Genomic DNA, 57671 nt, shown 5'->3' on the forward strand with positions numbered 1-57671 from the left:
AGAATCTGAAATTATAAGCTATTTTGATCCAGAACGTGAAGATAATCATGAATTACCACCTAAATTATGGCAACAATTTAATAATGGTTTTTATCCTTTACCTAGAAAAGATCAATAATATATTAAAAGCTAGAAAAGATCATTTACCAATGATTATTTCTAGCTTTTTTATACACTTTTATAGAATTTTTGGTATATTGTAAAATCAATAAAAGGTGTCACTATAAGGTTTTAGAAACAATAAAAGATATATTATGACGAATTTTTAAACTTTTACTTGTACAACATAGCGGGCATGTGTCATTATATTTGTAAGGGCTTTCAAAATATAAAAATTTAAGTAATACATGTTGTAATAAGAGATAGAAAAATTACAACTTTAATAAAATGAGACTATTTAGAAATATATTAATGTAATCTGTTTGAGAGCCACTGGAAATCAGTTATGATATTGGTAACTAGCTTTAGTATTTATTAAACAAAGGGGAGATATTATGACTAAGTCAGAACAAATTATTGAATTAACAAATCACTATGGAGCACATAACTATGTACCGCTTCCAATCGTCATTGCCGAAGCAGAAGGTGTATGGGTAACTGATCCGGAAGGTAATAAATATATGGATATGCTATCTGCATATTCAGCAGTAAACCAAGGACATAGACATCCTAAAATTATTCAGGCACTTAAAGATCAAGCAGAGAAAGTAACATTAGTATCACGTGCTTTCCACAGTGATAATTTAGGTGAATGGTACAAGAAAATTTGTGAATTATCAGGTAAAGATAAAGCATTACCAATGAATACTGGTGCAGAAGCTGTTGAAACAGCATTAAAAGCAGCACGACGTTGGGCTTATGATGTGAAAGGTATTGAACCAAATAAAGCAGAAATCATTGCATTCAATGGTAACTTCCATGGTCGTACAATGGCACCCGTGTCATTATCGTCTGAAGCAGAATATCAAAGAGGATATGGTCCATTATTAGATGGTTTCCGTAAAATTGATTTTGGTGACGTAGAAAAATTAAAAGCAGCAATCACTGATAATACTGCAGCAATTTTAGTAGAGCCTATTCAAGGCGAAGCTGGTATCAATGTGCCACCAGAAGGTTATTTAAAAGCAATCAGAGAATTATGTGATGAGCATAATATCTTATTTATAGCAGACGAAATCCAAGCTGGGTTAGGCCGTTCAGGTAAGCTATTTGCCACAGACTGGGATAATGTTAAACCAGATGTATACATTTTAGGTAAAGCGCTTGGCGGTGGCGTACTGCCAATTTCCGTTGTCTTAGCTGATAAAGAAGTTTTAGATGTATTTACACCAGGTTCACATGGTTCTACATTTGGCGGTAATCCATTAGCTTGTGCCGTGTCACTAGCTGCTTTAGATGTCATTGTAGATGAAGACTTACCTGGCCGTTCATTAGAATTAGGTGGATACTTCAAATCTGAATTACAAAAAATCGAACATCCTTCAATTAAAGAAGTACGTGGCCGTGGCTTATTCATCGGAATTGAATTAACTGAGAATGCAAGACCATACTGTGAATCATTAAAAGAATTAGGTTTATTATGTAAAGAGACACATGATACAGTTATTCGATTTGCACCACCACTTGTTATTACTAAAGAAGAATTAGACCTTGCAATTGAAAAAATTAAACAAGTTTTTAAATAAGTTCAAAAAGTTGTAACAATCATTTTGCAACCCCTTTAAAAAGGATAAAGTTGTGTTACAATAATAAATGAAAGCGAAATCATTAGTTAAAAAGAGGCGAAAAGGATCATGACTGAGAATAATAATTTAGTGACTTCTACTCAAGGAATTATTAAAGAAGCTTTGCATAAATTGGGCTTTGATGATGGTATGTACGATCTAATCAAAGAACCACTAAGATTTTTACAAGTACGTATTCCAGTGCGTATGGATGATGGTACAGTTCAAACATTCACTGGTTATCGTGCACAGCATAATGATGCAGTAGGTCCAACTAAAGGGGGAGTGCGTTTCCACCCAGATGTTGACGAAGAAGAAGTTAAAGCATTATCAATGTGGATGACATTAAAATGCGGAATTGTTAATTTACCATACGGCGGTGGTAAAGGTGGTATCGTGTGTGACCCTCGTCAAATGAGTATTCATGAAGTTGAACGTTTATCTCGTGGGTATGTTAGAGCGATTTCACAATTCGTAGGACCAAACAAAGATATTCCAGCACCAGACGTATTCACTAACTCACAAATCATGGCTTGGATGATGGATGAATACAGTGCACTAGATAAATTCAATTCTCCAGGATTTATCACTGGTAAACCTATTGTACTTGGTGGATCACAAGGACGTGACCGTTCAACTGCACTAGGCGTTGTTATTGCAATTGAACAAGCAGCTAAACGTAAAGGCATGGATCTTAAGGATGCTAAAGTGGTTATCCAAGGTTTTGGTAACGCAGGTAGTTTCTTAGCTAAATTCTTATATGATTTAGGTGCGAAAGTAGTTGGTATTTCAGATGCTTACGGTGCTTTACATGACCCTAACGGTTTAGATATTGACTATTTATTAGACAGAAGAGATAGCTTCGGAACTGTAACAAACTTATTTGAAGAGACAATCTCAAATAAAGAATTATTCGAATTAGACTGTGATATCTTAGTTCCAGCAGCGATTTCAAACCAAATTACTGAAGAAAATGCTAATGATATTAAAGCAAGTATCGTGGTTGAAGCTGCAAACGGACCAACTACACCTGAAGCGACACGTATTTTAACTGAACGTGGCATCTTATTAGTACCAGATGTTTTAGCTAGTGCAGGTGGTGTAACAGTTTCATACTTCGAATGGGTTCAAAACAATCAAGGTTACTATTGGACTGAAGAAGAAGTTAATGAAAAATTACGCGAAAAATTAATTACAGCTTTCGATACAATTTATGAATTATCACAAAACAGAAAGATCGATATGCGTTTAGCAGCATATATTGTTGGTATCAAACGTACAGCAGAAGCAGCTAGATATCGTGGATGGGCATAATAGCCTTTATTAATATCGGTTAAACCCATTTATATATAAAAGAAAAACATTCACTCAGAAATTGTTGAGTGAATGTTTTTTGTTTAATTTAAATCATTTTTAACTTGTTGCAAGACTTTTAAAATAGTTTCACTGTCTTCAATATTTAGATAGTGAATCATTGGTTTGGCATTTGGATAGGGCACAACCAATCCACAATCATTCAATATTTCTGACGAAGAAGGTGTCGTTTTAATCAATAATCGGTTATCGTATAATCCACCAACTACACATTTATCATAGTATATGATATATTCTCCCATCATTTTACGAGTCGTAATATGATCTTCATTCATGTATTGCATAAATCGATTGAGTATATTTTCAGATGTTGCCATGTTTTCACAACCCTTAAGTTAAAAGTATGAATCTAACGTTAGTATACACAATGATTTATAAGTATTGCTATTTTTGGTTTAAATTTTTGTATTTATCTGCATAGTTGGTAAATACACCATCAATGCCATAGTCATTCAAACGTTGCATATCTGCTTCTTCATTAACAGTAAATGGATGTATTAGGAATCCTAAATCTTTTAAATGCTTAGTATTTTTTTCATTTAAATCTGTATATTCAGGCCCTACACCAACTGCATAAGACTTAATACGTTTTAAATCTGCTTCACTTTGGAAAGGTAACTCGCCTTTATCTAATAAACGAATTAAAGGAATATTAGGATTTAATTGTTTCATTTTTTGTAGACTAGGTTCAGAAAAAGATTGAACAATGACATGACCATTTTTAAGTGATTGATCAGTCAACATACCATGTTTGTTTAAACTTTGAATTAATTGATTTTCCATACCTGGATAAACATCAGGAGATTTTGTTTCGATATAATAATTAGCGTTTTTACCGTAACGACTTAAAATTTCATCCAAAGTAGGGACCTTTGCATTGTTATATTCTGATTTAGCAAGGTCAGGATGTTGTTTGTTAAACCAACTACCAGCATCGAGTTTCTTTAACTCTGCTAATGTATAATCTTCAACTCGTCCATGTCCATTAGTAGTACGATCAACGGTTTCATCATGCATGGCAACGAGATGACCATCTTTCGTTCTTTGTAAATCAATTTCTATGTATGACGCTCCTAATTCTTTATGACTTTTATCATAGGCATTAAATGTATGCTCAGGAGCATAACCACTTGCACCTCTATGAGCAATTGTCGTGTGAGCTTCACCAGTTAAGTTTTTCTGCCATTGCGAATGACTTTGATTAGTATGATTAGATGTTTGAGTTTGTGTTTGATTTTCAGTTGAATCTGAGGTTTGTGTTGATTGACCATCTCCGCTTGCAAGTGCTGGTGTACTGACACTTAGCATAGATAAAGTGATTGTTGCAACTCCAACAGATACCCATTTATTTAATTTCAAAGTAATAACATCCTTTCAATTTGAGTGTTACTACTATCATGGCAATATTTTTAAATATGAGAAATAGAATTTACTGAATAATTAAACAACTATAAAGAACTTAATATTCATTTCAAAATATATTAATAATTAACAAACCATTTACATTGTTGAAGTTTTAAAAATATTGAGTAGTTATGCTTTATGATATGCATTTATCTTAATGTGAAATACGTTTATATTTATCTGCATAGTTGGTGAAGACACCGTCGACACCATAACGATTTAATCGTTTCATATCAGCACTTTTATCTACAGTAAAAGGATGTACGATAAAACCTAAATCTTTTAAATGAACAGTGTTAGATTCATTTAAGTCAGTATATTCTGGACTAATGCCTGTTGCGTATTTGCGAATATATTTTAAGTCTTTATCTGTCAATTGTTGTAATTGGTGTTTTTTTAATAATCTAACTAACGGAATAGACTTATTTTGATGATGGATTTTTAACAGACTATCTTCAGAAAAGGATTGAATCATAACATGACCATTTTTTAAAGAGGTTTTATTTAATAAATCATGTTTTTGAAGTGTTTGTAAAAGTTGATCTTCCATACCTGGATAAACATTAGGTGATTTTGTTTCGATGTAATAATTTGCATTTTTACCATATCTTGACAGTATTTCATCTAAGGTTGGTACTTTGGCATTTTGATATTCTGGTTTAGCCTTTTCAGGATGTAATTGATTAAACCATTCACCAGCGTTTAGTTCTTTAATTTGTGCTAGCGTTAAATCTTTGATTTTGCCATGACCATTAGTAGTTCGATCAACTGAATCATCATGCATCGCTATGAGTTGGCCGTCTTTTGTTCTTTGTAAATCAATCTCTATGTATGAGGCGCCAATATCATGATGACTTTTATCATAGGCATTAAGTGTATGTTCAGGCGCATAACCACTCGCGCCTCTATGTGCAATTGTTACAAATGTTTCTTGTGTGGGATTGGTATGCCATTTTGAATGTTGACTGGCTTTGTTATTGAACTGTTCAGATTTAACACGAGTGTTTTGGAAGTAAGTATAAATAAACAGACCAATGAAAGACAAAAATATAAAAAATAATAAAAATAAAGTAGTTTTGGGATGTTTAAACATAGATTGCCCTTTCTAATAATTTTTGAATACTTGATTATTATACTATAAGTTGACAGGCAATATAATTATAATTTAAAACAGTTGTTTTAGGTTTTATGTTGGAAGAGGAGAGGATTGGAGAGAAAAACAAGGAGAGACAATTTGTCTCTCCTTGCTAAATATATTATGAATTTATTAATTGTTGTGCAACTGATAATTGGTGTTTAACAGCATCTTGACCTGTTGAACCATAACTTTTACGACGTTTTAAACAATTTTCAGGCTTTAAAAAGTCATAAATATCAGCTTCGATACTTTCATGATGTGATTGATAATCTTCTAAAGGTACTTCAAGTAAATAAATACCTTTATTAATACAATCTAAGACGATTTTTCCAACAATTTCATGTGCTGTTCTAAATGGAACGTTCTTACTCACTAGATAATCTGCTAATTCAGTAGCATTTGAAAAATCTTTAGTAACTGTTTCATTTAAACGGTTGGTATTTACCGTCATAGTATCTAGCATACCTTCAAATATTTTTAATGAACCTTTAATGGTATGAATCGCATCAAATAAGCCTTCTTTATCTTCTTGCATATCCTTGTTATAAGCTAATGGTAATCCTTTGAGTGTTACTAACATACTCATTAAATGTCCTGTGGTACGTCCAACTTTACCTCTAATCAATTCAGCCATATCAGGATTTTTCTTTTGAGGCATGATGGATGACCCTGTAGAAAAGGCATCAGATAAAGTAATGAATTTAGCTTCATCTGTAGACCAAAAGATAATTTCTTCAGAAAATCTTGATAAATGAACCATAGTTAATGAGATATTATGCAAAGTTTCAACAATATAGTCACGGTCACTTACTGCGTCCAAACTATTTTCATAAACTGCACTAAAATTGAGTAATTCTTGTGTTTCATGACGATCAATAGGATGTGTTGTCCCACTTAATGCTGCTGCACCAAGAGGGGAGATATCGATTCTTTTCATACTATCTTGGAAACGTGATTTATCACGTTCTAACATCCAAAAGTAAGTCATAATGTGATGTGCAAATGAAATAGGCTGTGCACGTTGCAAGTGCGTATAACCTGGCATAATCGTATCGACATGTTGGTTAGCAATTGTCAGTATTGTTTGTTGTAATGATTTAATTAATTCAATAATGCCACTTACTTCTTCTTTAGTATATAAATGCATATCTGTAGCTACTTGGTCATTTCTACTTCTTCCTGTGTGAAGTTTACCCCCAGCTTCACCAACACGTTGAATCAGTTCATGTTCAATATTTAAATGAATATCTTCTAATGACGCTTTGAATTCGATTTTATTTTGATGTACGTCTTTTTGTATTGCTTTTAGCCCTTCGATAATTGTATGGGCTTCATCTTGACTGATAATATTTTGATTAGCGAGCATTGTAGCATGTGCAATACTGCCTTGTACATCTTGATCGATTAGATTTTGATCGAAATCAATTGAAGCATTAAATTCATCAACCCATTCTTCTGGTTGTGCTTCAAATCTGCCTCCCCAAGCTTTATTACTCATTACTATAGCCTCCATGTAACATAGCATTGACTTGTGTTGGTAAACCATAAATATCGATAAATCCTACTGCAGCTTCTTGATTAAAGGCATCTTCTTTAGTATAAGTCGCAAGTTTTTCATCATATAGTGTATATGGTGATTTTCTGCCGTTTACAATCGCATTGCCTTTGAATAATTTAACTCTTACGTCACCTTCAACATATTGTTGTGTACTGTCTATAAATTGTTTAAGGCTATCAGTCAACGGTGAGAACCATAAACCATTGTACACTTGTTCAGAAAATTGCTTTTCAATGACTGGTTTGAAGTGTGCCACGTCTTTAGTAAGCGTAATTGTTTCTAATGCTTTATGTGCTTTTAAGATGACTTCCGCACCTGGTGTTTCATAGATTTCTCTTGATTTAATACCTACTAATCTGTTTTCAACATGGTCAATTCTACCAATACCATGTTTACCAGCTAATTCATTTAAATAAAGGATTAAGTCATCTAAATTGTAATCTTTACCATCAACTTGAACAGGTACACCATTTTTAAATGAAAGGATAATTTCATCAGCTTCATCAGGTGTATCTTCTAATGCATTCGTTAAATCGAAGGCATCTTCAGGGGGAGCAGCATATGGATCTTCTAAAATACCGCATTCGTTAGCTCTACCCCATAAATTTTGATCGATGGAATAAGGTGAATCATAGTTAATAGAAACTGGAATATTATGTTTGATAGCATAATCAATTTCTTCTTCACGACTCCATGCCCATTCTCTTACTGGTGCAAATGCTTTTAAGTTAGGATTAAGGGCTTTAATAGCAACTTCGAAACGTACTTGGTCATTACCTTTACCTGTACATCCGTGAGCAATACCTACTGAATTTGTTTTTTCAGCAATTTCAACTAACTTTTTAGAGATTAGGGGACGAGATAATGCTGATACTAATGGATATGCATTTTCATACATTAAATTCCCTTTAATAGCATAGCTAACATAATCATCACTAAATTCTTTTGTTGCATCAATGATGTGACATTCTACAGCACCCATTTTTAATGCTTTGTCATGAACAAGGTCTAAATCTTTACCTTCTCCTACATCTAAACAACAAGCGACTACATCGTATCCTTTGTCAATTAACCATTGTACTGCAACGCTTGTATCTAATCCTCCGGAATATGCTAAAACGATTTTCTCTTTCATATTTACACCTCAAATTATTTTCAGAATTTTAATATAAATTCATCATAGCAAATTCTTGATGAAAAATAAACCATAAAACTACATAAATATACATTTTAGGTATAACTTTTTAGAACCGAAATACATGTAATGGTTGATTTGTAGGTATTTTGATTAATTAATAATTTTTAGAAAATTGTATAAAGGGAGGGTGGTGTTTTGATGATTTAAGAAGATGACACTGAAAATTCACTTTTTGAATATAAAATAGAGACTTGTGAATTGAATAGCATATACAAACTTAGTAGAATTAAAGTAGTAAAACTTAGGAGGCTTTTTAGATGACTCATATTCAATTAGATTATGGTAAGACTTTAGAATTTTTTGGAGAACATGAATTAGAACAACAAAAAGATATCGTGAAGACATTACACAAAACGATACATGAAGGAACTGGTGCAGGAAATGATTTCTTGGGTTGGGTAGACCTTCCTGTTGATTATGATAAAGAAGAGTTTTCAAGAATTGTAGAAGCTTCTAAACGTATTAAAGCAAATTCTGACGTGTTAGTTGTTATTGGTATTGGTGGTTCATACCTTGGTGCACGTGCTGCTATTGAAATGCTAACATCTTCATTCAGAACAAATAATGACTATCCTGAAATTGTGTTTGTAGGTAATCATTTATCTTCAAGCTATACAAAAGAGTTAGTAGATTATTTAGCTGACAAAGATTTTTCTGTAAATGTTATTTCTAAATCTGGTACAACTACAGAACCAGCAGTTGCATTCCGTTTATTCAAACAATTAGTTGAGAATAAATATGGTAAAGAAGAAGCTAAAAAACGTATCTTTGCTACAACTGATAAGCAAAAAGGTGCATTGAAACAATTAGCTACGAATGAAGGCTATGAAACATTTGTAGTACCTGATGATGTAGGTGGTCGCTATTCAGTTTTAACTGCTGTAGGTTTATTACCAATCGCAGCTGCAGGTATTAATATTGAAGCAATGATGATTGGTGCAGCAAAAGCACGTAAAGAATTATCTTCTGACAAATTAGAAGAAAATATTGCTTATCAATATGCAACAATCCGTAACCTTCTGTATAGCAAAGGTTATACAACTGAAATGCTTATTAACTATGAACCTTCAATGCAATATTTCAATGAATGGTGGAAACAATTATTCGGTGAATCAGAAGGTAAAGACTTTAAAGGTATTTATCCTTCAAGTGCTAACTACACAACTGATTTACATTCATTAGGACAATACGTACAAGAAGGTCGTCGTTTCTTATTTGAAACAGTTGTAAAAGTGAATCATCCAAAACATGATCTTACTATTGAAGAAGATAGTGACGATTTAGATGGATTAAATTATCTTGCTGGTAAAACAATTGATGAAGTTAATACAAAAGCGTTTGAAGGTACATTATTAGCACATACTGATGGCGGCGTTCCAAATATCGTTGTTAACATTCCACAATTAGATGAAGAAACATTTGGTTATGTCGTTTACTTCTTCGAACTTGCTTGTGCTATGAGCGGCTATCAATTAGGTGTCAATCCATTCAATCAACCTGGTGTAGAAGCATATAAACAAAATATGTTTGCTTTACTTGGTAAACCAGGATTTGAAGATATGAAGAAAGACCTTGAAGCAAGATTATAAGTTATCAATTGCAAAGCAAACATGATTAATTTTAAATATTAAAATATAATTGAAATCATACCGATGGAACATATTAAGTTTCATCGGTATTTATATTGATATTGAGAATAATCTAGGTCTTAAGATGTATTTATTAAATTCAAAAAAGATAGTTGTTTCAAAAAGCTATAATTACAACTATAATAAATATAGTAATGTTTACCGAAGAAAGGATTTGGGATTTTGTCGTTTGAACAGTTAGAAGAGTGGTTTGATTTATTTCGGCAATTTGGATATATTCCAGGTTTTGTGCTCATTTATTTTCGTGCGATTATTCCAATATTACCACTAACGTTATATGTCATATTAATAATGCATACATATGGTGCAATCGTAGGTATTATCATTTGTTGGCTAGGTATTGTTTCCGGTACTTTTACTATGTTTTTAATATTCAAGCGATTAGTCAACACAAATAAGATGAAGCAATTTAAAACTAAGCGATCTGTACAACGATTAATTAGTTTTATTGATAGACAAGGTTTAATACCATTATTTATATTATTATGCTTTCCATTTACACCAAATACCTTGATTAATGTCGTAGCAAGCCTTTCACATATTAAGACAAAGTATTATTTTATTGTACTAACTTTATCTAAATTGATTTCTATCACTGTATTAGGGATAATGGGACGAGAAGTAACGACTATTTTCACTAATCCGATAAGAGCAATTGTGACTATACTTTTTTTCATCATACTTTGGTTTATCAGTAAAAGAGTAGAAAAGCATTTTATGGGCTCTACTAAGGAGTGAAAAAGTGAAAACTGTTATTAAATATTTGATTTCCTTAATATTTGCGATTATTATTGTACTGTTCATCCAAACATTCCTAATTAGAGGAGCTATTGTCACAGATGACAATATGTCACCTACTTTAGTTAAAGGTGATAGATTAATTGTTAATAAAATAAAAGTGACATTCAATTTATTGGATACTGGTGATATTATTATGTACAACATTGACGGACATACGCATTTTGGTAGGATTATAGGCGAACCAGGTCAATCTATTGAAATAAGAAATAATAAAATTTATCGTGATGATAGAGAAGTTAAAGATAAATTTGCGAAAAATAGACAATTAAAAAACTTTTCATTAAGAGATATGAAATATTCTGATGGCGATATCATTTCCCCTAAACATTATTTTGTGTTAAATGATAATGATCATAATCAATCAGACTCTAGACGCTATGGTTTAATTGATAAAAAGAATATTATTGGAGATATAAGTATTAAATATTATCCGTTTGAAGCATTTACGACAGATTTTAAATGAATATAAGAGGTGTCTAATTTGAAAAAAGAAATTATGGAGTGGGTTATTGCCATAGTAGTGGCTTTAGCATTAGTGTTTTTAATAGGAAAATTTGTTGGTCAACTGTATACAATTAAAGGTGATTCAATGGACCCAACATTAAAAGACGGTGAACGTGTAGTTGTAAATATTATGGGATATAAAATAGGTGATGTGAAAAAAGGGAATGTCATCGTTTTCCATGCTAACAAGAAAGATGACTACGTAAAACGTGTGATTGGGGTACCTGGTGATAAAGTACAATATAAAAAAGACCAATTATACATTAATGGTAAGAAACAAGACGAACCATATTTAAATTATAATGAGAAGCGTAAGCAAGTTGAATATATTACAGGTACTTTCCAAGTGAAAGATTTAGCTAATGCAAATTCTAAATCTAATGTTATACCTAAAGATAAATACTTAGTTCTAGGTGATAATCGTGAAGTAAGTAAAGATAGTCGTTCTTTCGGCTTAATCGATAAAGATCAAATTGTTGGTAAAGTATCATTCAGATTCTGGCCATTAAATGAATTTAAATTTAACTTTAATCCAGATAATACTAAAAATTAATATGATTTGAAGCGGTAGATGTTGTGATGACGTCTACCGCTTTTTTGTTATACATACCTTGCCGGGGAGCGGGGACCCAAACATAGAGAATTTCAAAAAGAAATTCTACAAACAATGAAAGCTATGGTTACGACGAAATCTCAATATTAATTTAAATTAAAGGATCACCCTAGCTAAAGCTAGTGCGCATAAAGTCATACTTTTGCAAAGCAAATTAGTATGACTTACCTAATAGTGAAAGCTATTAGGAACAATAATTTATAAAAATGTAGTGTTAAGAAATATACATATAATATTGAGTGACTTGGCAGTAGTTGACTGAACTAAAATCAATATTCTATTAATCTTAGTTATAGTCAACCTTGTAGGGGAGCAGGGACCCAAAACATAGAGAATTTCAAAAAGAAATTCTACAAGCATTGCAAGTTGGGGTTACGACGAAATCTCAATATTAATTTTAGAGATTTCTGTACCACTCCCGTGTTAAAATGTTGTCAAAGGAGTGAAGGCTGTAATGGAATTAAATGCATATATAGGTAGAGCTGGGACTGGTAAATCCACAGCAATGGTTAACGAAATTAAAGATAAAATGAAACGTGACCCACTTGGAGATCCAATTATTTTAATCGCTCCAACACAAAGTACATTTCAATTTGAACAAGCATTTGTCAATGACGAAGCATTGAATGGTAGCTTAAGAACCGAAGTACTTCACTTTGAAAGATTAAGTCATAGAGTATTCCAAGAAGTTGGAGGCTTTACGGAACAGCGACTTTCTAAGGCTGCGACAGAAATGATGATTTATCATCTAGTACAACAATATCAAGATGATATGAAATTATATCGTTCGCAAGCTAAATATTTTGGATTTAGTGAAAAGTTAGCAGAGCAGATTCAAGATTTTAAAAAGTACTCTGTTTTACCAGAACATATAGATGAATTTTTAAATACACATCATGTTCAAACAAGAACAAAACATAAATTAGAAGATATTTCTTTAATATATAAGCAATTTGAATCGAGAATGCACGGACAATTTATTACAGTAGAGGACTCATTACGTCAATTTATCAAACAAATGGATCAATCTGAGTGGTTGAAACGGTCAGAAATATACATAGATGGCTTCCACAACTTTTCAACATTAGAATATGAAATGATACAAGCATTGGTAAAGCATGCTAAAAAGGTAACAGTATTACTCACTACTGATGGCAATCAAGATGCTTTCAGTTTATTTAGAAAACCCTCAGAAGTACTTACTCATCTCGAAGATATAGCACAAGATTTGCATATTCAATTAAATAAAAATATCTTTACAGATATTTATCGCTTTGAAAATAATGACTTAAAATCATTGGAGTCACAATTTGATGCATTACAAATCACGCCACAGAAATCAGAGGGATTTATCGATATCTTCGAATCATCAAGTATGAGAGAAGAAATAAATGAAATCGCACGTCAAATACTTAAAGACACACGAGATAATCAATTACGTTTTCAAGACATTGCGATCCTCTATAGAGATGCGTCTTATGCGGATTTATTTGAATCTATATTACCTTTATATCAAATTCCATTTAATATCGATACAAAGCGTTCAATGACACATCATCCTATTATGGAAATGATTCGTTCATTAATCGAAGTCATACAATCTAATTGGCATATCAATGCAATGATGCGTTTGTTAAAAACAAATGTACTCACAGACCAATTTAAAAATAGCACCCATCTTATAGATTTATTGGAAAACTTTGCGATAGAACGAGGAATATATGGCAAAAAATGGTTAGATGATGAGATATTTAATATTGAAAACTTTAGAAAAATGGGACGTAAAGAACATCAACTGACTCAAGAAGAAAGAGACACATTCGAACAGGTAGTTAAATTAAAAACAGATGTCATCGATAAAATTTTACACTTTGAACAAGCCATGAATGAAGGCGAAACAGTACGTGATTTTGCGACGGCATTTTATGAGAGTATGGAGTATTTTGAATTGCCGAATCATTTGATGACTGAGAGAGATATGCTAGATAATGATGGCTATCATGAACAAGCTGAAGAAATTGATCAAATTTGGAACGGATTAATACAAATTTTAGATGACCTAGTGACCGTCTTTGAGACCGAAAATATGTCATTATCCCGTTTCTTGGAAGTGTTTGATATAGGATTAGAACAATTAGAATTTGTTATGATTCCACAAACACTAGATCAAGTAAGTATTGGTACCATGGATTTAGCAAAAGTAGATAATAAAAAGCATATCTTCCTAGTAGGTATGAATGATGGTTCAATGCCACAACCCATTTCTTCCTCTAGTTTAATTAGTGACGATGAAAAGAAATTATTTGAAGAAAATGCCCAAATTGAATTAAGCCCTACGTCAGATATTCTACAAATGGATGAAGCATTTGTGTGTTATATCGCGATGAGCCGTGCAACATCTAAAGTGACATTTTCATATAGTTTAATGGGGGCATCTGGTGATGAAAAAGAAATGAGTCCATTTTTAGCTCAAATTAAAGATATTTATCAAGACTTGAATGCGATAAATATCCATCAGATGCATCTAGCGCAACCCATGTCGTTAATTGAACATGTACATCAGACTAAAATTAATTTGTTTGAATCACTTAGAGCGTGGTTAGACGAAGAAATTGTAGCAGATACATGGATAGATGCATACCAAGTTATGAGAGATGACGAGCATTTAAATAAGGACCTAGATTACTTAATTACGTCATTAACTTATGATAATGAGACAACACAACTTAGTGAAACACTGGCGCAAGACTTATATGGTAAAACAATCAATGCAAGCGTTTCGAGATTCGAAGGATATCAACAATGTCCATTTAAACACTACGCTTCACATGGCTTACGACTCAATGAACGTACAAAATATGAATTACAGAACTTTGATTTAGGTGATATCTTCCATTCTGTATTGAAATACATTTCAGATCGTATCAATGGTGATTTTAAACATTTAGACCAAAAGAAAATCAAAGCTTTAACAACTGAGGCATTAGAAACTATTCTACCTAAAGTGCAATTTAATTTACTGAATTCATCTGCATATTACCGCTACTTATCACGAAGAATAGGTGCCATTGTTGAGACGACACTCAATGCATTAAAATATCAAGGCGATTATACAAAATTCAAACCACAACAATTTGAAACAGGTTTCCGTAAAAAGCCTAAATCTGATGATGAGTTAATTGCACAATCATTAACAACTAAACAAGGTGTACCCATTAATATCAGAGGTCAAATTGACCGTATTGATACGTATACTAAAGACAATCAAAGCTATGTTAATATTATCGATTATAAATCGTCAGAAAGTAGTGCTACGCTTGATTTGACGAAAGTGTATTATGGCTTACAAATGCAAATGATGACATATATGGATATTGTGCTTCAAAATCAAGATAGATTAGGATTAACAGATATAGTTAAACCTGGAGGATTGCTATATTTCCATGTTCATGAGCCAAGATTAAAATTGAAAAACTGGTCGGAAATTGATCAAGACAAAATAGAAAAAGACTATATTAAATCATTTAAAATGAGTGGATTAGTTAATAGTGATGAAGATGTTTTAGATGCATTAGATATTCGATTAGAACCTAAGTTTAAATCCGATATAGTACCAGTTGGTTTAACGGCTAAAGGTGCTATTAGTAAAGCTGGTAGTCAAGTTGCGGATGAAAAAACCATTTATAAATTTATAGAACATAATAAAAATAACTTTATTGATACAGCAACACATATTATGGATGGTCACACAGAAGTATCACCACTTAAATATAAACAAACATTGCCATGTCAATTTTGTAGTTATCAATCAGTATGTCATGTGGATGGTATGATTGATAGTAAACGATATCGCACAGTTGATGAATCGATTAATCCAATAGAAGTAATACAACAAATGGAAGAAAATGGAGGTGAAGATGAATGATACCTACAAAACCTAAAGATGTTATTTGGACAGATGCACAATGGCGTAGTATTTATGCAAAAGGTCAAGATACGTTAGTAGCGGCTGCTGCAGGATCAGGAAAGACAGCTGTTCTTGTAGAGAGAATTATTCAACGAATTTTAAGAGATGAAATTGATGTTGACCGTTTATTAGTTGTAACATTTACGAATTTAAGTGCTAGAGAGATGAAGCATCGTGTGGATCAACGTATTCAACAGGCATCCATAGAAGATCCCAATAACGAACATTTAAAAAATCAACGTATCAAAATACATCAAGCACAAATATCCACATTGCATAGCTTTTGTTTAAAACTAATTCAACAACATTATGATGTATTAGATATCGATCCGAATTTTAGAACGAGTAGTGAAGCGGAAAATATTTTACTTTTAGAACAAACGATCGATGAGGTTTTAGAACAACACTATGATAAGTTAAATCCTGATTTCATTGATTTAACAGAGCAATTATCCAATGATCGTAGCGATACACAATTTAGAAACATAATTAAACAGTTATATTTCTTTAGTATTGCTAATCCTGATCCATTCCAATGGTTAAATCAACTCTCTGCACCATACGATGATGAAAGACAGCAAGATGATTTATTAAAATTATTAAACGATTTAGCAATGATTTTTATTAATGCTGGTCATGAGTCACTTGAAAAAAGTTATGAATTATTTTCAATGATGGAAGGTGTTGAGAAACAATTAGAAGTTATTGAACAAGAACGTCGATTTATACGTGATTTATATCATAACGATCAATTACAGGTTGATGTACTTGTTCATCATCAATTTGTAAGTCGATTCCCAAGTATTAGCGCTAAAATAAAAGAAGAAAATGCGATGATGCTCGACGCTCTAGAAGATGCAAAAGCCTCATATGATAAATATAAAGACCTGATTAATAAAGTAAAAAACGATTATTTTTCAAGAACTCCAGAAGATTTAAAACGCGATATGCAATTACTTGCACCGCGTGTGCGCTATCTTTCAGAAATTGTGAAAGATGTCATCCATGATTTTAGTAAGCATAAGCGAAGTCGAAATGTATTAGATTTTGCAGATTACGAACATTTTGCACTTCAAATTTTAACCAATGAAGATGGTACACCTTCAGCCATCGCTGACATGTATCGTCAACATTTTTCTGAAATTTTAGTGGATGAGTATCAAGACACGAACCGTGTACAAGAGAAAATCTTATCTTGTATTAAAACGGGAGATGAGTCGAATGGTAATTTATTCATGGTTGGTGACGTAAAGCAATCCATTTATAAATTTAGACAAGCAGATCCTAGCTTATTTATTGAAAAATATAATCGATTTAATGTGGATGGACAGAATGCAGGAATGCGTATTGATTTATCGCAAAATTTCCGTTCACGTAAAGAAGTATTATCTACTACTAATTATTTATTTAGGCATATGATGGATGAAGCAGTAGGTGAAATCACTTACGATGATGCTGCACAATTGTATTATGGCGCACCATTTGATGAAGTAGATCATAATGTAGAATTACGTACATTAGTAGAAGCTAGCTCCGAAAATAGTAAATTAACGGGTACTGAGCAAGAAGCCAATTATATCGTTGAACAAGTAAAAGATATTTTAGAACATCGAAAAGTCTATGATATGAAAACAAATACGTATCGACCAGCGACGTATAAAGATATCGTTATTCTAGAACGAAGTTATGGCCAAGCACGTAATTTACAACAAGCATTTAAAGATAATGATATCCCTTTCCATGTCAATAGTAGGGAAGGATATTTTGAACAAACAGAAGTACGTTTAATATTATCGTTTCTTCGCACAGTTGATAATCCATTACAAGATATTTATTTAGTCGGGTTAATGCGTTCAGTGATTTATCAATTTACAGAAGATGAATTAGCTAATATTCGCGTATTTAGTCCGAATGATGATTATTTTTATCAATCGATTCAACAATATATAAAAAATGATATGGCTAATAAAAAATTAGTAACTAAGTTAAAACGATTTTTAGCTGATATTCAACATTATCAAGATTATAGTCAACGTTACCCTGTCTATCAATTAATTGATAAATTCTATAACGACCATTATGTGATTCAATATTTTAGTGGACTCATAGGTGGCAGAGGACGTCGTGCAAATCTTTATGGCTTGTTTAATAAAACAATTGAATTTGAGAATTCAAGTTTCCGAGGATTATACCAATTCATTAGATTTATCGATGAGTTGATTGATAGAGGTAAGGATTTCGGTGAAGAAAATATCGTAGGTCCGAATGATAATGTGGTTAGAATGATGACCATTCATAGTAGTAAAGGATTGGAATTCCCATTTGTCATTTATTCAGGACTATCTAAACGATTTAATAAAAATGATCTGAGTAGACAAGTTGTATTGAATCAGAAATATGGTTTGGGTATGGATTATTTCGATGTTAATGAAGATATTGCGTATCCTTCATTATCTTCAGTTGCTTACAAGGCAATTAACGAGAAGGAAATGATTTCTGAGGAAATGCGTTTAATTTACGTTGCATTAACACGTGCCAAAGAGCAGTTAATTCTAATAGGAAGAGTAAAAGATGAAAAAGAGTTGGGCAAATTAGAAAGGTTACCAATTTCAGGAAATCATCTTGCTGTTAATGAACGTTTAACTGCATCAACACCATTTACTATGATTTATAGTATTTTAGCTAAATATCAATCTTCAAGTATTACGAATGATCAAAAGTTTGAATCAGACATTGAACAATTAGATAGTAATGTTAAACCGAGAGTGAATTTATATGTAGATAACTTCGAAGATATTTCTACAGAGACCGTAGTTTCAGAAAGTGAAATAAGAACTGTGGAAGATATTGAACGTTATCAAAGCGGTAATGATGACATCAAAGCTAAAATTAAAGAAAAACTTACATTTGAATATCTATATCAAAAGGATATTGAAAAACCATCAAAGCAGTCTGTATCTGAATTGAAGCGTCAATTAGAAACAGAGGAAAGTGGTACAAATTATGATCGAGTGCGTCAATACCGTATTGGTGTATCAACATACGAAAGACCTAAGTTTTTAAGTCAACAAGGTAAACGTAAGGCGAATGAAGTAGGAACATTGATGCACACAGTCATGCAGCACTTGCCATTTAAAAAAGATAGATTAACTGAAACCGAGTTAGACGAATATATAGATCTTTTAGTTGAAAGAAATATTATCGAATCAGACGCTAAAGAGGATATAAGATTTAATGAGATTATGACATTTATACAAAGTGATTTATACATGAATATTGCATGTGCTGATCGCGTTTTCCGAGAACTGCCATTTGTAGTCAATCAAGCTAAAGTGGATCAGTTAGAGTTAGTTGATGAAGGTGTATCGATTATTCAAGGTATGATTGACTTGATTTATGTGAGTGAAGGTCAATATTACTTTGTAGATTATAAGACAGATGCCTTTAATCGTCGAAGAGGATTAACAGATGAAGAAATTGGACAACAATTGAAAGATAAATATCAAATTCAGATGAAATATTATCGCAACACATTAGAAACGATTCTTCAAACCAAAGTTAAAGGTTATCTATATTTCTTTAAATTTGGCATGTTAGAAATTGATAACCATGAATGATTTAAGACTATCCAAATGCAATATCATCATTAATCTGTAGAAACTTTCTTAATTTTCTTACTTATATATTTGTTATTTCGTGGTCATTATAGTTATAATATGTATTAAGATATAGATGAGGAGTTGATTATGAATGAAATTTTTATCATTCAAGCATAATGACAGAACTTCATACGGTGTTAAAGTTAAACGTGAAGATGCTGTTTGGGATTTAACATTAGTATTTGCTGATTTTGCGGAAAGTGATTTTCATCCAAAAACATTATTAGCAGGGTTACAACAAAACCAAACGTTAGATTTCCAAGAACAAGTACGTAAAGCAGTTGTTGCTGCAGAAGATAGCGGTAAAGCTGAAGATTATAAAATTTCATTTAATGATATTGAGTTTTTACCTCCAGTTACACCACCGAATAACGTTATTGCTTTCGGTCGTAACTATGAAGACCATGCGAGTGAATTGAACCATGAAGTACAACGTTTATACGTATTTACTAAAGCTGCGTCATCATTAACAGGTGATAGTGCCACAATTCCTAATCATAAAGATATTACAGATCAATTAGACTATGAAGGTGAATTAGGTATTGTCATTGGTAAGTCTGGAGAAAAAATCCCTAAAGCGCTAGCATTAGACTATGTTTATGGTTATACAATTATTAATGATATTACAGACCGTAATGCACAAAATAATCATGACCAAGCATTTTTATCTAAAAGTTTAACTGGCGGTTGCCCAATGGGACCATATATCGTTACGAAGGATGAACTTCCTACTCCTGAAAATGTTAACATTGTAACTAAAGTTAATAATGAAATCCGTCAAGATGGTAATTCTGGTGAAATGATTTTAAAAATTGACGAGTTAATTGAAGAAATTTCTAAATACGTTGCTTTACATCCAGGAGACATTATTGCTACTGGTACACCAGCTGGAGTGGGTGCAGGTATGCAACCACCTCAATTTTTACAACCAGGCGACGAAGTAAAAGTAACAATTGATAATATCGGTACTTTAACAACATATATTTCAAAATAATTGATGGAATTGTATAATGTTAAATAACAAAGTAGCTATCTTGAAGGTATTAAACTTCAATGATAGCTACTACTTTTATGTTATGATAATTAAAGTAAATAAATTAGTGGGGGGACATTGTCTTGTTACATGTTCATATTTTAAGTTGGGTATTAGCAATCATTTTATTTTTTGCAACATACTTAAATATTTCAAAAGTACAAGGAGCATCACCATATTTTAAACCTTTACAAATGTTGCTAAGATTATTTATGGTATTGGCGCTTATTTCTGGATTCTGGGAATTAATTAAAGAATTCGCAGCAGCAAGCCAAGGTGAAGGTGGCAATCATATGTTACTTACATTGAAAATGCTTTGTGGCTTAGGCGTATTAGCATTGATGGAAGTTTCAATTGCTAAGAGAAAGAAACATGAAAATAGTGATAAATTATTCTGGATGACGATTGCATTAATTATCGTAACTATCGCAATCGGTATTATTCTTCCATGGGGACCAATCAGTAAGATGTTCGGTTTAGGATAATAAGTCATAAACCATGTTTATGTAAAATATAGGAGGTTGAGACATAAAGTTTTTGGGCTTTTGTCTCGACCTCTTTACTTTATTTATTGTGCTTTGTAACCAATCATATTGATTAAATCTTTGGGATGACTATATGGTGGAGCGTAGGCAACTTCGAATTCTGTTAATTCATCAACTGTCATATTATTTTGCATCGCCATTGATAAAACATCAATTCGTTTATCTACGCCTTCTTGACCAACTGCAGCTGCACGTATGATTACTCTTGTATCTTCATCATAATAAACTCTTAAATGTAAGGGTGTATTACCTGGGTAATAACCTGCATGTGCACCTTGCTTCGTTTCAACCATTTTATAATTAAAGTGAGATAACTCATCAGGTTTGACGCCAACACTAGCAAATGTATAATTAAAGAATTTTACAATATTTGCGCCAAGATATCCTTTAAATTTAATATTGCTTTTTCCAACAAGTTGTTCTGCGATTACACTGGCAGCACGATGAGCGCCCCAAGCGAGAGGTACATTAGCTTTTAAGTTCACGTGTCTGTAATGGGATGTGATGACATCGCCTAATGCATAGATATTATGAATATTAGTTTGGAAATAATCATTAACCGGTATAAAGCCCTTGTCATCAATTTGGATATTAGATGACTTAATAAATTCAGAATTAGGTTTTGTACCGATACCTTCAATGATGATATCAAATTGTTCTTTTTTACCAGATTTGAATGAAACGTCATGACCATTGATATCAGTGATTTCTTCATTTAAACGATACTCAATATGTTTTTCTTCTAGTTCATCAAAGATAGGTTGATTCATATCTTGATCCATTAATTTATTGACTTGTTCGGAGCGATGAATAAGTGTGATATCTAACCCACGTTGATATAAATTTTCAAGCACTTCAAGCGAAATATAACCGGCACCTACAATAAGTGCTTTATGAACGTCATGAGTATCAATATATTCATTAATTGCATCAGTATCTTCTAAATTCCTTAAAGTAAAGGCCATGTCAGTATTAAAGTTAAGTCGATTGGCACTGCAACCAGGACTAAGTATTAAATAATCATAAGGTTCTTCAAATGTTTCGTCAGTTGTTCTATTTTTTACAGTAACAGTTTGACGCGTATCATTAATTGCTATGACTTCATGATATGTTTTAACATTAATATGCTTTTTGTCATAAAAGGCATCAGGTGTATATGCTAAAACTTTTTCTCTTTCAGTGATTGTATCGCTTAAATAATATGGTAAAGCACAATTTGCAAAGCTCATATCTCTATCTTTTTCAAATACAGTAATCTCACTACTTTGATCTAAACGTCTAATTTGGCTAGCACAAGTAGCACCACCTGCTACAGCACCAACTACAACAATTTTACTCATTTGACAACCTCCTTATATCATAAAAATGCTGAGATAGTATCGTGTCACCATCTCAGATTGATTTAACATCCTGATCTATGAATAATATCGGATATTTAAATTAAAGAAGTCATTTAAATATCTACCAATACCATCATCGTTGTTACTAAATGTAGTTTCGTCAGCTATATCCTTTAGTTCTTGTAAACCATTATCCATAGCAATACCATGTTGTGCATATTTAATCATTTCAATATCATTATCTTCGTCACCGAAAGCAATAATATGTTGTGGATCAATATTTAAAAACTGTCTGACTTGTTCAATACCACGCGCTTTATTAATACCACGTTTAACGATTTCTATCACTGGGAAAGGTGCGCCCCAACGACGATGTTCTATATTTTCAGCATAAAAATGAGTCAATTTATCTTTTATTTCTGGGATTTTACTTTCTTCAGCTTCTACTAACAGTGATGTAGGTGCTTCATTAAGTTGTTCAAGTAAGTTACCAGTTTGGATTCTAGGATTACCCATAGAGAAACCTTCAAACAAACGAGGATCATGATTATTGATAAAAACATAATCTTTAACTTCTGCAATGATATTAGTCACTTGAAATTGTTGTAGCTTTTCGATGATATTTTTTGACATATCAATGTCTAATACTTCATGTATTGTTTTGAATTCATCAGATTTAGGGTGATGTACATAGGCACCATTAAAGTTCACAACTGGTGTATCCATATTTAACTCATGATAATAAATTTGGCTCGCTCGGTATGGGCGTCCAGTTGCTATCATAATGGAGTGACCGCGTTGTTGTAATTCAGTTAACACTTGTTTCGTATAATTAGAAATTTCTTTATTATCATTTAGTAAAGTTCCATCTAAGTCTAAGCAAATTAAATAAGGTTGCATAACTATCTCCTTATGTCGTTGTAATATATTGTAGTAGTATCATAGCATTTTATTGGCGTTTTGTCGGATATTTGATATATTAGTATAAAGATAAATATAGAGAGGTGATACTAATGGAAGAGGCGTTAAAAGATAGTATCCTAGGGGCTCTAGAAATGGTAATCGACCCTGAATTAGGCATTGATATTGTTAATTTAGGTTTAGTATATAAAGTTGATGTGGATGATGAAGGACTTTGTACTGTTGAGATGACATTAACTTCTATGGGTTGTCCTTTAGGACCGCAAATTATCGAACAAATTAAAACTGTTTTAGCAGAGATTCCAGAAATTCAAGATACTGAAGTAAACATTGTATGGAGTCCACCATGGAATAAAGACATGATGTCTAGATACGCAAAAATTGCACTAGGCGTTGGATAATCTTTATGACAAAGAATAAGAATGGTCATGTAGTTTAATGCACGAATTGTGTATAGGATACTATGTGCCATTCTTTTTTATTTTTGAAGCGTATAACCATGCATATATAAGTCAAACTCTGACGGATTATTCCTAAATATAAAAAAATTCTTTGGAAAATTATCAGAAAAACAAATCGTCAATAAAAATATAGTATTCATTTAGTATTTAAATTGAATTTATATTACGGTTGTATTACAATATTTAAGACTGATTGTAACTAGAACACAATAAATTTAAGTTGTGAATAAATTGTCAGTAGAGTAACCTTAGTCCAACTCTACAGACTATTAAAGTTAATCTGTTTTGAAAATGATGATTTAGACATTTTATAAGACATACATATCTCTTTTAACTTAAGACTCGAATGACATTGATGTATTGATTAATCATATTAATTAGTAAGATGTCTTAAACGAAATTCGAAATGATTCTATGGGGAAGAAAGTGAAATATGGAAAAAGAATATAAAAGAACTAAAACTAGGGGTAAGCGATTAAGATATATGCCTGGTTTGGATGGATTAAGAGCGATAGCCGTTATCGGTATTATCATTTACCATCTAAACAAGCAATGGTTGACAGGCGGCTTTTTGGGCGTTGACACATTTTTTGTTATTTCAGGTTATCTAATAACAAGTTTATTATTAAAAGAGTATGAAGAAACTGGCATTATTAATTTAAAGAATTTCTGGTTACGTCGTTTAAAACGACTGGTACCAGCAGTATTAGCGTTACTTTTAGTAGTAGGAATAGCAACTTTACTATTCAAATCTGAAGATATAGTTAGAGTGAAACATGATATTATAGCAGCTATATTCTATGTTTCAAATTGGTGGTATATAGCTAAAGATGTCAACTACTTTGAACAGTTCTCGTTTATGCCATTAAAACATCTATGGTCGTTAGCGATAGAGGAACAATTTTATTTATTTTTCCCTGTTGTTTTAATTACACTATTGCTAACTATAAAGAAATATCGAAATATTACATTGATTTTTTGGATTATTTCATTATTATCACTCATGTTAATGATTGTGATTTCACAACCTCATCTTAATCATTCAAGAGTGTATTTTGGAACTGATACGAGACTCCAAACATTATTATTAGGTGTGATTTTAGCTTTCTTATGGCCGCCATTTAAGCTCAAAGCCGAACCACCTAAAGTTTTACTACGAGCAATTGATGGCGTGGGATTCATTGGACTGGCCTTTTTGATCTTGCTGTTCTTTACAGTTCAAGATGAAAGCGACTGGATATATGATGGCGGTTTTTATATTATTTCTACTATGACTTTGTTGATTATAGCAAGTGTTGTTCATCCATCTACACTAGTATCAAAGTTATTAGGCAATCCATTGTTTGTTTATATCGGTAAACGTTCATATAGTTTATATTTATGGCATTTCCCTATTATAAGTTTTGTACATAGTCATTTTATTGCTGGTCAAATTCCGTTTTATGTTTACATTGTGGATATTATTTTAACAGTGTTATGCGCTGAAGCTTCATATAGATATATCGAAACACAATTTAGAAAAGAAGGTTTAAAGGCATTCACATTGAAACGTAAATACAAACCTGCGCTTATAAGAACAATTGCAATTATAATATGCATCATTCCGTTTGCATTTATTATGGGTGGTGCCTTTGATGGTTTAGGTAAAGATAAAATCGATCAAAAATCCAATTCATTCAATACTGATTTAGAAGATAAATATTTAATAAGAATGATTCCAATAGATAAAATTGGCCAAAAAAGTAATAGAGATACAGATGTTTATACTGATATTAGTCCATTGCTAATCGGAGATTCGGTAATGGTAGATATAGGTGAAAACTTTAAAGATAGAGTACCTAAAGCTAAAATTGATGGTAAAGTTGGTCGTAACTTATACCAAGCAATTCCACTAGTTGAAGTCAATTATAAACAATACAATAAAAAATCAGACCAAGTTATTTTAGAATTAGGTACTAATGGAGATTTTAATAAAAAGCAACTTGATGATTTAATTAATAAATTTGGAGATGCGCAAGTATATTTAGTCAATACCAGAGTGCCAAGAGGTTATGAGGATCATGTCAATAAACTTATGGCAGATGCAGCTAATGAAAAAAGTAATGTAACATTAATCGATTGGTACAAAAGGTCAGAAGGACATACAGAGTACTTTGCGCCAGATGGCATACATTTAGAACATAGTGGTGTAGAAGCCTTAACAGATGAAATTTTAAGTAAGATTAAAAAGAAATAATCATCCAACAAATTAATAAATCAAACTAATCATACGTGTATGATTTTACTAAAATATATTGAATGGTGAATAAATTCATAATAAAAACCCGAGATACTAGATATCTCGGGTTATTTTGTATCATTTAACAAAACCGTTTGATGCGGTTAAATGAAGTTATTAATACTTTGTTTGTTGTTTGAATTATTGGGAAATAGAATAATAAAAGGTTTGATTCATCACATTTGATATTAAAAATAAACCTAAAAAATATTACAAAAAACAAGCTTAAGTTGTTGATAATTTATTAGAAGGGGACTATAATGTAGTTAAGGTCAAAGAAAGTCAAAGTCAAATCGAAAAATTTTTACCTTTGACCGACTCTAAAATGATAGAGGTGAATACAATTGGATATCAATAAAATGACATATGCTATACAAGGTTCATTACAAAGAGCCATTGAGTATAGTAAAGAATTTGAATTACAAAATATCGAAATTGAAGCAATTTTAAAAGCGACATTAAATGAAAGTGAAAGTTTAATTAAGAGTGTTCTAGAACGTGCAAATATTGATGTAGAAGAACTAGAAAAAGCTTATGATAATAAATTAAAAGCTTATCCAACTGTACAAGGAGATAATGTACAGTATGGTCAATATATAAGTGCAAAAGCGAATGAATTGATGAATAAATCTGAAACATATATGAACGAATATGATGATGAATTTATTTCAATGGAGCATGTGCTTCGTGCAGCGATGGATATTGATCAAACTACACAAAACTTTATAGGTAATAAAACTGAAGTGGTTAAAGAAATAATAAATAAAATAAGAGGGGGAAATCATGTGACTAGTCAGAACCCAGAAGTAAATTATGAAGCATTAGAAAAATATGGACGTGACTTAGTAGAAGAAGTACGTCAAGGTAAAATGGATCCGGTCATTGGCCGTGATGAAGAAATTCGTAATACAATACGTATATTAAGTCGTAAAACAAAAAATAATCCTGTATTGATTGGTGAACCAGGTGTTGGTAAAACGGCGATTGTTGAAGGATTAGCACAACGTATTGTTAAAAAGGACGTACCTGAATCATTATTAGATAAAACCATTTTCGAACTTGATTTAAGTGCATTAGTTGCAGGTGCCAAATTTAGAGGTGAATTCGAAGAACGCTTAAAAGCAGTACTTAAAGAAGTTAAGGAATCTGATGGTAGAATTATATTATTTATAGATGAAATTCATATGTTAGTAGGCGCTGGTAAAACGGATGGCGCAATGGATGCAGGAAATATGTTAAAACCAATGTTAGCACGTGGTGAATTACATTGTATTGGTGCTACAACATTAAATGAATATAGAGAATATATTGAAAAAGATTCAGCTTTAGAACGTCGTTTCCAAAAAGTGGGTGTCAGTGAACCAGATGTAGAAGACACAATATCCATTCTACGTGGTTTAAAAGAACGCTATGAAGTGTATCATGGTGTACGTATTCAAGACCGTGCATTAGTTGCAGCAGCAGAACTTTCCGATAGATATATTACTGATAGATTCTTACCAGATAAGGCTATTGACTTGGTTGACCAAGCATGTGCAACGATTCGTACGGAAATGGGATCAAATCCGACTGAATTAGACCAAGTGAACCGACGTGTAATGCAATTAGAAATTGAAGAAAGTGCATTGAAAAATGAATCTGACAATGCTAGTAAACAACGTTTAGAAGAACTTCAAGAAGAACTTTCAAATGAAAAAGAAAAACAAGCGTCATTACAATCACGTGTAGAACAAGAAAAAGAAAAAATTGCGAAACTACAAGAAAAACGAGCAGAATTAGATGAAAGTAGAAAAGCATTAGAAGATGCACAAACTAATAATAATCTTGAAAAAGCAGCAGAATTACAATATGGTAAAATACCTCAATTAGAAAAAGAATTAAAAGAATTAGAAGATGTTTTCCAAGATGAACAAGGCGAAGATAATGATAGAATGATTCGTGAAATTGTATCTGATGAAGAAATTGGTGATATCGTTAGTCAATGGACTGGTATACCAGTTTCTAAATTAGTTGAAACAGAAAGAGAAAAATTACTTCACTTAGGTGACATTCTTCATAAACGTGTGGTTGGACAAGATAAAGCTGTAGACTTAGTATCAGACGCAGTTGTACGTGCAAGAGCAGGTATTAAAGATCCGAATAGACCTATCGGTAGTTTCCTATTCTTAGGACCTACAGGTGTAGGTAAAACAGAATTAGCTAAATCATTAGCAGCATCACTATTCGACTCTGAAAAACATATGATACGCATTGACATGAGTGAGTACATGGAGAAACATGCAGTGTCTAGATTAATTGGTGCCCCTCCAGGCTATGTAGGCCATGATGAAGGTGGTCAATTAACTGAAGCAGTAAGACGTAATCCTTATTCAGTTATCTTACTTGATGAAGTAGAGAAAGCACATAGCGATGTGTTCAACGTATTACTTCAAATATTAGATGAAGGTCGATTGACTGATTCTAAAGGTAGAAGCGTGGACTTTAAAAATACAATTATTATCATGACTAGTAATATCGGTTCACAAGTATTATTAGAACAAGTTTCAGAAACAGGAGATATTAGTGAATCAACTGAAAAAGCAGTCATGGATAGTTTACATGCTTACTTTAAACCTGAAATTTTAAACCGTATGGATGATATTGTGTTATTCAAACCATTATCAGTAAACGATATGAGTATGATTGTCGATAAAATATTAGGTCAATTGAATATGAGATTAGTTGATCAAAGAATTTCCATTGAAGTAACTGACGAAGCGAAAAAATGGTTAGGTGAAGAAGCTTATGAACCTCAATTTGGTGCACGTCCATTAAAACGATTTGTACAAAGACAAATTGAGACACCATTAGCTCGTATGATGATTAAAGAAAACTTACCAGAAGGTACTAAAATAAATGTAGATCTTAATAATGATAACGAATTAACATTTGACGTGACTAAACCAGAATAATCGTGTTAATTCATAAAGAACAACAGGCTAGAAGAGCAATTCTAGCCTGTTGTTTGTATTAAAGTATAAACAAATGAAAGCTGGTAGCGACTATATTAAAGTTCGCTACCAGCTTTTTGTAATTAATAACAAATGTCCTATCTGTTACTAGAGATGACCATTTGTTTAATTTTTATTATTCGTATTGTTCTGACGTACTTTTTGGACTTATTGTAGCAGCTAAGATAGCAACTGCTACAGTAAAGATAACAGCCATGATGATTGGAGATACGACGTTTAACGCACCGCCACCATTTAAACTATTCAATACGAAATTGACCATTTGTAATAAGACTAATGCCCAAATAAATGTCATGAGGTATTTCATTGTATGTGACCTCCAATATAATATATACCTTTATTTTAATAGAAAAATACATGTTTGTATAGAGCGAATCAGAATGTAGTAAGATATATAATCACATTAACGATATATGATATCATTATTAAAATAATCATTAATTTCAGAGATATGATTTGATTTGTATTAAACAAATGCAAATATAGGTTATCATAATAGAATCAGTACTTTATTTTGTTTATCATTTAAATGATAAATAAAAGTGATATGCTTGAGTTTAAAAACAGTAATATGTTAAATTAATACCTGGTATTAAAAATTTATTAAGAAGGTGTACAACCATGGATGTGGGTATTAAAGGTTTCGGAGCTTATGCTCCAGAAAATATAGTAGACAATGCCTATTTTGAACAATTTTTAGAAACGTCAGATGAATGGATTTCTAAAATGACAGGAATCAAAGAAAGACATTGGGCAAATGAAGATCAAGATACTTCAGATTTAGCTTATGAAGCAAGTGTTAAAGCAATTAAAGATGCTGGTATTCAACCAGAAGATATAGATATGATTATTGTGGCGACAGCTACTGGAGATATGCCATTTCCAAGTGTAGCGAATATATTACAAGAACGTTTAGGTACAGGTAAAGTGCCTACAATGGATCAACTTGCAGCATGTTCTGGATTTATGTATTCAATGATTACAGCTAAACAATATATTCAATCTGGAGATTATCATAATATTTTAGTTGTCGGTGCTGATAAATTATCTAAGATCACTGACTTAACAGATCGATCTACGGCAGTTTTATTCGGTGACGGTGCTGGCGCAGTTGTCATTGGCGAAGTATCAGAAGGTCGTGGTATTATTAGTTACGAAATGGGATCTGATGGAAGCGGTGGCAAATACTTATATTTAGATAAAGAAACTGGTAAATTAAAAATGAATGGACGAGAAGTATTTAAATTTGCAGTTAGAATTATGGGCGATGCGTCAACACGCGTTGTTGAAAAAGCAGGTTTAACTTCTGATGATATCGATTTATTTGTTCCTCATCAAGCTAATATAAGAATTATGGAATCAGCTCGTTTACGCTTAGGTATTGAACCAGAAAAAATGAGCGTATCTGTAAATAAATACGGCAATACATCTGCTGCATCAATACCATTAAGTATCAATCAAGAGCTAGAAAACGGTAAAATTAAAGATGACGATACTCTTGTCTTAGTAGGTTTCGGCGGAGGCCTGACTTGGGGCGCAATCGTTATCAAATGGGGAAAATAGGAGGATAACTAATGAGTGAAAATAATAGAGTTGTTATTACAGGTATCGGAGCCTTATCTCCAATCGGTAACGATGCTGAAACAACATGGCAGAATGCATTAAAAGGAGTTAATGGTATCGATACTATCACACGAATTGATACTGAAAATTATAATGTGCATCTTGCTGGTGAATTAAAAGATTTTAATATCGAAGACCACATCGATAAAAAAGAAGCACGCCGTATGGATAGATTTACTCAATATGCTGTTGTAGCGGCTAGAGAAGCGGTCAAAGATTCTCAATTAGATATCAAAGCTAATGCTAACCGTATTGGTGTGTGGATTGGTTCTGGTATTGGTGGTATGGAAACATTTGAAACGGCGCATACACAATTGGTAGAACGTGGACCAAGACGTGTCAGCCCATTCTTTGTACCAATGTTAATTCCTGATATGGCTACAGGCCAAGTATCTATTGATTTAGGTGCTAAAGGACCAAGTGGTTCAACTGTTACAGCATGTGCAACAGGTACTAACTCAATTGGTGAAGCATTTAAGATTATCCAACGTGGTGATGCAGATGCAATGATTACTGGTGGTACTGAAGCACCAATTTCTCATATGGCTATTGCAGGATTTAGTGCAAGTCGTGCATTATCTACAAATAATGACAAAGAAACGGCATGTCGTCCATTCCAAGAAGGTAGAGATGGATTTGTTATGGGTGAAGGTGCAGGTATTGTGGTAGTAGAATCACTAGAATCTGCAAAAGCACGTGGTGCCAAAATTTATGCTGAAATTGTTGGTTACGGTACAACAGGCGATGCTTATCATATTACTGCACCAGCACCAGAAGGTGAAGGTGGTTCTAGAGCAATGCAAGCTGCATTAGATGATGCAGGTATTGAAGCAAAAGATATTCAATATTTAAATGCGCACGGTACAAGTACACCAGTAGGTGATTTATATGAAGTACAAGCCATTAAGAATACATTTGGCGATGCAGTCAATAATTTAAAAGTAAGTTCTACTAAATCAATGACTGGTCATTTATTAGGTGCTACTGGTGGTATTGAGGCAATCTTCTCTGCACTTTCAATTAGAGATTCTAAAATTGCACCAACGATTCACGCTGAAACACCAGATCCAGAATGTGATATAGATTATGTTCCGAATGAAGCGCAAGACTTAGACATTACACATGCAATGAGTAATAGTTTAGGATTCGGCGGACATAATGCAGTATTGATATTCAAAAAATTTGAAGATTAATAAATATAAAGCGCAAGTGTGAATTACATCGCACTTGCGCTTTTTTACATATTGAATGAAATAATTATTGTGATTAAAACTAAAACGAAATGTATAAGCAGGTTAGGGAACACCCATGAGGAAATCATGTAGTGTTCTTTTTTGACGTGTTGAGGATTTAAAAAGCTATCATCTTCCATGCTACGTTTTCTTGAATTAGAGGAAAGTTGATATTTTAAACGTCTAAATCCATAGCTTGTTACATCGAAGATACCTTCTTGAACTAATAAAATAATAAACAATATGATGAAAATCACTAATGAAACATAAAATAAGACATTGATGTACTCGACCCATGTATGTTTGGTCCATAGCCAAAAAATAAAAGCAATGAATAGAGTTATTAGTAATGGATAGAGATAAGATTTAATTAATTTCAATAACATCACTCCGTATCGTATTGGTTTTAGTTTACATGAATCAACTTATTCTGAAAACAAAAAAATTCTATTTTATAAATTGCTTGCTTTATTGCATTAACGCAAAACTATATTGATTTTACATGTAAGTTACAGATATAATACTAATAAAGTATTCTGAATATTTTGAAGGGATTGTCAATTGTGAAAAATAAATGGGGGGATTAGATGGGAAAATACATCCTTAAAAGATTAGGTTATATGTTTTTATCATTATTCATCATTATTACAATCACATTTTTCTTGATGAAAATGATGCCAGGATCACCATTCAATGATGCAAAATTAAATGCTGATCAAAAAGCGATATTAAATGAGAAATATGGGTTGAATGACCCCGTCGCAGTACAGTACGTACACTATCTAAAAAATGTTGTGACAGGCGATTTTGGTTATTCATTCCAATATCATAATCAACCGGTTTGGGAATTGATTAAGCCAAGATTAATACCATCATTTGAAATGGGATTAACGGCAATGATTATTGGTATTATCGTTGGACTCATTTTAGGAATTGCTGCAGCTACAAAACAAAATACATGGGTGGATTACACGACGACTGTGATTTCAGTTGTTGCAGTGTCAGTACCATCTTTCGTATTAGCTGTATTATTACAATATGTGTTTGCAGTACGTTTAAGATGGTTCCCAGTTGCAGGTTGGGAAGGATTTTCTACAGCAGTGTTACCTTCACTCGCTTTATCTGCAGTAGTATTAGCAACAGTTGCCCGATACATACGAGCTGAGATGATTGAAGTATTAAGTTCAGATTATATTTTATTAGCACGAGCAAAAGGTAATTCAACGATGAGAGTGTTGTTCGGTCATGCTTTAAGAAACGCTTTGATACCCATCATTACGATATTAGTTCCAATGTTAGCAGGTATTTTAACTGGGACACTTACCATTGAGAATATCTTCGGAGTACCTGGATTAGGGGATCAATTCGTACGTTCGATTACTACAAATGATTTCTCAGTCATCATGGCGACAACGATTTTATTTAGTACATTATTTATCGTATCTATTTTTATCGTAGATATCTTATACGGCATTATCGATCCTAGAATTCGTGTGCAAGGAGGTAAAAAGTAATGACAGATAAAAGAATGGATAAAGATTACTCAAATGCAGCAATGTCACATACCTCTGAAGGGGCAGTTTCTACGGATTTTGTATTAAGAGAATTAGATTTAAATCAAGAGCCAGAGTTACAACGTGAAAGTAAAAACTTCTGGCAAGATGCGTGGGCGCAATTAAAAAGTAATAAACTAGCTGTTGTTGGTATGATTGGACTCATCTTAATTGTGTTATTCGCATTTATTGGACCTTTAATGAATAACAGAGATTATGCAGAGCAAAATGTTGAACATCGAAATTTACCAGCTAAAATACCAGTGTTAGATAAAGTACCATTTTTACCATTTGATGGTAAGGGAACGGATGGTAAAGATGCATATAAAGAAGCACACGCCAATGAAAACTATTGGTTTGGGACGGATCAATTAGGACGTGATTTGTGGACAAGAACATGGAAAGGAACACAAATTTCATTATTCATTGGTATTGTTGCAGCAATATTAGATATCTTTATTGGTGTGACTTATGGTGCTATATCAGGCTTCTTTGGTGGTCGAATTGATAATGTGATGCAAAGAATCCTAGAAGTTATTGCGTCGATTCCTAATCTAATCGTCGTTATTCTCTTTGTATTGATCTTTGAACCTTCGATTTGGACTATTATTTTAGCGATGTCCATCACAGGTTGGTTAGGTATGAGTCGTGTTGTTAGAGGTGAATTCTTAAAATTAAAGAACCAAGAATTTGTACTCGCTTCTCAAACTTTAGGTGCATCTAAATTCAAACTTATATTCAAACATATTTTGCCTAATACGTTAGGTGCAATTGTTGTTACATCTATGTTTACAGTACCAAGTGCTATTTTCTTCGAAGCGTTTTTAAGCTTTATTGGTATTGGTGTACCAGCACCACAAACATCATTAGGATCACTCGTCAATGATGGACGTGCAATGTTATTAATTCACCCGCACGAATTATTTATACCAGCAATCATTTTAAGTTTATTAATTTTATTCTTCTATCTATTTAGTGATGGATTACGTGATGCATTCGATCCGAAGATGCGTAAATAAAGGAGGGGCATGTATATGACAGAGAGAATTTTAGAAGTCAACGACTTGCATGTTTCGTTTGATATTTCTGCAGGTGAAGTTCAAGCTGTCCGAGGTGTAGACTTTTACCTGAATAAAGGGGAAACATTGGCAATTGTTGGAGAATCAGGTTCTGGCAAATCCGTTACGACTAAAGCAATCACGAAGCTATTCCAAGGGGATGCTGGTCGAATTAAACAGGGAGAAATTAACTTTTTAGGGGAAAATTTGGCAAATAAAAGTGAAAAAGAATTAATCAAATTGCGCGGTAGAGATATCTCAATGATATTCCAAGATCCAATGACCTCTTTAAACCCAACGATGCAAATTGGCAAACAAGTTATGGAACCATTAATTAAACATAAAAATCTAAGTAAATCTGAAGCTAAACAACGCGCATTAGAAATTTTAAATCTAGTTGGATTGCCAAATGCTGAAAAGCGTTTTAAAGCATACCCACATCAATTTTCAGGTGGTCAAAGACAAAGAATTGTTATCGCAACAGCACTGGCATGTGAACCCAAAGTATTAATCGCTGACGAACCGACGACAGCACTTGATGTAACAATGCAAGCGCAAATATTAGATTTGATGAAGGAACTTCAACAGAAAATTAATACTTCAATTATTTTTATTACACATGATCTAGGTGTTGTAGCAAATGTTGCTGATAGAGTAGCCGTTATGTATGGCGGACAAATGATTGAAACAGGTAATGTTGATGAAATCTTCTATGGTCCTAAACACCCTTATACTTGGGGATTATTATCATCCATGCCAGATTTAACTACGAGTAATGATACAGACTTAATTGCAATTCCTGGAACACCACCAGATTTATTACATCCACCGGTAGGAGATGCATTTGCTAGACGAAGTCAGTATGCATTAGATATTGATTTTAAAGAAGAAGCACCGTGGTTTAAAGTATCGCCTACACATTTTGTTAAGTCATGGTTATTAGATGAAAGAGCGCCCAAAGTTGAACCACCATTAGCAGTTCAAAAGCGCTTTAAAACATTACCTAACCAATATGAACAACCCATCAAAGTAGAGAGGGTGGCGTTTAATGATTAACCAAAAAAAGAAATTAGTAGAAGTGAAACATTTAAAACAATATTTTAACCAAGGTAAAAAGAACGAAGTTAGAGCAATTGAAGATATTTCGTTTGATATTTATAAAGGTGAAACTTTAGGTTTAGTTGGAGAATCAGGTTGTGGTAAATCAACTACAGGTAAAGCTATCATTAAATTAAATGATATTACTAGTGGAGAAATCATTTATGATGGTACGGATATACATAATATTCGTAAACGCCAAGATATGTTGAAATTCAACAAGAAGATTCAAATGATCTTTCAAGATCCCTATGCGTCTTTAAACCCACGTCTAAAAGTCATGGATATTGTTGGAGAAGGTATAGATATTCATCATTTAGCTACTGATAAACGAAATCGTAAAAAGCGTGTATATGATGCATTAGAAACAGTAGGCTTAAGTAAAGAACATGCGAACCGTTATCCTCATGAATTTTCAGGTGGACAACGTCAACGTATTGGTATAGCACGAGCATTAGCAGTAGAACCAGAATTTATTATTGCTGATGAGCCGATTTCAGCATTAGACGTTTCCATACAAGCACAAGTCGTCAATATAATGTTACGACTACAAAGAGAAAAAGGGATTACGTTCTTATTTATTGCCCATGATTTATCAATGGTTAAATATATTTCAGACAGAATAGCTGTGATGCATTTTGGGAAAATTGTTGAACTCGGACCTGCAGATGATATATATAATCATCCTTTACATGACTATACGAAGTCATTATTATCAGCGATTCCTCAACCTGATCCAGACGTTGAAAGACAAAGAAAACGGATTACATATGAAGCAAGCAATGCAGATGATCAAAATAGACAATTGCACGAGATTCGACCAGAACACTTTGTCTTTGCAACTGAAGCGGAAGCAGAAAAATTAAAACAGCATGTTAATACAGAAGGATAATTAAAGGGAGGGGGATACGTATGAGAAAATGGATAACACTGATTGCGATTTTTATCATTTCATTAAGCACCTTATCAGGGTGCAGTAACAGTAAAAGTTTATATTCAGATGAGGGTCAAGTATTTAGAAAAGTTATACCACAAGATATGACTACATTAGATACAACCTTGATGACTGAGTCAGTGTCAAGTGATGTTGCGGGACAAGTATTTGAAGGGCTATATACAATGGATAAACGTGATCAAGCAGAGCCAGCTGTTGCAACAAAATTTCCTAAGAAAAGTAAGGATGGTAAAACACTTACTATTAATTTAAGAAAAGACGCGAAATGGAGTAATGGGGACCCAGTTACTGCAAACGACTTTGTTTTCGCCTGGAGAAAAGTAGTTGATCCTAAAACTGGTTCAGAATTTGCGTATATTATGAGTGATATAAAAAATGCGGATCAAGTTAATGCCGGTAAAAAGCCAGTTAAGGATTTAGGTATCAAAGCGCTAAATAAATATAAACTACAAGTTAAATTGGAAAGACCGGTGCCATACATCAATGAGTTGTTAGCCTTAAATACTTTTAATCCTCAAAATGAAAAAGTGGCTAATAAATATGGTAAATCTTATGGAACAACTGATGATAAGGCTGTTTACAATGGACCATTCAAAGTAGTGAATTGGCAAGTTGAAGATAAAATCCAATTAGTAAAGAATAAAGACTATTGGGATAAAAATAATGTTAAACTTAGTCGTGTAAATTATAAAGTACTTAAGGATAACCAAGCTGGAGCTGCCTTGTATGATACCAATTCTGTTGATGATGCAATAATAGCTGCTGAACAAGTGGATAAATATAAAAACTCAGTTGCACTAAATAAAAGATTGACAGCTGGTACGTTCTTCATTAAATTGAATGAAAAGCAGGTTCCTGAATTTAAAAATAAACATTTAAGATTAGCGATTTCAAAAGCAATTAATAAAAAGCAATATGTTAAATCTGTATTTAATGATGGGTCTTTAGCATCAAATAATTTTACAGCTTTTGGAACTTCTAAAACACCCGAAGGTAAGGATTTCGCCAGCATTATAAATTCTCCATTGAAATATAACGAAAAAGAGGCTAAAGAAAATTGGAAAAAAGCAAAAAAAGAACTAGGTAAGAAGAAGGTGACGTTTACATTAAATGTACAAGATACACCTGTTCAAAAAATTTCTGCGGAATATATTAAGTCTCAGATAGAAAAAAATTTACCAGGAGTACAAATGAAGGTAAAACAGTTGCCATTTAAACAAAAGACCAATTTAGAACTTGCAAATAACTATGAAGCTTCTTATGCAGGCTGGGTACCAGATTATCCAGATCCAACCGCATTTTTACAAACAATGACAACAGGTAATTCACAAAATAACACAGAGTGGAGTAATAAAGAATACGATAAGCTAATAAAAGATGCCAATGGTAAATTACTTCAGAATGAAAATGAAAGAAATGCAACACTTCAAAAAGCAGAAAGAATTTTGCTAAATGAAGCACCTGTTGCACCAGTTTATCAAAAAGGAGAGGCCCATCTAACAAATCCTCAAGTAAAAGGATTGGTGTACCATAAGGTAGGTCCTGATACTACATTAAAAGATGTGTATATCGATAAATCGATTGATAGAGAAACTGGTAAAAAGAAAAAATAATATAATTAAAAAGCACTGAGGAATGACAACCTCAGTGCTTTTTCGTATGGTGAATCGATTATCTTTTACGGCCAAGACCCATAGCTTTTTCCATTTTTTTCAATGTTTTAAATGAGGCTTGATGTGCCTTTTCTCTACCTTTATCTAAAATGTCATCTAGTTCATCAGAGTTATAAAATGCGTCGTATTTTTCTTGGAAGTCAACTAGGAATGATTTAACTATTTCTGCTAAATCACCTTTGAATTTTCCGTAACCTTCACCATCATATTTCGCTTCAATTTCTTTAATAGGTTCGTTAGTTAAACCAGAATAGATTGAAAGTAAATTAGAAACGCCTGGTTTATTATCACGGTCAAACTTAATAATACCATCTGAATCAGTAACAGCACTTTTAATTTTTTTAGCTGCTACATTTGGTTCGTCTAATAGTGAAATGAAGTTCTTTTGATTATCATCACTTTTACTCATTTTTTTAGTAGGGTCTTGTAAACTCATCACACGACCACCCACTTTTGGCATACGGATTTCTGGTTTAATTAATACGTCATTATAACGACTATTAAATCTATCTACCAAATTACGTGTCAATTCCATATGTTGTTTTTGATCTTCACCAACAGGAACAATATTAGTATTATAAATCACTATATCAGCTGCCATTAATGGTGGATAAGTAAGTAATCCAGCTGGGACGCCATCAGTTCGTTTTTGAGCTTTATCTTTAAATTGTGTCATACGTTCTAATTCACCAATTGAAGCTATTGTAGTGAGCATCCATCCTGCTTGAACATGTGCAGGTACTTCAGATTGAATGAATAGGGTAGATTTGTCAGGATCAATACCTGAGGCTAGATATATTGCTGCGAGTTGTCTAATTTGTTTGCGTAATTTCAAACGGTCTTGAGGTACAGTGATTGCATGTTGATCAACAATACAGAAGAAACAATCATAATCATTTTGTATTTCTTCAAATTGTTTTAATGCACCTATATAGTTACCAATTGTTGGTATACCGCTTGGTTGAATGCCTGAAAATAATGTTTCCATATTAGATGCCTACTTTCTCAAATATTATTTATCTCTCATTATAACAGTATTTCTTTAAATTGTAAGTTGTGTTAAAATGAATGTATATCTAAGTATTAAATAGTTGAGAGATAATTTTGAATAATTTCAAGATTTCTCAGAAAAATTAGGATTTTCTCATTTAATTTTAATGTTAGATGGTTATAATATATATTGTAAGGTTAAGAAAGCAAATAATAATCATTTCTTTAATCTATAACTAATTTAAAATTAATGAATGAATCCATTTATAGGAGAGTGAGATGTATGGTAACATTATTTACTTCACCAAGTTGCACATCTTGCCGTAAAGCGAAAGCATGGTTACAAGAACATGACATTCCATATACGGAGCGTAACATTTTTTCTGAACATTTAACAATCGATGAAATTAAATTAATATTAAAAATGACTGAAGACGGAACTGATGAAATTATTTCAACTCGTTCTAAAACATACCAAAAATTGAATGTTGATATTGATTCTTTACCATTACAAGATTTATATTCAATTATTCAAGATAACCCAGGTTTATTACGTCGCCCAATCATTTTAGATGATAAACGTTTACAAGTAGGTTATAACGAGGATGAAATCAGACGTTTCTTACCAAGAAAAGTCCGTACGTTCCAATTACAAGAAGCTCAACGTTTGGTTGACTAATTACTTTAATAACTATGTGATTTTATCACTTTACTAAAAGATATTAAGACAACACTATTGTTAAATGGTGTTGTCTTTTGTGTATGCTTTAAAAAGTAAATCGAGAATAAATACGCTGTTTTTTAGCATTAAAATAGGGAATATGTTAATATAAGAAGCCATCTTAAGAATAGTTAAATTTAATCAAACAAATAGATTGTAATTTGAGTCACGTTCTAATACAATATGGTTACTATTCATCGACTGTAAGGAGTGAGATGATATGAGAATAGAACGCGTTGATGATACAACAGTTAAATTGTTTATAACATATAGCGACATAGAAGCACGTGGTTTTAGTCGTGAAGATTTATGGACTAACCGCAAACGCGGTGAAGAATTCTTCTGGTCAATGATGGATGAAATTAATGAAGAAGAAGATTTTGTCGTTGAAGGACCATTATGGATTCAAGTACATGCCTTTGAAAAAGGTGTGGAAGTGACTATTTCTAAGTCTAAAAATGAAGACGCCATGAATATGGCCGAAGATGGTAATTTTGATCAATTTGATGACCAAGTAAATGAACTTTTAGCTCAAACACTTGAAAGCGAAGATAATATCGAAAATATATTTGAACAACGTAATCAACAAAAGAAAGCGCAACAAGAGCAATCTCAAAGACAACGTAAACAAGCCAATATTCGTACAGTGATTGTAAAATTTGAAGACTTAGAACAAGTCATTAATTATGCATATCACAATAATCAAAGTGCTGATGAGTTTGAAGATTTACTTTATATGGTTGACTCACAATATTACTATGCTATTCATTTTGATGACACTGTTGATCAAGAGACAATTAACGATAGCTATAGTCAATTATTAGAATTTGCATACCCAACTGATAAAACAGAAGTATATTTAAATGATTATGGTAAGATTATTATGAGCCATAACGTTACTTCACAAGTGCGTCGTTACTTTACTGATGCAGTTGAATAATGATAATAGAGTGATTTTAACGAGACATATTGATGTCTCGTTTTTTTTATATTTAAGGAAACGATAATTGACACAAGTAAATTGAGGGTTTGCTTCGTTGAAATATATGAGGTGAACTGATGTTAGTAGCTATAAATGAAAATCATGAATATGTGTTAGCAAAACAAGCAATAAAGAATAGGAACTATTACTGTCCACATTGTAGAACGAAAGTAATTTTAAAAAATGGGGCGAAAGTAATAGCGCATTTTGCGCATATGGATCCATGTAAGATATGGCGTTCAAAAGGGGAAAGTTCATTACATTATCAAACTAAATACACAATTGCCGCAATGTTTAAAAGGGTGAACTATAATGTTGAAATTGAACCATATTATGAAAATATACAACAGTTTCCTGACATCGTAGTTAATTCATCATTTGCGATTGAAGTACAATTTTCTTCCATTCCTTTGTCTGAAATTCAAAAGCGTACCGTAGGGCTAATGAGTGTCGGACTTAGACCAGTTTGGATTATCGAAGATATCAAATACAGAAACGGTAAATTAACATTAAATAACCAGCAAGCCAGTTTTATAAATGCGATTCATAGGTCTTTGTACACATGGCAAGAAAAGTGTTGCCAATTAATTAGATATTCAAATATCCAAAATATTGGAGGGAGACAATTTCGTGCAACAAGGACCATTGTTGAAGATGTGGCAACAATACTGACGGAAAAAAGACATAACAATATGGCATATTATAAGTTAGATGAAAGCTTGATAACTCGATATATACAATACTGTCGTCGTAAGAATTCGGTATTAGAACCCACTTTAAGTGCTATGTATCAATTGCGACTTAATGACAAACATGTCATTCAACAGTTTGGTATCATTATCCCATTACAAATCTTTATCAAAACACATCCAATTGAATGGCAACTACAATTTCGACTTTTAGAACTACGTGACGAATTGACGTGTCAGAACATAGATACTGTGATTAAGTTACGACATTTTGCAAATCACCATTACAGCCAATCAATTCTGTTAAATAAAATAATAGAACAGTACCAAAATGCTCGAAAAACGAAATGTAATGACGTGCAAATTATCCGTTAAAATGAGAAAATTAAGTTATTGATTATTTCGAGGAGGTTTACATGATGAGTCAACAATTATCTAGAGAAGAACAGGAACATAAATATCCTGAATATACATGGGATTTAACAACAATATTCCCGAGTGATGATGCATTTGAAGAAGCTTTTAAAGATGTAGAAAGTGACATTGGTAAAGAAGAACAATTTAAAGGTCACCTAGGAGATAGTGCAGATACTTTATATCAAGCATTAGCGTTAGAAGACGAAATAGGTACTAAATTAGAAAAGGTATATGTCTATGCCCACTTAAAACAAGACCAAGATACTGCCAATGATCAATACACAGGAATGGAAGCACGTGCACATCAATTAATTATTAAATTTAGTTCAGCATGGAGCTTTTTAGTACCAGAAATTTTACAACTTGATGAAAAGACAATTCAAACGTTTATTCAATCAAACGATAAATTAAAACAATATGAATTTGATCTACAACTCATCAATGAAAAGCGCCCACATATACTAGATGCTGATACTGAAAAATTATTAACTGAAGCACAAGATGCATTATCTACGCCTTCAAATGTATACGGTATGTTCAGTAATGCAGATTTAGAATTTGAAGATGCTATAGATAAAGATGGTAAAGCACATCCATTAACGCAAGGTACGTTTATAAAATATCTAGAATCAGATGATCGTGTTTTAAGAGAATCTGCATTTAGAAATGTATATAAAGCTTATGGTTCTCATAACAATACGTTAGGCGCGACATTAGCAGGTGAAGTGAAGAAAAATGTATTTAACGCGCGTACACATCACTATAAATCTGCTCGTGAAAAAGCTTTGAGTAATAATCATATTCCAGAAGAAGTCTATGATAACCTAGTGAAAACTGTTCACAAATATTTACCTTTACTTCATAGATATACGCGTTTAAGACAAGAGTTATTAGGCATCGATGACTTAAAAATGTATGATTTATATACACCATTAGTGAAAGACGTTAAATTTGAAATGCCTTATGAAGAGGCTAAATCATGGATGTTAAAAGCACTTGAACCAATGGGTGAAGAATATTTAAATGTGGTTAAAGAAGGATTGGATAATCGCTGGGTTGATGTTTATGAAAACAAAGGTAAACGATCTGGTGGATATTCATCTGGTGCACATTTAACAAATCCATTCATCTTATTAAATTGGTCAGATACAGTTTCAGATTTATATACTTTAGTTCATGAATTTGGTCACTCAGCACATAGTTATTTCAGTCGTCAAAATCAACCATCCAATCTAAGTGACTATACAATATTTGTAGCTGAAGTAGCATCTACATGTAATGAAGCTTTATTAAGCGATTATATGGATAAACATTTAGATGACGACAAACGTTTATTATTATTGAATCAAGAACTCGAACGCTTTAGAGCGACATTATTCCGTCAAACCATGTTTGCAGAATTTGAACATAAAATTCATCAAATAGAAGAAGCAGGGGAACCATTAACTCCAACTCGTATGAATGAAGAGTATGCCAAACTGAATAAACAATATTTTGGTGATGCAGTTGAAACAGATGAAGACATTAGTAAAGAATGGTCACGAATTCCTCACTTCTATATGAATTATTATGTATATCAATACGCAACAGGTTATAGTGCTGCACAAAGTTTAAGTCACCAAATCTTAACAGAGGGACAACCAGCTGTTGAAAGATATATTAATGAATTCTTGAAAAAAGGTAGCTCAAATTATCCAATTGAAATCTTAAAAAATGCAGGTGTAGATATGACATCACCTGAACCAATTGAGCAAGCTTGTGAAGTATTTGAACAGAAATTAGATGCTTTTGAAAAACTTATGAAAGCTTAATATGATTGAATTCGCTTACATTATGAACAGATTGTGACAATTTAAATTTAATCAAACTCAAAGGTTGAAATGGGCTATACGTCGTGTTATATTATGAACATGAAATTAATCACATAACAAACATACCCCTTTGTTTGAAGTGAAAAATTTCTCCCATCCCCTTTGTTTAGCGTCGTGTAATCAGACACGGCGTTTTTTATTTGTCTTAAAATAGGTAGTAGGCAATATACATAAATTATTCAAATTATGAATAAACAAAAAATCAGCGCAACAGATATCAAATAATCTGTTGCGCTGATTTTTAAATATTGATAGAGCCAAGATAGGATTTCAACATTTAGGCATTTTAGATTTCCAAAACTTGCCGTCAGGATAATTTAATTTTTCCACTTTCTGTTGAAGCATGAGTTTTTTCAATTCTTTATTTAATAATTTTTCAGGCCACTCATATATTGTGAGTAACTCTTCCATTGTCACAAGTTGCTTCTGTTGTATATATGTTTCTAACTTCGGTGGCAAACTCTTTTCGATTGGCGTTCCCATAAGTTCATTGATGATGTATGTGTATATGTGATATGGATAAAGCCCTTCAACTTTTAACCCTTCTTCATGCACGTCTTCACTGAAGAATACGAGGGATGGAGACTGTTCTATTTCCATTTCACGTGCTATATGCAAGTCAACTTTTAAACTTTCTGTTAGTTTACTTTTCTGTAAGTCTTCTTTAAACACATCATAATCAATTCCAGCATTTTTTACACAATCACATATCATTTCTTCGGTGATAATATCGCGCTTAGGTATAATTTCATTTTGCATTAAATGTATAAATCGTTCTGCTCTTAAACGGCCTTGTAATTCGGCCGCTTTGTATGCGAGTGCAATATTATCGAAATCAGAGGTGCTTTGTGCTTGGCATTTTGTTAAAACTTTTAATGAAGGATTAAGAATATGTCTAACACGTATATATTGATTATATTCAATTCTTAGTTTTGATAAGATTGCCGATATTTTGAAACAATCTTTACTAAAAGGATCGAAAAAAGAGTAAATTTCTATTTTGCATACAGGTGATAGATCAGTATTTGCATCTTCACGACTCTTATTCTCCATTACTCTTAACTCTTCAGCCATGTCTTTTCACCTACAATTATTTTTCGGAATTCACCATATGATTAGCTGTTAGTCGCAATCTTTCAAATAAATAGTCACCAACCCCAGCAGGGAAGTTAGCATGATTAATTGCTATAGACATATTTTCTAACCAAGCATCGCGCTCATATTCAGTAATCGTAAATTCCATATGTCGTCTTTTCAACATGGGATGTCCATGTTCCTGTGTATATAAATCAGGGCCTCCTAAAAACTGAGTTAAAAATTGTTTTTGTTTTCTACTCGTTTCTATAAAATCACCAGGGAATAAATGATTAATTCTATCGTCTTTTTCTACTAATTGATAAAAATGATCAATCATTTGATATAGTGCATCTTGCCCAATGATGTCATATGGTGTTTTAGGCATAATATCACCGTATTTCATTAATATATATCTAATATAACATGAATTTTTACATTTGAAAGTAATTTGCATTATAGCTTCCGTTGTTGTTGTTACGCTAAATTAGCTTTTCTATTAAAGAAACGTTGGACTTTGTTTAAAGGCTTCTCGTGGGTCATTTGAAATGATTTCAGTAAGTCATAAAACTTTTGTAAACCCTCTTCATAATCATGTACTTCGAATTCTAGCTCGTAATCTTCAGTGCCGAGATATTCACTTTTGTCTAACACAAGAAGTTCATTTTGATAAGATGTCTCCATTCTATATGTAGTTAAAGCGCCTAATATCACTAATGTACCATCTTGAACATCAAAGTCATCCACTAAAATTTGTCTAATCTCGACAGGCAATTGATTGTGATAAACCATTTTGTCAATTTCAGGTTCAAGAGGGACATTAAAATTGTATTCCGTTAAACCTACCTCTGCAGGTACTTTGAGCGTCATCTCATAAGTATTGTCTTTGACTCGAATTCTTAAAGCAGAATAGTGATCTTTGAGTTTGAAATCGGCAGTATCTATATAGTAATTGATCTGTTTGAAAGGTGATTTATCCTTGAAATATTGATCTTTAATATTATTATATGTTGATTCACTAAGTATTTGTTTAAATTCAATTTCATTATTAGTTGCCATTCATTGTAACTCCTCTGCGTCATTGTTTGATTTACTATTAGTATGACTGAATTGGCTCTTGTTTTAAAGTAAGACAATGTTTTGAAAAGACAAACATTATTAAAAATTGAAATTAGAATAATAATATATCTAAAAAAATTCAAATACATATAATAATGTGACAATATTCGGCTACATACGTGTGATGTAAGCATAAATTATGTTAAACTAATATGGAATAAGGAGGGGCAAGCATGCGTATATATATAAATGAAATCAAAGTGAAAGACGATACAATTTACTGTTATTCAGAAGATTCGATTGAAGGATTAGAAGAAGTAGGACAAATGCTTGTTGATAGTGATAATTATGGATTTGCATACATCTTAGATGATGGTCAATCCTATTCGTATTTAATCTTTGTAGAAGAAACATGGTCGATGTTACATGAAAACAAAGGGAAGAAACTCATTGTAAACGATGAGTTAGAACTTAAACATTTCCAAGAGGAATTAGATTACATATTAGACAATATTGAAGGCAATAATAACTATGGTAAGGAGTTTGTTTCTGCTGTTGAAAAAACTTTTGAACTAGAATGAAGCGGAGTGAAGTAATATGAACCAGTGGGATCAATTTTTAACACCCTACAAACAGGCTGTTAATGAATTAAAAGTAAAATTAAAAGGATTACGTAAACAATATGAGATTAGTGAACACAGTTCTCCCATTGAATTCGTAACAGGCCGCGTTAAACCTATTTCAAGTATTATAGATAAAGCAAACAAAAGGGAAATTCCATTTGATAGATTAAGAGAAGAAATGTATGACATAGCTGGACTCAGAATTATGTGCCAATTTGTTGATGATATAGATGTCGTAGTTAATATATTACGTCAACGTAAGGATTTTAGTGTTGTTGAAGAAAGAGACTATATTCGAAATACCAAACCAAGTGGCTATCGTTCATATCATGTGATTATTGAATATCCTATTGAAACATTAAATGGACAGAAATCTATTCTAGCTGAAATTCAGATTAGAACATTGGCTATGAATTTCTGGTCAACCATAGAACATACATTGCGTTATAAATATGATGGAGATTATCCAGATGAGATACAGCATCGTTTAGAAAGAGCGGCAGAAGCGGCTTACTTATTAGACGAAGAAATGTCCGAGATAAAAGATGAAATTCAAGAAGCACAGAAGTATTATACTCAAAAACGTGCGAAAAAACATGAAAATGACTAATGAGGTGTAAACATGCGTTATACAATCCTAACTAAAGGTGATTCTAAGTCCAATGCGTTAAAGCATAAAATGATTAACTATATGAAAGATTTTCAGATGGTTGAAGATAATGAAAACCCAGAAATAGTCATTTCAGTCGGTGGGGATGGCACTTTACTACAAGCATTTCATCAATATAGTCATATGTTGTCGAAAGTGGCATTTGTTGGTGTTCACACCGGACATTTAGGGTTTTATGCTGACTGGTTACCTCATGAAGTCGAAAAATTAATAATTGAAATCAATAATTCGGAATTTCAAGTTATTGAATATCCATTATTAGAAATCATTGTTCGATATAATAATAATGGTTATGAAACAAGGTATTTAGCATTGAATGAAGCTACAATGAAAACTGAAAATGGATCAACATTAGTTGTGGATGTTAATATTCGCGGTAAACATTTTGAGCGTTTTAGAGGAGATGGACTTTGTATATCTACGCCATCTGGGTCAACAGCTTATAATAAGGCTTTAGGTGGTGCATTAATCCATCCATCTTTAGAAGCAATGCAAATTGCTGAGATTGCTTCAATCAACAATCGTGTGTTTAGAACAGTGGGTTCACCATTAGTACTTCCTAAACATCATACTTGTTTGATAACACCTGTCAATCACGATACAATACGAACTACGATTGATCATGTGAGTATTAAGCATAAGAATGTAAATGCAATCCAGTATAGAGTAGCAAATGAAAAGGTAAGATTTGCACGCTTTAGACCATTCCCATTCTGGAAGAGGGTACACGATTCATTTATTTCAAGTGATGATGAAGTATGATTTTTAGATATACGATTGCACAGCAAGAAACGCTTAAATCATTTTTACAACGACATGACTTTTCTAAGAAAACAATTAGCGCCATTAAAACTAATGGCGCTTTACTTGTCAATCAGAGGCCTTTCACAGTGAGGTATCAATTGAACTTAGGCGATCAGCTTGTTGTTCAACTACCGTTAGAAATACCTAGTGCCAATTTATTACCATACTTGAAACCACTAGATATATTATTCGAAGACGACTATATCATTATTGTATCTAAACCCAATAGACAAAACTGTGCACCTTCATGTGAACATCCACATGAAAGCTTAGTTGAACAAGTATTGGGTTATTTACTACATAAAGGTGAACATACCAATCCTCACATCGTAACCCGTTTAGATCGAAATACTACTGGGATTGTACTTTTCGCGAAATATGGTTATATCCACCATTTATTTTCAAAAACTAAAATGGATAAGGTTTATACGTGTTTGGCACACGGTATTACTGAACCAAGTGGCGTGATTGAAGCACCCATTGCTAGAAATGAAGCAAGTATTATAGAAAGGCAAGTATCAGAAAACGGTAAATATGCCAAAACATTGTATCGTACTATAAAACAAAAAGAGAATGTAAGTTGTTGCGAAGTGCAACTGTGTACGGGTCGAACACATCAGATTAGAGTGCATTTTCAATATATAGGTCATCCTTTAATAGGTGATACATTGTACGGCGGAAAACATGGTAAAATAGAAGGGCAATGCTTACATTGTTCAAAACTTTGTTTTGAACATCCAGTTAATAAAAAAATGATACATATCGAAATTGATCATAAACAACTCAATCAATGGTATGACTTAATATAAAAAATTGTTTTGGAGGTGTTTAATTTGTCTAACGACACAGAATTAAAAGAGAAAGAACATGTGAACGAAGACGTGTATGATAAAGATTTATTAGATCGATTATTACAAGATGGCGACATTGATGTATTTAGAGAAGAATTTTTATCAATGCATAATTACGAACAAAGTGCGTACTTTGAAGATACCGATGAAGAAAAGCGACAAAAGATATTTGAATTCTTATCTCCTAGTGAAGTTGCTGATTTCTTCGACCATTTAGATATAGATGATGAAGAATATGAGGAGCTATTCGATAATATCAATGCGAACTATGCTAGTCATATTTTAGAAGAGATGTCTTACGATAATGCGGTAGATATTTTAAACGAATTATCCAAACCGAAAGTTGCTAGTTTACTCACATTAATGAATAACGAAGATGCAAATGAAATCAAAGCATTGTTACATTATGAAGAAGATACTGCCGGCGGTATTATGACGACGGAATATCTTTCTTTAAAATCAACAACACCCGTGAAAGAAGCATTGATGCATGTTAAAGAACAAGCGCCTAATGCAGAAACCATATATGTCATTTTTGCGGTAAATGAAGATGATCAATTAGTTGGTGTTCTATCATTAAGGGACCTAATCACTGCTGAAAACGATGCTTATATTGAAGATGTCATGAGCGAACGTGTTATTAGCGTTGATGTTGCAACAGACCAAGAAGACGTTGCACAAACAATGAGAGACTATGATTTTATTGCGGTACCAGTAGTAGATTATCAAAATCACTTACTAGGAATCATTACAATCGATGACATTTTAGATGTAATGGACGAAGAAGCTAGTGAAGACTACTCTCGTTTAGCCGGGGTTTCTGATATTGACTCTACGAATGACTCAGTCATCAAAACAGCGACGAAACGCTTACCGTGGTTAATCATTTTAACATTCTTAGGTATGATAACAGCGACTATTCTAGGTAGTTTTGAGGATACATTATCTAAGGTTGCCTTATTAGCAGCATTCATTCCTATTATTAGCGGGATGTCAGGTAATTCTGGTACACAATCATTAGCCGTTTCTGTGCGTAATATCTCAACTGGAGATATTGATGAACAAAGTAAGTTTAAAGTAGTTTTAAGAGAAGCAGGAAGCGGATTGTTGTCTGGAATTGTGTGCTCAATTATTTTAATTATTATTATTATTTCAATCTATCGACAACCATTATTAGCAGTCATCGTAGGTGGTAGTTTGACTTGTGCTATGACAGTTGGAACATTGGTAGGATCAATGATTCCATTACTTATGAATAAATTAAAAATTGACCCAGCAGTAGCAAGTGGTCCATTTATTACAACAATTAATGATATTGTCAGTATGTTAATTTATTTCGGCTTAGCAACATCATTTATGTCTTATTTAACTTAAGGAGGAACGAATGGAGTTCTTATCACTTGTGATTGTAGTCGTTGCTGCATTTTTAACACCTATTATTGTTAATAGGTTGAATATCAACTTTTTGCCAGTAGTCGTCGCTGAAATCTTAATGGGAATTATCATTGGTAATTCATTTTTAAATCTAGTAACCAAAGATTCTATGCTTAATATTCTATCAACATTAGGCTTTATCTTTTTAATGTTTTTAAGTGGTTTGGAAATTGATTTTAATGCATTTAAAAAGGATGCACGACCACGACAAGGTGAAAGTAAAGAAGAAAAGAAAGTACCTGGTCATTTAAATCTAGCTATGTTAGTTTTCGGGTTAATTATGATTGTATCAATCATTTTAGCCTTTGCATTTAAATGGTTCGGTTTAATCGATGATGTATTATTAATGGTTATTATCATTTCAACGATTTCTTTAGGTGTTGTAGTACCGACATTAAAAGAAATGAACATTATGAGAACTACGATTGGACAATTTATCCTTCTAGTAGCGGTATTAGCCGATTTAGTTACAATGATATTATTAACTATATATGGTGCAGTGAACGGCCATGGTGGTAGCACTATATGGCTTACTGGCATATTAGTTGTATTCACTATTGTATTTTATGTTATCGGTGTATTATTCAAGCGCATGTCATTTTTACAAAAGTTAATGGGTGGTACAACCCAAATTGGTATTCGTGCTGTCTTTGCCCTTATTATATTGCTTGTAGCTTTGGCTGAAGGCGTAGGTGCAGAATACATACTCGGAGCATTCTTAGCAGGTGTTGTTGTATCATTATTAAATCCTGATGAAGAAATGGTTGAAAAGTTAGATTCATTTGGTTATGGATTCTTTATTCCAATTTTCTTCATTATGGTTGGTGTTGATTTAAATATTCCGTCACTTGTTAAAGAACCATCGCTACTGATTATTATTCCTATATTAATCTTAGCATTTATCGTATCTAAGTTAATTCCAGTATTCATTATCAAACGTTGGTTCGATTTAAAAACAACGATTGCCTCTGGATTTTTATTAACTTCAACATTATCGCTTGTGATTGCAGCTGCCAAAATTGCGGAGCAGCTTAAGACAATTTCGCCTGAGACATCAGGATTACTGATATTAAGTGCAGTCATTACATGTGTATTTGTACCAGTCATCTTTAAAAAATTATTCCCTGTACCAAATGAAATGAATCGTCGTATCGAAGTGAGTTTAATTGGTAAAAATCAACTCACTATTCCAATTGCTCAGAACTTAACATCACAACTGTATGATATTTCACTTTATTATCGTAAAGATTTAAGTGATAGTCGCAAGTTATCCGATGAAATTACAATGATTGAAATTGCGGATTATGAGCAAGAGATACTAGAAAGATTAGGTCTATTCGATCGTGATATTGTTGTTTGTGCGACAAATGATGATGAAATAAATAGAAAAGTGGCCCTAATGGCGAAAGAACATGGTGTTGAACGTGTTATTTGTAGATTAGAAAGTACCAATGAAGATATGGAAATGAAATCATTAGGTATTGAAATTTTCAGTAACTACTTAAGTAATAAGATTTTACTTAAAGGTTTAATAGAAACACCTAATATGCTTAACCTATTAAGTAATGTAGAAACATCATTGTATGAGATTCAAATGTTGAATCATCAATATGAAAATATGCAATTACGAAACTTCCCATTCGGTGGAGACATAATCTTCGTGAGAATTGTCCGTAATAATGACTCTATCGTTCCACACGGTGACACACAATTACGCTACAAAGATAGATTGATTGTTACAGGATCAAAAGAATATGTTGACGAATTAAAACAAGAATTAGAATTTTATTATTAATCTATTATACAAATCGTCTGTAAGTATAAGTGATACTTGCAGGCGATTTGCTATTGAAGAAGAAAGTCTAAATGGGTGATAGGAGTTAGACAAATCTAAAATGCTTTATTATCTGGTACTAAAAGTGTTAGAATATGGTGAGTGAATAAAGAAGGAAACGTTTGAAATCAACTATTATATATCTATATTAAAGGAGTTATTTGCATGTTAAATCTAGAAAATAAAACTTACGTCATTATGGGAATTGCTAATAAACGTAGTATTGGTTTTGGTGTTGCAAAAGTATTGGACCAATTAGGTGCAAAATTAGTATTTACATATCGTAAAGAACGTAGCCGTAAAGAATTAGAAAAATTATTAGATCAATTAAATCAACCTGAAGCACGTTTATATCAAATTGATGTTCAAAGTGATGAAGATGTTATCAATGGATTTGCAAAAATTGGTGAAGAAGTAGGTAATATCGACGGTGTTTACCACTCAATCGCATTTGCAAATATGGAAGATTTAAGAGGACGTTTCTCTGAAACTTCTAGAGACGGTTTCTTATTAGCACAAGATATTAGTTCATATTCTTTAACCATTGTTGCACATGAAGCTAAAAAATTAATGCCTGAAGGTGGTAGTATAGTTGCAACTACTTATTTAGGTGGCGAATTTGCAGTACAAAACTATAATGTTATGGGTGTTGCAAAAGCAAGTTTAGAAGCTAATGTTAAATATTTAGCGCTTGACTTAGGTGAAGACAATATCCGTGTGAATGCTATTTCAGCAGGACCTATTCGTACACTAAGTGCAAAAGGTGTGGGTGGATTCAATACTATACTTAAAGAAATTGAAGAACGTTCACCATTAAGACGTAATGTCGATCAAGAAGAAGTAGGTAAAACTGCTGCATACTTATTAAGTGACTTATCAAGTGGTGTGACAGGTGAAAATATTCATGTAGATGGTGGATTCCACGCAATTAAATAGTTGAGTTATTAACTACAAAAGTATATTACTTATAACATAATAAAAGACCAAGTGATTGATGAAAGAATCACTTGGTCTTTTTGCTTTGTAAATATTGATAAGACAAATTTTATTAATCTTTGACATTGCTATTTGCTTTATCAATAATACGTTGACGATATTTAAAGATATTGCTAATAACTGTTTTTAACACTGCATATAAAGGTACAGCAATTAAAATAAGTGTGAAACCACCTAAATCACCTGCAGCTAATATAACCACAATAATTGTTAATGGATGCATGCTAAGTGATTTACCCATTACATTTGGCGTGATGACATTACCTTCCAATTGTTGAGCAATCAATGTAATGACACATACCCAAATGAACGTTGAAGGTCCATCGATAATACCTAAAATAGCTGCTGGCGTGAAAGAAAGCCATGGACCTAAGAATGGTATTAAGTTAGCAACACCAGCGAATAAAACAAGTAACGGTGTATAAGGTAAGCCGATTATTGTATAACCAATATACAAGATGATACCTAAGATAACACTAACTGTTACTTGACCTTGAATATAAGATTTTAACGTATAGTTTAAGTCTTTTAATAAATCTACGACAAATACTTTACGTTCACCTTTGAAAAATTTAGCTACAGCAGGAATAAATTTTTCATGATCTTTCAACATGTAAATAAGGAAGAACGGTACCATTATTAATAAGAAAATGGTAGAAATTAATGATGTAATATATGAAATTGAGTTAGATAATACATCTGTGACGCCATCTCCCATTGATTTAACCATGTTATTTATTCGATGTGTGACATCACTTGGTAATTTATCAATTTGTGTTAGTGAGAAATTGATTAAACGCTCAGTTTCTTTTTGTAGGGCAGGTGTTTGTTTAATTAAGTTATTAATATTTGAAATAATGATAGGTGCAATAAAGGCTACAACAATAGCGATAATTGCAATTAATACTACAAATATAGTTAAAATACTTGCCCATCTTGGGAATCCCCATTTTTCTAATAATGTTTGAAATGGTAAGCATATGTAGAATAAGAACCCACTAATTAAAAAAGGAAGAAAAACAGAACCGATGATAGTTACAACTGGTGTAAATACTTCATGCACTTGCATAAATAGTTTGATGAGTATGAACAACATAATTAAAGCTATGCCGGTTCTAAACCAAACTTTATTTAACATATATAGATCCTCCTGAAAATTTTCATTTTTTATAGTCTTATATAGTATATCTCAAATTGAAAAGCTACAAAAGAGTCATGATTCGATAAAGTGACATATTGAGTAAGTTAAAAATACATATTATTTAATGAAAATTCTGAAAATATATTGCAAAGTGTAAATGTACATTGTATAATTTTTTTAATCGATAATAATTAAGGGGGTATACGATGATTGGAAAAATCGTTACATTTTTAAATGATCTCGTCTGGAGTAAACCATTAGTATACGGATTATTGTTAACAGGGATTTTATTTAGTTTGAGAATGCGTTTTTTCCAAGTGAGACATTTTAAAGAGATGATACGTTTAATGTTCCAAGGGGAAAAGTCACCAAGTGGTATCACAAGCTTTCAAGCTATAGCTATGTCGTTAGCAGGACGTGTTGGGACAGGTAACATTGTAGGTGTCTCGACTGCTATATTTATTGGAGGGCCAGGCGCTGTATTTTGGATGTGGATTAGTGCCTTTCTAGGTGCTAGTAGTGCATTTATCGAATCTACTTTAGGGCAAATTTTCAAACGTGAAGATAAGGGAGAATATCGTGGAGGACCAGCATACTATATTGAATATGGGATAGGTGGAAAATTTGGAAAGATATATGGTTTAATATTTGCGATTGTAACAGTAATTTCAGTAGGATTACTCTTACCTGGTGTTCAATCGAATGCAATTGCTAGCTCTATGCACAATGCTTTTAATGTTCCAAATTGGATAGTGGCTATTATCGTTGTCGTTATTTTAGCGTTAATTATTTTTGGTGGACTACGTTCAATTGCTAATGTTGCTACAGCAGTTGTACCGTTTATGGCGGTAATATATATATTAATGGCCATTATAATCATTATTATAAATATTCAACATGTTCCAGCTTTATTTGCACTAATTTTCAAATCTGCGTTTGGGTTACAGTCAGCATTTGGTGGGATTGTCGGAGCCATGATTGAGATAGGTGTAAAAAGAGGTTTGTATTCTAATGAAGCAGGACAAGGTACAGGACCGCACGCCGCATCAGCTGCAGAAGTTTCTCATCCAACTAAACAAGGACTTGTTCAATCATTCTCAGTTTATGTAGATACCTTATTTGTATGTACAGCGACAGCGCTCATCATTTTACTTTCAGGTACATATAACGTAACTGATGGCGAGACTAATGCAAATGGCACTCCACATTTAATCAAAGATGGAGGAATATTTGTAGAAAATGCAGATGGCAGTAAAGATTATTCAGGTACTGCAATGTATGCTCAAGCAGGTATAGATAAAGCTTTCCATGGTAGCGGCTACCATTTTGATCCACATTTTTCTGGTATTGGTTCATACTTTATTGCCATTGCTTTATTCTTCTTTGCTTTTACGACGATATTGGCATATTACTATATTGCAGAAACCAATGTAGCTTATTTAACAAGACATCAAAGTAAGAGGACTACACATATCTTCTTTATCATAGCAAGGTTAGCTTTATTATTTGCAACTTTTTATGGTTCAATTAAAACAGCTGATGTCGCATGGGCATTAGGGGATTTAGGTGTTGGATTAATGGCATGGTTGAATATTATAGCAATATGGATATTGCATAAGCCTGCGTTAGAAGCACTTAAAGACTATGAACAACAAAAGGCACAATTGGGTTCTGGCTACCATGCTGTTTATAAGCCTGATGCGAAGAAAATACCTAATGCAATATTCTGGTTGAAAACATATCCAGAAAGATTGAAAAATAAATAATGAGTTTATCATTTTCAAGATGAAAGAATATACTTATTAATTATTAATCAGTATTGGAATAAATAGAACAAATAAACATAGCAGTAGATTTCATTTTGCAGTTTTAATCAAAGTTCATAACGCACATAATTTAAAAATATAACGTCTCTTGGTACAATATAAATAATACTACTAGGGGGCGTTTTAGCATGTCTGAATTTAAACCAGGTAAAATTAACAAACATATATTGTATAGTGACATATTAGAAAGAGATGTTACTATTTCTATTTACTTACCTGAAGAATATACTGATTTATTTAAATACCAAGTGATTATATGCTTCGATGGTTTAGACTTTTTAAGGTTTGGAAGAATTCAACGAGAATATGAAAAACTACGTAAAGATAATGAAATTCAAAGAGCGATTATTGTAGGTTTTCATTATGAAGATGTAGAAAAACGTCGTGAGGAGTTTCATCCAAAAGGTAGTCGATCACATTTAACAGTTCAAGCAGTTGGTAAAGAACTATTACCGTTTATAGATGCAACTTTCCCAACATACAAAGTGGGTAACGCTCGACTTTTAATGGGTGATAGTTTAGCTGGAAGTATAGCATTACTTACAGCATTAACGTATCCAACAATATTTAGCCAAGTTGCAATGTTAAGTCCACAATACGATGAAGTGGTTAAAGAAAAAGTTGAGAGATGTGACACGAAATCACAACTTTCTATTTGGCATGGAATTGGTTTAGAAGAGGAAGACTTTAAATTACCAACGAATGGCAAACGTGCTAATTTTTTAACTCCTAATCGTGAGTTGAATGCACTCATTAATCAATTTGATATTCGTTATCACTATCAAGAATTTGATGGTGGACATAATTGGAAATCATGGAAACCGTTGTTAGGGGATATTTTAAAATACTTTTTAGATGAAGAGTTACCAGAGTAAATCATACTCATAATTCATCATGTTCAATCGTTATTCAAATTAATAACGTACAAATATTATTATGTATATTGTTTAAAATAGAAAAAATAATTTTAAGTTTAAAGTAACGGTTTTCATAGAATTTTGATATAATGGAAATAGGTTAAACAAAGGAGGAATTCAAATGATTTTAGGATTAGCTTTAATCCCATCAAAGTCATTTCAAGAAGAGGTAAATGCATATCGTAAGCGTTATGATACACATTATGCACAAATTATGCCACATATTACAGTGAAATCTCAATTTGAAGTTAATGATGCGGATTTAGATTCAGTTAAAAAAGAAATTGAAACTCGAATTAAAGGTATTTCATCAATTGATATTCATGCAACTAAAGCATCTAGCTTTAAACCAGTAAATAATGTCATTTACTTTAAAGTTGCTAAGAATGACGAACTTGAAGA

Annotated in this window: 49 protein-coding genes (2 of these 49 cut by a window edge); 35 read left to right on the plus strand and 14 right to left on the minus strand. The window is 32.5% G+C overall.

Annotated features, from left to right (window positions below; all coding sequences use genetic code 11):
• The 3 genes from AC2D8K_RS03295 to AC2D8K_RS03305 form a co-directional block, all read left to right on the plus strand.
• Positions 1 to 118 carry the end of an NADH-dependent flavin oxidoreductase gene (locus tag AC2D8K_RS03295; protein WP_002450806.1) on the plus strand. Its footprint begins 1010 nt before the window's first position, so the window shows 118 of its 1128 coding nt (coding positions 1011-1128); its start codon lies beyond the left edge, outside the window; it ends in the stop codon at positions 116 to 118.
• A gap of 376 nt (positions 119 to 494) precedes the next feature.
• Positions 495 to 1685, plus strand: coding sequence for an ornithine--oxo-acid transaminase (locus tag AC2D8K_RS03300; RefSeq protein ID WP_002450805.1), 1191 nt, complete (start codon positions 495 to 497; stop codon positions 1683 to 1685).
• Positions 1686 to 1793: 108 nt separating this feature from the next.
• Positions 1794 to 3038 (plus strand): Glu/Leu/Phe/Val family dehydrogenase, encoded by a 1245-nt coding sequence (locus AC2D8K_RS03305; protein WP_002450804.1) that lies wholly within the window; start codon positions 1794 to 1796, stop codon positions 3036 to 3038.
• A gap of 83 nt (positions 3039 to 3121) precedes the next feature.
• Here the strand turns inward: AC2D8K_RS03305 and AC2D8K_RS03310 are convergent, their stop codons facing one another.
• From AC2D8K_RS03310 to AC2D8K_RS03330, 5 genes are all read right to left on the minus strand, one after another.
• Positions 3122 to 3415 carry a TfoX/Sxy family protein gene (locus AC2D8K_RS03310; protein ID WP_002450803.1) on the minus strand — a complete coding sequence of 98 codons (294 nt, stop codon included), beginning with the start codon at positions 3413 to 3415 and terminating at the stop codon, positions 3122 to 3124.
• Positions 3416 to 3482: 67 nt separating this feature from the next.
• Positions 3483 to 4406, minus strand: a complete 924-nt coding sequence (locus AC2D8K_RS03315; RefSeq protein WP_182463871.1) for a glycerophosphodiester phosphodiesterase — start codon at positions 4404 to 4406, stop codon at positions 3483 to 3485.
• 250 nt (positions 4407 to 4656) lie between these two features.
• Entirely contained in the window at positions 4657 to 5595 is a 939-nt protein-coding gene (locus tag AC2D8K_RS03320) for a glycerophosphodiester phosphodiesterase (RefSeq protein WP_484698004.1), read from the minus strand.
• A gap of 163 nt (positions 5596 to 5758) precedes the next feature.
• The gene (argH, locus tag AC2D8K_RS03325) at positions 5759 to 7138 is read right to left on the minus strand and encodes an argininosuccinate lyase (RefSeq protein WP_484698006.1); all 1380 of its coding nucleotides are present in this window, start codon (positions 7136 to 7138) and stop codon (positions 5759 to 5761) included.
• The gene (locus AC2D8K_RS03330) at positions 7131 to 8333 is read right to left on the minus strand and encodes an argininosuccinate synthase (RefSeq protein ID WP_002450799.1); all 1203 of its coding nucleotides are present in this window, start codon (positions 8331 to 8333) and stop codon (positions 7131 to 7133) included. The genes argH and AC2D8K_RS03330 overlap by 8 nt, the downstream gene beginning before the upstream one ends.
• Positions 8334 to 8653: 320 nt before the next feature.
• Here AC2D8K_RS03330 and AC2D8K_RS03335 point away from each other — a divergent pair, with 320 nt between their 5' ends.
• From AC2D8K_RS03335 to AC2D8K_RS03370, 8 genes are all read left to right on the plus strand, one after another.
• Positions 8654 to 9985, plus strand: a complete 1332-nt coding sequence (locus tag AC2D8K_RS03335; RefSeq protein WP_002450798.1) for a glucose-6-phosphate isomerase — start codon at positions 8654 to 8656, stop codon at positions 9983 to 9985.
• A 222-nt stretch (positions 9986 to 10207) separates the two neighbouring features.
• Positions 10208 to 10783 (plus strand): TVP38/TMEM64 family protein, encoded by a 576-nt coding sequence (locus tag AC2D8K_RS03340; protein WP_002450797.1) that lies wholly within the window; start codon positions 10208 to 10210, stop codon positions 10781 to 10783.
• A gap of 4 nt (positions 10784 to 10787) precedes the next feature.
• On the plus strand, positions 10788 to 11309 hold the full coding sequence (gene lepB, locus AC2D8K_RS03345) for a signal peptidase I (protein ID WP_002450796.1): 522 nt from the start codon (positions 10788 to 10790) through the stop codon (positions 11307 to 11309).
• An 18-nt stretch (positions 11310 to 11327) separates the two neighbouring features.
• Positions 11328 to 11903, plus strand: a complete 576-nt coding sequence (gene lepB / locus AC2D8K_RS03350; protein WP_484698008.1) for a signal peptidase I — start codon at positions 11328 to 11330, stop codon at positions 11901 to 11903.
• A gap of 514 nt (positions 11904 to 12417) precedes the next feature.
• The gene (gene addB, locus AC2D8K_RS03355) at positions 12418 to 15888 is read left to right on the plus strand and encodes a helicase-exonuclease AddAB subunit AddB (RefSeq protein ID WP_002450794.1); all 3471 of its coding nucleotides are present in this window, start codon (positions 12418 to 12420) and stop codon (positions 15886 to 15888) included.
• Positions 15885 to 19547: a helicase-exonuclease AddAB subunit AddA gene (addA, locus tag AC2D8K_RS03360; protein WP_484698010.1), complete on the plus strand. Its 3663-nt coding sequence runs from the start codon at positions 15885 to 15887 to the stop codon at positions 19545 to 19547. Before addB ends, addA begins: the two co-directional genes overlap by 4 nt.
• A gap of 133 nt (positions 19548 to 19680) precedes the next feature.
• Positions 19681 to 20583, plus strand: a complete 903-nt coding sequence (locus AC2D8K_RS03365; protein WP_002450792.1) for a fumarylacetoacetate hydrolase family protein — start codon at positions 19681 to 19683, stop codon at positions 20581 to 20583.
• A 122-nt stretch (positions 20584 to 20705) separates the two neighbouring features.
• Positions 20706 to 21107 carry a YisL family protein gene (locus AC2D8K_RS03370; RefSeq protein ID WP_002450791.1) on the plus strand — a complete coding sequence of 134 codons (402 nt, stop codon included), beginning with the start codon at positions 20706 to 20708 and terminating at the stop codon, positions 21105 to 21107.
• Between the two features lie 83 nt (positions 21108 to 21190).
• On the opposite strand, the gene AC2D8K_RS03375 is transcribed toward AC2D8K_RS03370, so the two are convergent.
• Both AC2D8K_RS03375 and AC2D8K_RS03380 read right to left on the minus strand, forming a co-directional pair.
• Positions 21191 to 22507: a CoA-disulfide reductase gene (locus AC2D8K_RS03375; RefSeq protein ID WP_002450790.1), complete on the minus strand. Its 1317-nt coding sequence runs from the start codon at positions 22505 to 22507 to the stop codon at positions 21191 to 21193.
• Between the two features lie 75 nt (positions 22508 to 22582).
• The gene (locus AC2D8K_RS03380) at positions 22583 to 23407 is read right to left on the minus strand and encodes a Cof-type HAD-IIB family hydrolase (RefSeq protein ID WP_002450789.1); all 825 of its coding nucleotides are present in this window, start codon (positions 23405 to 23407) and stop codon (positions 22583 to 22585) included.
• Positions 23408 to 23520: 113 nt separating this feature from the next.
• Between AC2D8K_RS03380 and AC2D8K_RS03385 the strand changes: the two genes are divergently transcribed.
• The 3 genes from AC2D8K_RS03385 (at position 23521) to clpB (ending at position 29118) form a co-directional block, all read left to right on the plus strand.
• Entirely contained in the window at positions 23521 to 23829 is a 309-nt protein-coding gene (locus AC2D8K_RS03385) for a metal-sulfur cluster assembly factor (protein ID WP_002450788.1), read from the plus strand.
• Positions 23830 to 24322: 493 nt separating this feature from the next.
• The gene (locus AC2D8K_RS03390; protein WP_484698012.1) at positions 24323 to 26125 is read left to right on the plus strand and encodes an acyltransferase family protein; all 1803 of its coding nucleotides are present in this window, start codon (positions 24323 to 24325) and stop codon (positions 26123 to 26125) included.
• A 386-nt stretch (positions 26126 to 26511) separates the two neighbouring features.
• Positions 26512 to 29118: an ATP-dependent chaperone ClpB gene (clpB, locus tag AC2D8K_RS03395; protein ID WP_002450786.1), complete on the plus strand. Its 2607-nt coding sequence runs from the start codon at positions 26512 to 26514 to the stop codon at positions 29116 to 29118.
• Positions 29119 to 29293: 175 nt separating this feature from the next.
• Here the strand turns inward: clpB and AC2D8K_RS03400 are convergent, their stop codons facing one another.
• The gene (locus tag AC2D8K_RS03400) at positions 29294 to 29485 is read right to left on the minus strand and encodes a YjzD family protein (protein ID WP_002450785.1); all 192 of its coding nucleotides are present in this window, start codon (positions 29483 to 29485) and stop codon (positions 29294 to 29296) included.
• A 314-nt stretch (positions 29486 to 29799) separates the two neighbouring features.
• Here AC2D8K_RS03400 and AC2D8K_RS03405 point away from each other — a divergent pair, with 314 nt between their 5' ends.
• Together AC2D8K_RS03405 and fabF are read left to right on the plus strand one after the other, a co-directional pair.
• A complete protein-coding gene (locus AC2D8K_RS03405) occupies positions 29800 to 30741 on the plus strand; it encodes a beta-ketoacyl-ACP synthase III (RefSeq protein ID WP_002450784.1) in 942 nt (313 codons plus the stop codon).
• Between the two features lie 11 nt (positions 30742 to 30752).
• On the plus strand, positions 30753 to 31994 hold the full coding sequence (fabF, locus tag AC2D8K_RS03410) for a beta-ketoacyl-ACP synthase II (protein ID WP_002450783.1): 1242 nt from the start codon (positions 30753 to 30755) through the stop codon (positions 31992 to 31994).
• Positions 31995 to 32038: 44 nt separating this feature from the next.
• Here the strand turns inward: fabF and AC2D8K_RS03415 are convergent, their stop codons facing one another.
• Positions 32039 to 32419 carry a DUF3899 domain-containing protein gene (locus tag AC2D8K_RS03415; RefSeq protein ID WP_052831757.1) on the minus strand — a complete coding sequence of 127 codons (381 nt, stop codon included), beginning with the start codon at positions 32417 to 32419 and terminating at the stop codon, positions 32039 to 32041.
• 201 nt (positions 32420 to 32620) lie between these two features.
• Here AC2D8K_RS03415 and opp3b point away from each other — a divergent pair, with 201 nt between their 5' ends.
• The 5 genes from opp3b to AC2D8K_RS03440 are packed head-to-tail and all read left to right on the plus strand — an operon-like array spanning position 32621 to position 38310.
• A complete protein-coding gene (gene opp3b / locus AC2D8K_RS03420; protein ID WP_002450781.1) occupies positions 32621 to 33547 on the plus strand; it encodes an oligopeptide ABC transporter permease in 927 nt (308 codons plus the stop codon).
• Positions 33547 to 34605: an oligopeptide ABC transporter permease gene (opp3C, locus tag AC2D8K_RS03425; protein WP_002450780.1), complete on the plus strand. Its 1059-nt coding sequence runs from the start codon at positions 33547 to 33549 to the stop codon at positions 34603 to 34605. Before opp3b ends, opp3C begins: the two co-directional genes overlap by 1 nt.
• 15 nt (positions 34606 to 34620) lie before the next feature.
• Positions 34621 to 35700 carry an ABC transporter ATP-binding protein gene (locus tag AC2D8K_RS03430; RefSeq protein WP_002450779.1) on the plus strand — a complete coding sequence of 360 codons (1080 nt, stop codon included), beginning with the start codon at positions 34621 to 34623 and terminating at the stop codon, positions 35698 to 35700.
• Positions 35693 to 36634 carry an ABC transporter ATP-binding protein gene (locus AC2D8K_RS03435; protein ID WP_002450778.1) on the plus strand — a complete coding sequence of 314 codons (942 nt, stop codon included), beginning with the start codon at positions 35693 to 35695 and terminating at the stop codon, positions 36632 to 36634. The genes AC2D8K_RS03430 and AC2D8K_RS03435 overlap by 8 nt, the downstream gene beginning before the upstream one ends.
• 20 nt (positions 36635 to 36654) lie before the next feature.
• Complete coding sequence (locus tag AC2D8K_RS03440; RefSeq protein WP_002450777.1) at positions 36655 to 38310, plus strand: peptide ABC transporter substrate-binding protein; 1656 nt, start codon at positions 36655 to 36657, stop codon at positions 38308 to 38310.
• A gap of 58 nt (positions 38311 to 38368) precedes the next feature.
• Here the strand turns inward: AC2D8K_RS03440 and trpS are convergent, their stop codons facing one another.
• On the minus strand, positions 38369 to 39358 hold the full coding sequence (trpS, locus tag AC2D8K_RS03445) for a tryptophan--tRNA ligase (RefSeq protein ID WP_002450776.1): 990 nt from the start codon (positions 39356 to 39358) through the stop codon (positions 38369 to 38371).
• 285 nt (positions 39359 to 39643) lie between these two features.
• Between trpS and spxA the strand changes: the two genes are divergently transcribed.
• From spxA to pepF, 4 genes are all read left to right on the plus strand, one after another.
• A complete protein-coding gene (spxA, locus tag AC2D8K_RS03450; protein WP_002450775.1) occupies positions 39644 to 40039 on the plus strand; it encodes a transcriptional regulator SpxA in 396 nt (131 codons plus the stop codon).
• A gap of 262 nt (positions 40040 to 40301) precedes the next feature.
• Positions 40302 to 41021, plus strand: coding sequence for an adaptor protein MecA (mecA, locus tag AC2D8K_RS03455; protein ID WP_002450774.1), 720 nt, complete (start codon positions 40302 to 40304; stop codon positions 41019 to 41021).
• 119 nt (positions 41022 to 41140) lie between these two features.
• The gene (locus AC2D8K_RS03460) at positions 41141 to 42127 is read left to right on the plus strand and encodes a competence protein CoiA (RefSeq protein WP_484698016.1); all 987 of its coding nucleotides are present in this window, start codon (positions 41141 to 41143) and stop codon (positions 42125 to 42127) included.
• 44 nt (positions 42128 to 42171) lie between these two features.
• Positions 42172 to 43980: an oligoendopeptidase F gene (gene pepF, locus AC2D8K_RS03465; RefSeq protein WP_037551955.1), complete on the plus strand. Its 1809-nt coding sequence runs from the start codon at positions 42172 to 42174 to the stop codon at positions 43978 to 43980.
• Between the two features lie 330 nt (positions 43981 to 44310).
• On the opposite strand, the gene yjbH is transcribed toward pepF, so the two are convergent.
• From yjbH to AC2D8K_RS03480, 3 genes are all read right to left on the minus strand, one after another.
• Entirely contained in the window at positions 44311 to 45114 is an 804-nt protein-coding gene (yjbH, locus tag AC2D8K_RS03470; RefSeq protein ID WP_002450771.1) for a protease adaptor protein YjbH, read from the minus strand.
• A gap of 16 nt (positions 45115 to 45130) precedes the next feature.
• On the minus strand, positions 45131 to 45502 hold the full coding sequence (locus AC2D8K_RS03475; RefSeq protein WP_002450770.1) for a truncated hemoglobin YjbI: 372 nt from the start codon (positions 45500 to 45502) through the stop codon (positions 45131 to 45133).
• An 89-nt stretch (positions 45503 to 45591) separates the two neighbouring features.
• Entirely contained in the window at positions 45592 to 46173 is a 582-nt protein-coding gene (locus AC2D8K_RS03480; RefSeq protein WP_002450769.1) for a CYTH domain-containing protein, read from the minus strand.
• 233 nt (positions 46174 to 46406) lie between these two features.
• Between AC2D8K_RS03480 and AC2D8K_RS03485 the strand changes: the two genes are divergently transcribed.
• From AC2D8K_RS03485 to fabI, 7 genes are all read left to right on the plus strand, one after another.
• A complete protein-coding gene (locus AC2D8K_RS03485; RefSeq protein ID WP_002450768.1) occupies positions 46407 to 46754 on the plus strand; it encodes a UPF0738 family protein in 348 nt (115 codons plus the stop codon).
• Between the two features lie 16 nt (positions 46755 to 46770).
• Positions 46771 to 47406, plus strand: coding sequence for a GTP diphosphokinase (yjbM, locus tag AC2D8K_RS03490; RefSeq protein ID WP_002450767.1), 636 nt, complete (start codon positions 46771 to 46773; stop codon positions 47404 to 47406).
• A 12-nt stretch (positions 47407 to 47418) separates the two neighbouring features.
• Complete coding sequence (locus AC2D8K_RS03495) at positions 47419 to 48228, plus strand: NAD kinase (protein ID WP_002450766.1); 810 nt, start codon at positions 47419 to 47421, stop codon at positions 48226 to 48228.
• Positions 48225 to 49079, plus strand: a complete 855-nt coding sequence (locus AC2D8K_RS03500) for an RluA family pseudouridine synthase (protein WP_002450765.1) — start codon at positions 48225 to 48227, stop codon at positions 49077 to 49079. Before AC2D8K_RS03495 ends, AC2D8K_RS03500 begins: the two co-directional genes overlap by 4 nt.
• Before the next feature lie 24 nt (positions 49080 to 49103).
• Positions 49104 to 50495 (plus strand): magnesium transporter, encoded by a 1392-nt coding sequence (gene mgtE / locus AC2D8K_RS03505; RefSeq protein WP_002450764.1) that lies wholly within the window; start codon positions 49104 to 49106, stop codon positions 50493 to 50495.
• A gap of 10 nt (positions 50496 to 50505) precedes the next feature.
• Positions 50506 to 52350: a monovalent cation:proton antiporter family protein gene (locus tag AC2D8K_RS03510; RefSeq protein WP_002450763.1), complete on the plus strand. Its 1845-nt coding sequence runs from the start codon at positions 50506 to 50508 to the stop codon at positions 52348 to 52350.
• A gap of 204 nt (positions 52351 to 52554) precedes the next feature.
• Entirely contained in the window at positions 52555 to 53325 is a 771-nt protein-coding gene (gene fabI, locus AC2D8K_RS03515) for an enoyl-ACP reductase FabI (RefSeq protein ID WP_002450762.1), read from the plus strand.
• 112 nt (positions 53326 to 53437) lie between these two features.
• Here fabI and cozEa read toward each other — a convergent pair whose 3' ends face one another.
• On the minus strand, positions 53438 to 54523 hold the full coding sequence (cozEa, locus tag AC2D8K_RS03520; RefSeq protein ID WP_002450761.1) for a lipoteichoic acid biosynthesis protein CozEa: 1086 nt from the start codon (positions 54521 to 54523) through the stop codon (positions 53438 to 53440).
• 209 nt (positions 54524 to 54732) lie between these two features.
• On the opposite strand from cozEa, the gene AC2D8K_RS03525 reads away from it, so the two are divergent.
• The 3 genes from AC2D8K_RS03525 to AC2D8K_RS03535 all read left to right on the plus strand — a co-directional run.
• Positions 54733 to 56292: an alanine/glycine:cation symporter family protein gene (locus tag AC2D8K_RS03525; RefSeq protein WP_002450760.1), complete on the plus strand. Its 1560-nt coding sequence runs from the start codon at positions 54733 to 54735 to the stop codon at positions 56290 to 56292.
• Between the two features lie 188 nt (positions 56293 to 56480).
• On the plus strand, positions 56481 to 57227 hold the full coding sequence (locus AC2D8K_RS03530; RefSeq protein ID WP_002450759.1) for an esterase family protein: 747 nt from the start codon (positions 56481 to 56483) through the stop codon (positions 57225 to 57227).
• 163 nt (positions 57228 to 57390) lie between these two features.
• A protein-coding gene (locus tag AC2D8K_RS03535) for a YjcG family protein (RefSeq protein ID WP_002450758.1) crosses the window boundary here: on the plus strand, positions 57391 to 57671 show its 5' portion. 229 nt of this gene lie beyond the right edge of the window; only the first 281 of its 510 coding nucleotides appear in the window; its start codon is at positions 57391 to 57393; its stop codon lies off the right edge, out of view.

Source organism: Staphylococcus sp. 510, assembly GCF_057219715.1.

Excerpts from the sequence above, each read along its gene's own strand:
- addB (WP_002450794.1), top strand. The coding sequence starts at position 12,418 with ATGGAATTAAATGCATATATAGGTAGAGCTGGGACTGGTAAATCCACA.
- AC2D8K_RS03310 (WP_002450803.1), bottom strand. The coding sequence starts at position 3,415 with ATGGCAACATCTGAAAATATACTCAATCGATTTATGCAATACATGAAT.
- spxA (WP_002450775.1), top strand. The coding sequence starts at position 39,644 with ATGGTAACATTATTTACTTCACCAAGTTGCACATCTTGCCGTAAAGCG.
- addA (WP_484698010.1), top strand. The coding sequence starts at position 15,885 with ATGATACCTACAAAACCTAAAGATGTTATTTGGACAGATGCACAATGG.
- AC2D8K_RS03330 (WP_002450799.1), bottom strand. The coding sequence starts at position 8,333 with ATGAAAGAGAAAATCGTTTTAGCATATTCCGGAGGATTAGATACAAGC.
- AC2D8K_RS03315 (WP_182463871.1), bottom strand. The coding sequence starts at position 4,406 with ATGCTAAGTGTCAGTACACCAGCACTTGCAAGCGGAGATGGTCAATCA.
- AC2D8K_RS03415 (WP_052831757.1), bottom strand. The coding sequence starts at position 32,419 with ATGTTATTGAAATTAATTAAATCTTATCTCTATCCATTACTAATAACT.
- AC2D8K_RS03460 (WP_484698016.1), top strand. The coding sequence starts at position 41,141 with ATGTTAGTAGCTATAAATGAAAATCATGAATATGTGTTAGCAAAACAA.
- AC2D8K_RS03530 (WP_002450759.1), top strand. The coding sequence starts at position 56,481 with ATGTCTGAATTTAAACCAGGTAAAATTAACAAACATATATTGTATAGT.
- opp3b (WP_002450781.1), top strand. The coding sequence starts at position 32,621 with ATGGGAAAATACATCCTTAAAAGATTAGGTTATATGTTTTTATCATTA.
- trpS (WP_002450776.1), bottom strand. The coding sequence starts at position 39,358 with ATGGAAACATTATTTTCAGGCATTCAACCAAGCGGTATACCAACAATT.
- yjbM (WP_002450767.1), top strand. The coding sequence starts at position 46,771 with ATGAACCAGTGGGATCAATTTTTAACACCCTACAAACAGGCTGTTAAT.
- AC2D8K_RS03375 (WP_002450790.1), bottom strand. The coding sequence starts at position 22,507 with ATGAGTAAAATTGTTGTAGTTGGTGCTGTAGCAGGTGGTGCTACTTGT.
- opp3C (WP_002450780.1), top strand. The coding sequence starts at position 33,547 with ATGACAGATAAAAGAATGGATAAAGATTACTCAAATGCAGCAATGTCA.
- AC2D8K_RS03405 (WP_002450784.1), top strand. The coding sequence starts at position 29,800 with ATGGATGTGGGTATTAAAGGTTTCGGAGCTTATGCTCCAGAAAATATA.
- AC2D8K_RS03380 (WP_002450789.1), bottom strand. The coding sequence starts at position 23,407 with ATGCAACCTTATTTAATTTGCTTAGACTTAGATGGAACTTTACTAAAT.
- AC2D8K_RS03305 (WP_002450804.1), top strand. The coding sequence starts at position 1,794 with ATGACTGAGAATAATAATTTAGTGACTTCTACTCAAGGAATTATTAAA.
- AC2D8K_RS03430 (WP_002450779.1), top strand. The coding sequence starts at position 34,621 with ATGACAGAGAGAATTTTAGAAGTCAACGACTTGCATGTTTCGTTTGAT.
- AC2D8K_RS03495 (WP_002450766.1), top strand. The coding sequence starts at position 47,419 with ATGCGTTATACAATCCTAACTAAAGGTGATTCTAAGTCCAATGCGTTA.
- AC2D8K_RS03400 (WP_002450785.1), bottom strand. The coding sequence starts at position 29,485 with ATGAAATACCTCATGACATTTATTTGGGCATTAGTCTTATTACAAATG.
- AC2D8K_RS03485 (WP_002450768.1), top strand. The coding sequence starts at position 46,407 with ATGCGTATATATATAAATGAAATCAAAGTGAAAGACGATACAATTTAC.
- AC2D8K_RS03525 (WP_002450760.1), top strand. The coding sequence starts at position 54,733 with ATGATTGGAAAAATCGTTACATTTTTAAATGATCTCGTCTGGAGTAAA.
- AC2D8K_RS03320 (WP_484698004.1), bottom strand. The coding sequence starts at position 5,595 with ATGTTTAAACATCCCAAAACTACTTTATTTTTATTATTTTTTATATTT.
- yjbH (WP_002450771.1), bottom strand. The coding sequence starts at position 45,114 with ATGGCTGAAGAGTTAAGAGTAATGGAGAATAAGAGTCGTGAAGATGCA.
- fabF (WP_002450783.1), top strand. The coding sequence starts at position 30,753 with ATGAGTGAAAATAATAGAGTTGTTATTACAGGTATCGGAGCCTTATCT.
- pepF (WP_037551955.1), top strand. The coding sequence starts at position 42,172 with ATGAGTCAACAATTATCTAGAGAAGAACAGGAACATAAATATCCTGAA.
- AC2D8K_RS03510 (WP_002450763.1), top strand. The coding sequence starts at position 50,506 with ATGGAGTTCTTATCACTTGTGATTGTAGTCGTTGCTGCATTTTTAACA.
- AC2D8K_RS03440 (WP_002450777.1), top strand. The coding sequence starts at position 36,655 with ATGAGAAAATGGATAACACTGATTGCGATTTTTATCATTTCATTAAGC.
- AC2D8K_RS03300 (WP_002450805.1), top strand. The coding sequence starts at position 495 with ATGACTAAGTCAGAACAAATTATTGAATTAACAAATCACTATGGAGCA.
- fabI (WP_002450762.1), top strand. The coding sequence starts at position 52,555 with ATGTTAAATCTAGAAAATAAAACTTACGTCATTATGGGAATTGCTAAT.
- mecA (WP_002450774.1), top strand. The coding sequence starts at position 40,302 with ATGAGAATAGAACGCGTTGATGATACAACAGTTAAATTGTTTATAACA.
- AC2D8K_RS03435 (WP_002450778.1), top strand. The coding sequence starts at position 35,693 with ATGATTAACCAAAAAAAGAAATTAGTAGAAGTGAAACATTTAAAACAA.
- cozEa (WP_002450761.1), bottom strand. The coding sequence starts at position 54,523 with ATGTTAAATAAAGTTTGGTTTAGAACCGGCATAGCTTTAATTATGTTG.
- AC2D8K_RS03500 (WP_002450765.1), top strand. The coding sequence starts at position 48,225 with ATGATTTTTAGATATACGATTGCACAGCAAGAAACGCTTAAATCATTT.
- AC2D8K_RS03390 (WP_484698012.1), top strand. The coding sequence starts at position 24,323 with ATGGAAAAAGAATATAAAAGAACTAAAACTAGGGGTAAGCGATTAAGA.
- AC2D8K_RS03365 (WP_002450792.1), top strand. The coding sequence starts at position 19,681 with ATGAAATTTTTATCATTCAAGCATAATGACAGAACTTCATACGGTGTT.
- AC2D8K_RS03480 (WP_002450769.1), bottom strand. The coding sequence starts at position 46,173 with ATGGCAACTAATAATGAAATTGAATTTAAACAAATACTTAGTGAATCA.
- AC2D8K_RS03385 (WP_002450788.1), top strand. The coding sequence starts at position 23,521 with ATGGAAGAGGCGTTAAAAGATAGTATCCTAGGGGCTCTAGAAATGGTA.
- AC2D8K_RS03475 (WP_002450770.1), bottom strand. The coding sequence starts at position 45,502 with ATGCCTAAAACACCATATGACATCATTGGGCAAGATGCACTATATCAA.
- AC2D8K_RS03335 (WP_002450798.1), top strand. The coding sequence starts at position 8,654 with ATGACTCATATTCAATTAGATTATGGTAAGACTTTAGAATTTTTTGGA.
- argH (WP_484698006.1), bottom strand. The coding sequence starts at position 7,138 with ATGAGTAATAAAGCTTGGGGAGGCAGATTTGAAGCACAACCAGAAGAA.